At 43.5% G+C, this 57,671-nt stretch carries 55 protein-coding genes and 1 rRNA gene (1 of these 56 running past the window's edge); 32 read left to right on the top strand and 24 right to left on the bottom strand.

The genetic code is table 11. The features are described 5' to 3' along the window. Together H4I94_RS13280 and H4I94_RS13275 are read left to right on the top strand one after the other, a co-directional pair. Positions 1-1,979, top strand: the 3' portion of a protein-coding gene (locus tag H4I94_RS13280; protein ID WP_261183400.1) for a multicopper oxidase family protein. The gene continues 157 nt to the left of window position 1, outside the view; 1,979 of the gene's 2,136 nt are visible here — the last part of the coding sequence; its start codon lies off the left edge, out of view; it ends in the stop codon at positions 1,977-1,979. 122 nt (positions 1,980-2,101) lie between these two features. Continuing rightward, positions 2,102-2,827: a YgfZ/GcvT domain-containing protein gene (locus tag H4I94_RS13275; protein WP_261183398.1), complete on the top strand. Its 726-nt coding sequence runs from the start codon at positions 2,102-2,104 to the stop codon at positions 2,825-2,827. Positions 2,828-2,882: 55 nt separating this feature from the next. On the opposite strand, the gene H4I94_RS13270 is transcribed toward H4I94_RS13275, so the two are convergent. Next, complete coding sequence (locus tag H4I94_RS13270; RefSeq protein ID WP_261183397.1) at positions 2,883-3,128, bottom strand: hypothetical protein; 246 nt, start codon at positions 3,126-3,128, stop codon at positions 2,883-2,885. Between the two features lie 364 nt (positions 3,129-3,492). Between H4I94_RS13270 and H4I94_RS13265 the strand changes: the two genes are divergently transcribed. Further along, positions 3,493-4,299 (top strand): tetratricopeptide repeat protein, encoded by an 807-nt coding sequence (locus H4I94_RS13265; RefSeq protein ID WP_261183396.1) that lies wholly within the window; start codon positions 3,493-3,495, stop codon positions 4,297-4,299. Between the two features lie 81 nt (positions 4,300-4,380). Here the strand turns inward: H4I94_RS13265 and H4I94_RS13260 are convergent, their stop codons facing one another. From H4I94_RS13260 to H4I94_RS13250, 3 genes are all read right to left on the bottom strand, one after another. Continuing rightward, on the bottom strand, positions 4,381-5,307 hold the full coding sequence (locus tag H4I94_RS13260) for an AEC family transporter (protein ID WP_261183395.1): 927 nt from the start codon (positions 5,305-5,307) through the stop codon (positions 4,381-4,383). A gap of 99 nt (positions 5,308-5,406) precedes the next feature. Beyond that, positions 5,407-6,516, bottom strand: a complete 1,110-nt coding sequence (locus H4I94_RS13255) for an NADH:flavin oxidoreductase/NADH oxidase (protein ID WP_092820388.1) — start codon at positions 6,514-6,516, stop codon at positions 5,407-5,409. 15 nt (positions 6,517-6,531) lie between these two features. Beyond that, positions 6,532-8,637, bottom strand: coding sequence for a TonB-dependent receptor (locus H4I94_RS13250; RefSeq protein WP_261183394.1), 2,106 nt, complete (start codon positions 8,635-8,637; stop codon positions 6,532-6,534). A gap of 575 nt (positions 8,638-9,212) precedes the next feature. On the opposite strand from H4I94_RS13250, the gene mutM reads away from it, so the two are divergent. Both mutM and H4I94_RS13240 read left to right on the top strand, forming a co-directional pair. Continuing rightward, positions 9,213-10,073, top strand: a complete 861-nt coding sequence (gene mutM, locus H4I94_RS13245) for a bifunctional DNA-formamidopyrimidine glycosylase/DNA-(apurinic or apyrimidinic site) lyase (RefSeq protein WP_261183393.1) — start codon at positions 9,213-9,215, stop codon at positions 10,071-10,073. Further along, positions 10,070-10,351: a peptidylprolyl isomerase gene (locus tag H4I94_RS13240; RefSeq protein ID WP_261183392.1), complete on the top strand. Its 282-nt coding sequence runs from the start codon at positions 10,070-10,072 to the stop codon at positions 10,349-10,351. The genes mutM and H4I94_RS13240 overlap by 4 nt, the downstream gene beginning before the upstream one ends. On the opposite strand, the gene H4I94_RS13235 is transcribed toward H4I94_RS13240, so the two are convergent. The 3 genes from H4I94_RS13235 to typA form a co-directional block, all read right to left on the bottom strand. Then, the gene (locus H4I94_RS13235) at positions 10,332-11,030 is read right to left on the bottom strand and encodes an HAD family hydrolase (protein ID WP_261183391.1); all 699 of its coding nucleotides are present in this window, start codon (positions 11,028-11,030) and stop codon (positions 10,332-10,334) included. The two genes, H4I94_RS13240 and H4I94_RS13235, sit on opposite strands and share 20 nt — an antisense overlap. Before the next feature lie 144 nt (positions 11,031-11,174). Then, a complete protein-coding gene (mscL, locus tag H4I94_RS13230; RefSeq protein WP_092820394.1) occupies positions 11,175-11,612 on the bottom strand; it encodes a large conductance mechanosensitive channel protein MscL in 438 nt (145 codons plus the stop codon). 208 nt (positions 11,613-11,820) lie between these two features. Further along, a complete protein-coding gene (gene typA, locus H4I94_RS13225) occupies positions 11,821-13,653 on the bottom strand; it encodes a translational GTPase TypA (RefSeq protein WP_261183390.1) in 1,833 nt (610 codons plus the stop codon). A 174-nt stretch (positions 13,654-13,827) separates the two neighbouring features. On the opposite strand from typA, the gene H4I94_RS13220 reads away from it, so the two are divergent. The 3 genes from H4I94_RS13220 (at position 13,828) to H4I94_RS13210 (ending at position 17,760) form a co-directional block, all read left to right on the top strand. Next, positions 13,828-15,198 carry a uracil-xanthine permease family protein gene (locus tag H4I94_RS13220; RefSeq protein WP_261183389.1) on the top strand — a complete coding sequence of 457 codons (1,371 nt, stop codon included), beginning with the start codon at positions 13,828-13,830 and terminating at the stop codon, positions 15,196-15,198. A gap of 66 nt (positions 15,199-15,264) precedes the next feature. Then, positions 15,265-16,290, top strand: coding sequence for a class I SAM-dependent methyltransferase (locus H4I94_RS13215; protein WP_092820397.1), 1,026 nt, complete (start codon positions 15,265-15,267; stop codon positions 16,288-16,290). Positions 16,291-16,299: 9 nt separating this feature from the next. Continuing rightward, complete coding sequence (locus H4I94_RS13210; protein ID WP_131272671.1) at positions 16,300-17,760, top strand: amino acid permease; 1,461 nt, start codon at positions 16,300-16,302, stop codon at positions 17,758-17,760. 60 nt (positions 17,761-17,820) lie between these two features. Here H4I94_RS13210 and H4I94_RS13205 read toward each other — a convergent pair whose 3' ends face one another. Continuing rightward, positions 17,821-18,648 carry an alpha/beta fold hydrolase gene (locus tag H4I94_RS13205; RefSeq protein WP_261183388.1) on the bottom strand — a complete coding sequence of 276 codons (828 nt, stop codon included), beginning with the start codon at positions 18,646-18,648 and terminating at the stop codon, positions 17,821-17,823. Between the two features lie 142 nt (positions 18,649-18,790). Next, a complete protein-coding gene (gene omp38 / locus H4I94_RS13200; protein WP_261183387.1) occupies positions 18,791-19,855 on the bottom strand; it encodes an outer membrane protein Omp38 in 1,065 nt (354 codons plus the stop codon). 382 nt (positions 19,856-20,237) lie between these two features. On the opposite strand from omp38, the gene H4I94_RS13195 reads away from it, so the two are divergent. The 3 genes from H4I94_RS13195 to H4I94_RS13185 all read left to right on the top strand — a co-directional run bounded on the left by H4I94_RS13195 (position 20,238) and on the right by H4I94_RS13185 (position 22,672). Next, positions 20,238-20,759, top strand: a complete 522-nt coding sequence (locus H4I94_RS13195; RefSeq protein WP_261183386.1) for a GspH/FimT family pseudopilin — start codon at positions 20,238-20,240, stop codon at positions 20,757-20,759. 117 nt (positions 20,760-20,876) lie between these two features. Next, on the top strand, positions 20,877-22,052 hold the full coding sequence (locus H4I94_RS13190) for a thiolase family protein (RefSeq protein ID WP_261183384.1): 1,176 nt from the start codon (positions 20,877-20,879) through the stop codon (positions 22,050-22,052). Positions 22,053-22,222: 170 nt separating this feature from the next. Beyond that, positions 22,223-22,672: a VOC family protein gene (locus tag H4I94_RS13185; RefSeq protein WP_261183383.1), complete on the top strand. Its 450-nt coding sequence runs from the start codon at positions 22,223-22,225 to the stop codon at positions 22,670-22,672. A 72-nt stretch (positions 22,673-22,744) separates the two neighbouring features. Here the strand turns inward: H4I94_RS13185 and H4I94_RS13180 are convergent, their stop codons facing one another. From H4I94_RS13180 to H4I94_RS13160, 5 genes are all read right to left on the bottom strand, one after another. Next, positions 22,745-23,230 carry a DUF934 domain-containing protein gene (locus tag H4I94_RS13180; protein WP_092820404.1) on the bottom strand — a complete coding sequence of 162 codons (486 nt, stop codon included), beginning with the start codon at positions 23,228-23,230 and terminating at the stop codon, positions 22,745-22,747. Further along, complete coding sequence (locus H4I94_RS13175) at positions 23,223-24,866, bottom strand: nitrite/sulfite reductase (protein WP_092820405.1); 1,644 nt, start codon at positions 24,864-24,866, stop codon at positions 23,223-23,225. Before H4I94_RS13175 ends, H4I94_RS13180 begins: the two co-directional genes overlap by 8 nt. Positions 24,867-25,120: 254 nt before the next feature. After that, the gene (locus H4I94_RS13170) at positions 25,121-27,523 is read right to left on the bottom strand and encodes a glucose/quinate/shikimate family membrane-bound PQQ-dependent dehydrogenase (protein WP_261183382.1); all 2,403 of its coding nucleotides are present in this window, start codon (positions 27,521-27,523) and stop codon (positions 25,121-25,123) included. Positions 27,524-27,688: 165 nt separating this feature from the next. Continuing rightward, positions 27,689-28,969: a carbohydrate porin gene (locus tag H4I94_RS13165; RefSeq protein ID WP_261183381.1), complete on the bottom strand. Its 1,281-nt coding sequence runs from the start codon at positions 28,967-28,969 to the stop codon at positions 27,689-27,691. Between the two features lie 121 nt (positions 28,970-29,090). After that, the gene (locus H4I94_RS13160) at positions 29,091-30,209 is read right to left on the bottom strand and encodes a CaiB/BaiF CoA transferase family protein (protein WP_092820408.1); all 1,119 of its coding nucleotides are present in this window, start codon (positions 30,207-30,209) and stop codon (positions 29,091-29,093) included. Positions 30,210-30,426: 217 nt separating this feature from the next. On the opposite strand from H4I94_RS13160, the gene H4I94_RS13155 reads away from it, so the two are divergent. The 4 genes from H4I94_RS13155 to H4I94_RS13140 all read left to right on the top strand — a co-directional run bounded on the left by H4I94_RS13155 (position 30,427) and on the right by H4I94_RS13140 (position 35,398). Beyond that, positions 30,427-31,437: an AraC family transcriptional regulator gene (locus H4I94_RS13155; protein ID WP_092820409.1), complete on the top strand. Its 1,011-nt coding sequence runs from the start codon at positions 30,427-30,429 to the stop codon at positions 31,435-31,437. A gap of 168 nt (positions 31,438-31,605) precedes the next feature. Then, positions 31,606-32,811 (top strand): acetyl-CoA C-acetyltransferase, encoded by a 1,206-nt coding sequence (locus tag H4I94_RS13150; protein ID WP_131272676.1) that lies wholly within the window; start codon positions 31,606-31,608, stop codon positions 32,809-32,811. An 11-nt stretch (positions 32,812-32,822) separates the two neighbouring features. Further along, positions 32,823-34,955, top strand: a complete 2,133-nt coding sequence (locus H4I94_RS13145; protein WP_261183380.1) for a 3-hydroxyacyl-CoA dehydrogenase NAD-binding domain-containing protein — start codon at positions 32,823-32,825, stop codon at positions 34,953-34,955. Positions 34,956-35,125: 170 nt separating this feature from the next. Then, positions 35,126-35,398, top strand: a complete 273-nt coding sequence (locus H4I94_RS13140; RefSeq protein ID WP_092820412.1) for a DUF4199 domain-containing protein — start codon at positions 35,126-35,128, stop codon at positions 35,396-35,398. Positions 35,399-35,451: 53 nt separating this feature from the next. Here H4I94_RS13140 and H4I94_RS13135 read toward each other — a convergent pair whose 3' ends face one another. After that, complete coding sequence (locus H4I94_RS13135; protein ID WP_131272679.1) at positions 35,452-36,081, bottom strand: NAD(P)H-dependent oxidoreductase; 630 nt, start codon at positions 36,079-36,081, stop codon at positions 35,452-35,454. Between the two features lie 100 nt (positions 36,082-36,181). On the opposite strand from H4I94_RS13135, the gene H4I94_RS13130 reads away from it, so the two are divergent. Further along, entirely contained in the window at positions 36,182-37,093 is a 912-nt protein-coding gene (locus H4I94_RS13130; protein ID WP_092820437.1) for a LysR substrate-binding domain-containing protein, read from the top strand. A gap of 20 nt (positions 37,094-37,113) precedes the next feature. On the opposite strand, the gene H4I94_RS13125 is transcribed toward H4I94_RS13130, so the two are convergent. Both H4I94_RS13125 and H4I94_RS13120 read right to left on the bottom strand, forming a co-directional pair. Continuing rightward, positions 37,114-37,536, bottom strand: coding sequence for a GNAT family N-acetyltransferase (locus H4I94_RS13125; protein WP_261183379.1), 423 nt, complete (start codon positions 37,534-37,536; stop codon positions 37,114-37,116). A 53-nt stretch (positions 37,537-37,589) separates the two neighbouring features. Continuing rightward, on the bottom strand, positions 37,590-38,813 hold the full coding sequence (locus tag H4I94_RS13120; RefSeq protein ID WP_261183378.1) for a class I SAM-dependent methyltransferase: 1,224 nt from the start codon (positions 38,811-38,813) through the stop codon (positions 37,590-37,592). Positions 38,814-38,916: 103 nt separating this feature from the next. Between H4I94_RS13120 and trhA the strand changes: the two genes are divergently transcribed. Continuing rightward, a complete protein-coding gene (gene trhA, locus H4I94_RS13115) occupies positions 38,917-39,558 on the top strand; it encodes a PAQR family membrane homeostasis protein TrhA (protein WP_092820415.1) in 642 nt (213 codons plus the stop codon). Positions 39,559-39,701: 143 nt separating this feature from the next. After that, on the top strand, positions 39,702-41,018 hold the full coding sequence (locus H4I94_RS13110) for an MFS transporter (protein WP_092820416.1): 1,317 nt from the start codon (positions 39,702-39,704) through the stop codon (positions 41,016-41,018). 51 nt (positions 41,019-41,069) lie between these two features. On the opposite strand, the gene H4I94_RS13105 is transcribed toward H4I94_RS13110, so the two are convergent. Together H4I94_RS13105 and H4I94_RS13100 are read right to left on the bottom strand one after the other, a co-directional pair. Further along, a complete protein-coding gene (locus H4I94_RS13105; protein ID WP_261183377.1) occupies positions 41,070-41,414 on the bottom strand; it encodes a hypothetical protein in 345 nt (114 codons plus the stop codon). A gap of 79 nt (positions 41,415-41,493) precedes the next feature. Beyond that, on the bottom strand, positions 41,494-42,504 hold the full coding sequence (locus H4I94_RS13100; RefSeq protein ID WP_131272684.1) for a metallophosphoesterase: 1,011 nt from the start codon (positions 42,502-42,504) through the stop codon (positions 41,494-41,496). 111 nt (positions 42,505-42,615) lie between these two features. Between H4I94_RS13100 and H4I94_RS13095 the strand changes: the two genes are divergently transcribed. Next, positions 42,616-44,250, top strand: coding sequence for a phospholipase D family protein (locus tag H4I94_RS13095; RefSeq protein ID WP_131272685.1), 1,635 nt, complete (start codon positions 42,616-42,618; stop codon positions 44,248-44,250). Between the two features lie 4 nt (positions 44,251-44,254). Here H4I94_RS13095 and H4I94_RS13090 read toward each other — a convergent pair whose 3' ends face one another. Continuing rightward, a complete protein-coding gene (locus tag H4I94_RS13090; protein WP_261183376.1) occupies positions 44,255-45,088 on the bottom strand; it encodes a lysophospholipid acyltransferase family protein in 834 nt (277 codons plus the stop codon). Between the two features lie 475 nt (positions 45,089-45,563). Between H4I94_RS13090 and hflX the strand changes: the two genes are divergently transcribed. The 8 genes from hflX to H4I94_RS13050 all read left to right on the top strand — a co-directional run bounded on the left by hflX (position 45,564) and on the right by H4I94_RS13050 (position 50,959). Beyond that, positions 45,564-46,895 (top strand): ribosome rescue GTPase HflX, encoded by a 1,332-nt coding sequence (gene hflX, locus H4I94_RS13085; RefSeq protein WP_092820421.1) that lies wholly within the window; start codon positions 45,564-45,566, stop codon positions 46,893-46,895. Between the two features lie 43 nt (positions 46,896-46,938). After that, positions 46,939-47,310, top strand: a complete 372-nt coding sequence (locus H4I94_RS13080; RefSeq protein ID WP_261183375.1) for a hypothetical protein — start codon at positions 46,939-46,941, stop codon at positions 47,308-47,310. Between the two features lie 9 nt (positions 47,311-47,319). Next, positions 47,320-47,994: an LrgB family protein gene (locus H4I94_RS13075; protein ID WP_092820423.1), complete on the top strand. Its 675-nt coding sequence runs from the start codon at positions 47,320-47,322 to the stop codon at positions 47,992-47,994. 91 nt (positions 47,995-48,085) lie between these two features. Then, on the top strand, positions 48,086-48,532 hold the full coding sequence (locus H4I94_RS13070) for a DUF2147 domain-containing protein (RefSeq protein ID WP_092820424.1): 447 nt from the start codon (positions 48,086-48,088) through the stop codon (positions 48,530-48,532). A 161-nt stretch (positions 48,533-48,693) separates the two neighbouring features. Next, positions 48,694-49,140: a DUF2147 domain-containing protein gene (locus H4I94_RS13065; RefSeq protein ID WP_261183374.1), complete on the top strand. Its 447-nt coding sequence runs from the start codon at positions 48,694-48,696 to the stop codon at positions 49,138-49,140. A 150-nt stretch (positions 49,141-49,290) separates the two neighbouring features. Next, positions 49,291-49,740 (top strand): DUF2147 domain-containing protein, encoded by a 450-nt coding sequence (locus H4I94_RS13060; RefSeq protein ID WP_131272690.1) that lies wholly within the window; start codon positions 49,291-49,293, stop codon positions 49,738-49,740. A gap of 161 nt (positions 49,741-49,901) precedes the next feature. Beyond that, complete coding sequence (locus H4I94_RS13055; protein ID WP_092820427.1) at positions 49,902-50,351, top strand: DUF2147 domain-containing protein; 450 nt, start codon at positions 49,902-49,904, stop codon at positions 50,349-50,351. 158 nt (positions 50,352-50,509) lie between these two features. Next, the gene (locus H4I94_RS13050; RefSeq protein ID WP_092820428.1) at positions 50,510-50,959 is read left to right on the top strand and encodes a DUF2147 domain-containing protein; all 450 of its coding nucleotides are present in this window, start codon (positions 50,510-50,512) and stop codon (positions 50,957-50,959) included. Positions 50,960-51,008: 49 nt separating this feature from the next. On the opposite strand, the gene H4I94_RS13045 is transcribed toward H4I94_RS13050, so the two are convergent. From H4I94_RS13045 to pdxA, 3 genes are read right to left on the bottom strand one after another with little or no spacing between them, the layout of a single operon-like run. Further along, the gene (locus H4I94_RS13045) at positions 51,009-51,869 is read right to left on the bottom strand and encodes a symmetrical bis(5'-nucleosyl)-tetraphosphatase (protein WP_261183373.1); all 861 of its coding nucleotides are present in this window, start codon (positions 51,867-51,869) and stop codon (positions 51,009-51,011) included. Continuing rightward, complete coding sequence (gene rsmA / locus H4I94_RS13040; RefSeq protein ID WP_131272691.1) at positions 51,870-52,682, bottom strand: 16S rRNA (adenine(1518)-N(6)/adenine(1519)-N(6))-dimethyltransferase RsmA; 813 nt, start codon at positions 52,680-52,682, stop codon at positions 51,870-51,872. Positions 52,683-52,712: 30 nt separating this feature from the next. Then, the gene (gene pdxA / locus H4I94_RS13035) at positions 52,713-53,681 is read right to left on the bottom strand and encodes a 4-hydroxythreonine-4-phosphate dehydrogenase PdxA (RefSeq protein ID WP_261183372.1); all 969 of its coding nucleotides are present in this window, start codon (positions 53,679-53,681) and stop codon (positions 52,713-52,715) included. Between the two features lie 773 nt (positions 53,682-54,454). Between pdxA and rplM the strand changes: the two genes are divergently transcribed. The 5 genes from rplM to H4I94_RS13010 all read left to right on the top strand — a co-directional run bounded on the left by rplM (position 54,455) and on the right by H4I94_RS13010 (position 57,384). Further along, positions 54,455-54,883: a 50S ribosomal protein L13 gene (rplM, locus tag H4I94_RS13030; protein WP_004811299.1), complete on the top strand. Its 429-nt coding sequence runs from the start codon at positions 54,455-54,457 to the stop codon at positions 54,881-54,883. A gap of 12 nt (positions 54,884-54,895) precedes the next feature. Continuing rightward, positions 54,896-55,282 (top strand): 30S ribosomal protein S9, encoded by a 387-nt coding sequence (gene rpsI / locus H4I94_RS13025; protein ID WP_068974925.1) that lies wholly within the window; start codon positions 54,896-54,898, stop codon positions 55,280-55,282. A gap of 331 nt (positions 55,283-55,613) precedes the next feature. Then, the gene (locus H4I94_RS13020) at positions 55,614-56,264 is read left to right on the top strand and encodes a glutathione S-transferase N-terminal domain-containing protein (RefSeq protein ID WP_261183371.1); all 651 of its coding nucleotides are present in this window, start codon (positions 55,614-55,616) and stop codon (positions 56,262-56,264) included. 12 nt (positions 56,265-56,276) lie between these two features. Further along, the gene (locus H4I94_RS13015; RefSeq protein ID WP_092820432.1) at positions 56,277-56,708 is read left to right on the top strand and encodes a ClpXP protease specificity-enhancing factor; all 432 of its coding nucleotides are present in this window, start codon (positions 56,277-56,279) and stop codon (positions 56,706-56,708) included. A gap of 19 nt (positions 56,709-56,727) precedes the next feature. Beyond that, entirely contained in the window at positions 56,728-57,384 is a 657-nt protein-coding gene (locus H4I94_RS13010) for a hypothetical protein (RefSeq protein ID WP_261183370.1), read from the top strand. A gap of 140 nt (positions 57,385-57,524) precedes the next feature. On the opposite strand, the gene rrf is transcribed toward H4I94_RS13010, so the two are convergent. Next, positions 57,525-57,639, bottom strand: a 5S ribosomal RNA gene (rrf, locus tag H4I94_RS13005). Positions 57,640-57,671 lie beyond the last annotated feature (32 nt).

Below are 57,671 nucleotides of genomic sequence, written 5' to 3'. Positions count from 1 at the left end.
ACCCTAATTCCGAAGCATCTGATTCAGTGATTAGCAACCCGCCCTTATTACCCAAAAATGCCAAGGGCAAACACGAACTTGTTGTTACTTATAAACTCAATAAGCTCTATAACCCCAATACGAAAGTATGGAATCCAGTTCTCTTGCGAGGCTATTTAACCAACCCCAGCTTATTGAATAAAAAACAAGAGGGGGATTACGTTAACGATCTCTTGGTGGGACCACAAATTCGTATCAAACAAGGTGAAACTCTGAATCTGAACGTAAATAACCAGCTTCCAGCCGAATCGGAAGAAACCTGTCCTCATCATGTAGAGAATATCAACAATCCAAATTGCTTCAATACCACCAACATTCATACGCATGGGTTCTGGGTCACTCCTCAAGGTAACGGTGATAATGTCTTCGTAAGAATTGCCCCACAAGAAAAATTTGATTATCAGTATAAAATTGAAAAAAACCATCCTGCTGGAACCTTTTGGTATCATGCTCACGTGCACGGCTCAACAGCGATTCAAGTCTCCAGCGGTATGGCCGGTCCACTCATTGTTGAAGGTTCCAGAGTGCCAAAATATAAACAAGGCAAAATCACCGAAACTGGAGATATGGATATTCTGTGGAAAGATAAAGCCAAAAACAGCGATTCGAATGAAAAAATCCTGTTATTTCAACAAATTCAATACAGATGCAACGCTTCAGACGGCACCCTTACCAATCCCGATAATTGTGTAGGGATAGGGATACTGGAAGATTATGTTAATTCCGGCCTGAATTCTCCGGCCACGTGGGGAGCGGATAAATATCACACCTCCATCAATGGCAAAGTTTTAGGCGAGATGAAAGCAGAGCAGAATGAATTTAATCGTTGGCGCATGATTCATGGCGGTGTTCGAGATACCATCGGTTTAATGATTAAAGAACTTCCTGAATCTAAAAACTATACTGCCGAACAAACCATTCAGGCCTGTTCATCTTATCAAGAAAAAAACCAGAAAGAGGCGTTTGATCGCCTGAAAAGTTTACAGGTCAACACCATTGCCCAAGATGGTTTGACCATGAATCATGTACAAACCCGAACACTCTCTGTATTCCATCCGGGTTACCGTCAAGATGCCATGGTTGCCTTCCCGACCAGCAATAAATACTGTATTTATGACACAGTGTTAAATGTGGATGACCAAATCAATTCAGCATTACCCGACCAAATCCAGCCCCAACTCGCACCGAATAACCCTTTAAACGCACAACTGATTGGATGGGTCAATGTCAAAGCCAGCAAACAGCCAGCACAAACAGCAGCCCAGTTTCTGCAAGCACAGGCGAAAAAAATTGGTTTAAACAAAGAGATTCAAGCTCAGCTCTCACAACTCAATCTTTCAGCATTTGCGGATCACGCCTCACTGATGACCCCGGAAATCGATCAACAGGTTGCGGCAAGACCAACTCAATTTAATTCATTTATTATCAGTGGTTTTGGCTCCCCTGGAGGCCCTAAATTTGGCTTCAGCCATGATATAAACAACCCAACCAGCTCTCTTAGTTTTGGAGATCTGTTTGAAGGTCCGGGCTCTATTAATGGCCATTATGTGCGTCAATTACAAGTTGGAGCAACAGATGAGTGGGAACTCAGAAGTATAGTCGGCGGGCATCCATTCCATATTCACATCAACCCGTTCCAAATTGTCAAAATTTTAGATCCTGATGGTGTTGATGTCAGTGTTGCCGACAATGAGGTTAAAGATGAAACAGGTGGCGTGGTTGATGCCCAATACCGTGGTTTAAAAGGTGTATTCAAAGACACCATCTTTGTGAAACCGGGCGGCTATCGTATCATCCTTAGATCACACTATAAAAAATTTGAAGGTGATTTTGTTCAGCACTGCCATATTCTGGATCATGAAGATCAGGGCATGATGGAATTTGTCCGCATCTGTGGTGACAAGTTTGACTGTAATACTCCACCACCAGTACATCACTGACCTGAAGTATCCTGTTTAATCTTGCGAGCCCATAGCAATATGGGCTTTTTGTTTGCCTATCTGTCTTGCTTGCTGCAAAATATCTGCATTAACAATTTGTGAAATTTACCCAGAGGCTGGTCATGGCAACGTCTACTGCTTTTACGCTATTCACTTTAAATGGTGTAGATGCGCAAAAATTCCTTCAAGGTCAGGTCACTTTAAATACTGAAGCTTTGGCAGAAAACCTGACTCGCTATACCGCGATCTGTAGTTTAAAAGGACGTATCCAGTTTGGCTTATGGCTAAAAAAAATCAATCCGGAAAGTTTTGAAATTGTGGTCACTGCCGATCAGGCTGAAGAATTTGCCAAACACATTAAAAAGTTTGGTGCTTTTTCAAAAATGAAACTGGAACAAGTCGGCCAAGTTTACCCTACCCTCAATGGCGCCAGTACTGACTTTTCCGCAAACGAAACCGATATCGCCGCTTGGCAGCTTCAAGCGATTGAAGCCGGTCAAGCCTGGATTGAAGCAACCACCGCTCAAGAATTCCAGCCGCAAGAACTGCGTTTGCATCAGCGTGAAGGCGTACATTACGACAAGGGCTGCTATTTGGGTCAGGAAATTATTGCGCGTCTGTGGTTTAAGGCAAAACCAAAACACTGGCTGCATTTGGTTCAAGGAACAGGTGATGCCCCTGCCGCTGCAACCCAACTGAATAATGATGTTGAAGTGGTCAATAGCATTGCTGTTGATGGCGGTTATAAGGCATTGGTCGTGGCTAAACCGGAAGCATTGGCTGAATTAGGGCTGCAAGTGTTAGATTTGCCTGAAGCCTTAAATGGCGATGTGGCGCGTCCACAATAAATTCTAAAGATTAAACCTCATAAAAAAGCCTCCAACAATGGAGGCTTTTGATTGATTAAAAACCATGAAACAGCTTGTTCATGTCTTTGCAGACATATTCTTTAAATGAATAATCGCGCGCATGCTTGGCATCAAATTTTGCTTCAATTTCACCTTTTTTAAAGATATAGACACGGTCCTCTTTGCTGACCAAATATTCAGCCCCCAGTTTCATCAGCAATGCGTCAATTTTTTCTTCTTCAGCAATCGTACTGTCAAGATTGACTCGATCATAGGCCCGTTTAATCGCTTTAATGAACATTCATCTACTCACACATTAATTCAGTCGCGATTTAAACAAAGATTGGCTTAAAAACAAAGTACCGTTTCGCCACGGCATATTTTCATCTGTTTTTTATCTGTGCCTGGACTTGAAGGTTTTCAATTTATTAGACACAAGACAATTGATATACAAAGCATTCAAATCGCTTAAGCTGGGTTTAAGATTGTCCGCACAGAATTCCTCCAGTAATGATTATGTAAATATCGATGAAATCTTATTGCAATGCACACATCATGTATTTACATTCGCATAAATAAACTTATGATGTTGTATGAAGTGGTCCACATTCATTTTAAACACATAAATGGAATTATGTGCATGTTTATAAAAGGTTTTTAAAAATATGAAAAAAATTATACTTGCCGGCCTTATCGCTTTATCTTCAAATTTCGCAATGGCTGAAATGGCAACCACTTCGGTTGATCCGGCCTTTGCCAAAATAGAAACCCTGGTCAAAGCCAACAATATGAAAGGTGCTTATCAGGAACTGGATAAATTAGCCAAAACAGGAAATGCCCAGGCACTTTATAATCTGGCCTACCTGACCCAAACCGGACAGGGAACTGCCAAAGATGAGAAAAAAGCCGTCAAGCTGTATCAGGAATCTGCAAACAAAGGCTATCCGGTAGCAAACTATGTATTGGGTAAAAACCACATCACCGGGACTTTAGGCCTTCCTCAGGACACTAAAAAAGCCAAACAGTATTTAGAAAAAGCGTCTAAGCAAGGCTTCGATGATGCCAGTGTCGATTTAGCCGTATTACTGTTTTCTGAAGGTACACCCGCATCAGATAAACTGGCTTTGCAAAAACTAGATCCGCTGATCAAAAAAGGCAATTATCAGGCCATTCATGCCAAAGCCTTATATGACATCAGTCAGGGTTTTAAAAACAAAAACGAAGCCCCGATTAAGCAAGGCTTACAGAGCATTCAGGATCTGGCCCAAAAAGGTTATATTCCCGCTTTAATGGCTGTGGGCAACATGTTTGCAAACGGTAAAATCGTTCCGCAAAACCTGCCTGAAGCGAAAAAGATTTTTGAGGCTTTAGCCAAAGAAAATGTCCCGCAAGCCAAAGAATCTTTAGCTGTGGTGGATAAAATGATTGCCGAACAGGCCAAAAATCCGCCTAAAGAAGCAAAGAAAAGCTAAGCGCCAAGATGTTTTAAAAGCCCCAGAATCCGGGGCTTTTTTATAGCGGTTCTTTTGTGATCCAGGCTGAGCGTAAAAATTTTAAGCCCACCAGACACTAATTAACACACTCACCACAATGAATCCTAAAATGGTGCTCATCAATAAAGGCGTTAAAGTTTTTTCATTTAAACCATAAGCCTGACCTAACATGGCAAAAATGGTCGGCATAGGCAAAGCGGCAATAATGGTTCCGGCATAGACCATCTCCTGACTCACATTGGTGAAATAACTCAACCCCAGAAACATCAGCAAAGGCATAATCAGGTTGCTGGAAATCACCAGATAAAAGCTTTGTACATTTACGTACTTCAGCGTCAGCCCCACAATTCCCCCACCAATCGAGAACAAGGCCAGAGGCGACGCGGTTTGTCCGATCATGGCCAAAACCTGATCCAGCTGCCGAGGAATTTCAATCTGGAAAATGGCACAGGCCATCCCCAGCATGACGCCCATAAACAAAGGGTTTTTCAATAAAGTGACCACTGTACTCTGGAGAATCTGGGCAAAATTGGCCTGTTGCGAGCTTCCCAGTTCAGCCAGAATCAGCACTGCCGGAATAAGCAGCACACTTTCAATGATCACGACCAAAGAGGTATAGGTCATCGCTTTTTGCCCCAGCAACAAAGACAATACCGCAGTACCAATGAGTCCGGTATTCGACATTGCCGCACCCAGCGACAGAACCGAAGACTGTGAACGGTTATTTTTAAAATAATGTGAAACAATAAAAAAAGCTGTCACATATAAAATAAGAGTCACGCCGCTATAGACAAAGAAGTATTGGGGATACCAGATTTCATGCAAATCTTTTGACGCAAGCGACTGTAAAAACAAGGCAGGCAAAGCAATTTTAATAGCAAAAGCACCAACGCTATTGAGCTGTACCTTGCTTAAAAGTTGCCATTTTACCGAGAGATAACCGAAGGCCAATAAGAAAAAGATCGGCACGATGACCGAAAAGACCATATGGAATTTGTCCTTTCAATAAATAAAATTACCTGATCAGACCCTGATGGATCAGAGTCCGAGCATTAAAATGTTCAAGCGAAATATCGGGATGGAGTATTAAAAAGCACGAAACAATGCTTTTAACCCATGCGGCTGACAACGCAAATATTGCGGTGCAATTTGAATATTTTCACCCAATTCTGCTGCAGCATGCCATGGCCAGCGCGGGTCATACAGCATAGCACGTGCTAGAGCAATTGCGTCAGCTTGCTGATAATGCAAAATCCCTTCGGCCTGCATCGCTTCTGTAATCAAACCCACGGCAATCACCGGGATATTGACTGTTTTCTTGATGGCTTCAGCAAAGGGCACCTGATACCCTGGTTGTAGCTCAATTTTCTGTTGGGCATGCAAGCCACCACTCGACACATGAATATATACGGCGCCCAATTGCTCTAAAGCTTTGGACAGACCGATTGAAGATTCGATATCCCAACTGTCCTGCCCCTCCATCCAGTCCGTTGCAGAAATACGCACGCCTATAGGATAACCTTCAGGAACTGCATTCTTCATGGCCTGAAAAACTTCCAGCGTTAAGCGAATACGGTTCTCGAAACTGCCGCCATATTCGTCCTGACGCTGATTCGATAACGGCGACATAAATTGATGCAGCAAATAGCCATGGGCTGCATGTACTTCAATCAGGTCAAACCCGGCATCTACCGCACGCTTGGCCGCATTAGCAAAGTCTTGAATCACTTGCCGGATTTCATCTTTACTCAGCGCATGTGGCGGGTGATCAGTCGGATTAAACGGCAAATCACTGGCAGAAACTGTTTGCCAGCCATGAGTCTCTTCCGGCTTAAATTGGCCTTTTCCATTCCAGGGTTTATCGGTAGAAGATTTACGCCCTGCGTGTGCCAGTTGTACTGCAAAAGGCATAGGCGAAAGTGTCTTTATTTTTGTCAGCAATGCCTTAATCTGATCACGCTGGGTATCATTCCACAGCCCCAAATCGGCATAACTGATCCGCCCTTCATCTTGCACTGCTGTTGCTTCAACAATACATAAACCTGCACCAGACAAGGCATAATTGGCCCATTGCTGTTCATGCCAATAAGTCACTTCGCCCTGTTCTGTTGCCGAATACTGGCACATTGGAGCAATCACAATTTTATTGCTCAGTTTTAATGAACCAAACTGAATCGGTTGAAATAATAACGCCACGCTTGGCCCCCTCTGTTAGAATACTTTGCTCACACTTAATCCCGCACTCCAGTTCAAACCATCCGCGGGTTCAAAGAAGCGCCCATTGCCATCATTGACAATCACTGAACCGACATAGTCCTCATCCAGGATATTATCAACTCTAGCAAAAGTCCGGACTTTCCAGTCGGCCTGTTTCCAGACATATCCTGCATTGGCCGAAACCAAGCTATAGCCTGGTGCGGCATCGCTATTTGCATCATCTACATAGATTTTGTCCATATAACGGACATCAACACCCGCATTAAAGCCGGTTTCCGGCTGCCAGCCCAAAGAGGCAAAAGCCTGATTTTTGGCAATGCCGGGAATCTTGTTGCCTTTCTGCACCGTACTGTCCGGAATCGCTGCGTCAAATGTAGCATCAATATAGCTGTAGCTGGCTTGAGCAGTTAAATCACGCCATAGATTTTTGTTCCAGGACAGCTCTATCCCTTCACGTCGCGTTTTATCCGCATTCTTATAGGTCGCACGGCCATCTATTGTTCCCGCAGAGACAATATCGTCTCGGGTTTTGCTTTGGAAAACTGCAGCCGTGAAAGCCCCCCATGCATTTTTCGCTTTTACACCCAGCTCATAATTATCACTGCTGGCAGGGCGTAAATTAAAGTTTATGCCCTCATTTGCGGAATAGGCCATTTCGGTAAAGGTCGGTGTTTCAAAACCTTTGGCATAGCTGGCATAGGCATTCAGCTGATCCTTGATTTTCCAGCTTAAAGCCGCCGAAGGCAGCACTTTTTCATAGTCGGTCTTGCCGCTGTCATCGCCATTGCCTGTGACAATATAGTGATCTTTGGACTCATAATGCACATTGCTATAACGCAGCCCTGCATCCAAAGTCCAGTTTGGCATGAAATCCCAGGAGGCCTGCAAATAAGGATCCAGATTCCAGAGGATATTCTGCTCATCCCGGCGTAGATTACCTTTTACGCCAAACTGCCCATTGGCATTAAAGTTTTCATACCCCTGACGGTCTTCATCCATATAGTCAAAGGCCAGTCCCGCGGTCAGACGTGTATTGGGCAGCAAATCTTTGCCGGTCCAGCGCAAGTCCGTACCGTAATAATCACGCCTGAAATCAATCACTCCACCGGCATGACGCGGGTTATTTTGCGGTGTCCGAGGAATCGACTGGTATTGTATGACTTCACGATGTCCCAGATAAGCCATGGCATACAGTTCATGCTGATCGCTGACTGGTTTTGACCAGGTCAGACCGGTCTGGGTCTGATTAATTTCTTTACGCACATCGTATTGGTTGGAAGCATCATTGACCTGTTTAGGATTATTTTTCCACTGGTTTCGATTCAAGCCCTGCGGATCATCCGCATTAATATCGACATGGTTCACAATCCAGTTCAGCCTGGAACCGTCATCCAGGTTCCAGGTCAGTTTGGCATTGCTGAGTACTTTTCTGGCCGCGCTATGCTCACGATAACCATCGGTATCAAAATAGGATGAACTGACCACATAGCTCGGCTCACCGGCTTGATCTGCACCACCTTGCAACACCACATCGGCACGGCTTTTATGCTGACTGCCCCCTGAATAACCCAGTTCAATGGAATCTTGGCCTTCGCCCTGTTTGGTCGTGGTTAAAATTGTGCCGCCAGAAGAATTGCCATACAGTGCAGAAAATGGCCCACCCAACACTTCAATATGATCCAGGCTGCTTAAATCGATATTTGAGGTCTGGCCCTGCCCATCCGGCATACTTGCTGGAATACCGTCAACATATAAACGGATACCACGCACCCCAAAAGTTGAACGTGCACCAAAGCCGCGCATGGAAATCTGTAAATCCTGTGCGTAATTTTCACGGTTATTCAACTGTAGCCCTGGCACACCTTGTAAGGTTTCAGAAAGATTGACCCCCAGATGATTAGCCTTGCTATCTTGTTCGATTCGATATACAGAAGCCGGTGTTTGCAGCCATTCGGTATCCGTACGTGTCGCTTCTATTTTTAGGATAGGAAGCAAAACAGGTTCCGCAGAACCTGTTTGTGCATATAGATTTTGGCAGATGCATGCTGTTAAGCAAAGCAAACTCGTATGGAAGGACATCATCAGATTTTTACTTTGCATGGGCCTGTACCTGCCTTCTTCTCAGTTAGAACGCGATTTTTGATCCTCAGCCTAACACGAATGCATTATTCACATTGTAGGTTAATCCTGGATGGATCACATCTTGCAAGTTTGGACGAATCATCAGTCATTGGGTGGGATTAGGACTGTCATTCAATTCCACATTATATTCCGCACTGGCATTAAATACAGGGATTGTTACACGTCGTTGACATGTATCCGGTTAATGGCCACACCTGAAATGGCATTTGGATGGAAATGAAACCAGCCGCTATATTTTAAACCGCAAGCCATTGTGAAACCGGCATCTTCATTCATAGCATGCCTCGCCATTTGTTCATGTGTGTCGCCTACAGTCCAGTATTTCAAACCGGTTCAGGACCTCGTGTACGGGAAACAAAAAATTTTATCCTGAACATTTTTGGCTGATGAAAAAAAAATCTCTGATGTCGACATTTTTTAGGTGCATCAAAATAAAATAATCGGCCATTTTTCTGGTTTTCCTTTCGCATTTTTACTTGCAATCAAGCTGAAATCGCCCAATATTAGCCCTATTCTCCTGTCTCTGATCTGCCATGCCCGAATTACCTGAAGTTGAAACCACCAAAACCAGTCTCTTGCCACTGTTGGAGCAAACCGTCTTAAAGGTAGAAGTCCGTCAACCGAGCTTACGTTGGCCTATTCCTGAAAATATACAGAAATTGGTGGGGCAAAAATTAGTTCAGCTGACCCGCCGCTCCAAATATATTCTGGCTGAATTTGAACAGGACAGCATGCTTTGGCATTTGGGTATGTCGGGCAGCTTCAGATTGTGTACAACAACAGATGAACTGCGTAAACACGATCATCTGATCATTCAATTTGAAGATATTGAACTGCGTTATCACGATCCTCGCCGTTTTGGCTGTATTTTATGGTTAAATGCTGCGACTCAGACCAAACTGATTGACACTTTAGGTCCTGAACCTTTGAGCGATGATTTCAATGCAAACTACTTGGCTGAGAAACTCAAAAACAAACAGGTTGGCACTAAAGTTGCAATTATGGATAACCATGTTGTGGTTGGCGTGGGCAATATCTACGCGACAGAAAGTTTGTTTAATTTAGGCATTCACCCGGCACAACCTGCAAAAGATTTAAGCTTTGCACAGATTGAAAAACTTGTGACTGAAATTAAACGTATTTTGCAGCAAGCCATAGATTTAGGGGGTTCTACCTTGCGTGACTATACCAATGCAATGGGTGAAAATGGTTATTTTCAGCAAACCTTGCTTGCTTATGGTCGTGCCGGTGAAATGTGTGTGAACTGCGAAACCACGCTTGAAAATATAAAACTTGGACAACGTGCCTCTGTGTTCTGTCCTGAATGCCAACCTTTAAAAAAAGCCAAAGTGACGCCTCAACGTGTTGCCAAGGCGCGAGGGAAAACTTCATGAAAACAGCCATTGTGCGTCACATCCTTGTCAAAGATAAAGAGACCTGCGAACAACTCAAAAAGCGTATTCAATCCGGTGCTGACTTTGCAAAAATTGCGAAGCAATATTCCACCTGCCCTTCGGGCAAAAAAGGCGGTGAGCTAGGTGAAGTCAAGAAAGGGCAACTGGTGCCAGTCATTGATAAACTGGTCTTTACCGCAGCTGAACGTGTTTTACACGGTCCTGTCAAAAGTCAGTTTGGTTTTCACCTGGTTGAAGTTAAGTTTCGCATGGACTAAACATCTGTTTTAAGTCACTTAAGAATTCAGTCCATGTATGGGGCTGAATTTCTGTATCTTGCTGCTGAGCAGGACTGATCCAGTAGGTGTGCAACCCTAACTGTTGTGCTGCTTGTATATCCACTTCATTGTCATCTCCAACCATTAAGCATTGCTGTGGATGAAGCCTAAAAGCCTGACAAACGTTTAAAAATGCCTGGGGATAGGGTTTGGCAACACCCTGCTCATCACTTATAAAATAATGTGTACACCAACGCTCTAAATGAAGATGACGGATTTTTTGCAATTGACCTTGTGTAGGTCCATTGGTCAGTACTGCCATCTGTAAGCCTAAAGCCTGGCATAGGTTTAATGCCTCTTCTGCACCCTCACAAAAATGATGATGTTGTAAAGCATGCTGCATGAAGCTTTGGTTTAATGTTGTCGCCAAATCCACATCATCAATACCACATTGCTGTAAGGGCTTGAGATAACGATATAGACGATATTCGCTTACCGTTAAATCCTGTTGCATATAGGCGTCCCACAAGGTGTCATGCAATACCTCATAGGCCTGCCAAAAGACATCTACAGACAGGTGCTGAACAATCTTTTCATTCAACTGCTGTCTGGCAAAGCGCTGTGTCCGATCCCAGTCCAACAAGGTACGATCAAGATCAAAAATCACCAATTTCAGCATGGGTTGGTCCATAAAACAGAAGGTCGAACATCACAAAGAGGTAGACACTAGATCTAAAATCTAAATTTAAAATCCAAACCAACATTTATGAGTAAAAATAAAAAACGGCACAAAGAGTGCCGTTTTTTTTTACTTTTTCAGCTATTAAAGTTGCGGACGTTTTTTCAACTCATCACGAATTTCACGCAGCAATTCAATATCGGCTGGGGTAGTCGGTGTTTCCTCTACCGGACCTTCCTGTTTACGCAAACGGTTCATAAGTTTAACCAGCAAGAAAACCACCCAGGCAAGAATAAGGAAGTTTATGAAGATAGTTAAAAAATTACCATAAGTTAAGACATTCACACCTGCTTTTTGCAATTCAGCTAAAGACTGCAAATTATTCGGGTTACTGCCAAGCACAAAAAATTTCTGGGTGAAATCGACACCGCCGCCCGTAATAACCGTGATTAAAGGCATAATAATGTCTTTAACCAAAGAATCAATGATTTTACCAAAAGCACCACCAATGATGACACCAATCGCTAAATCCATCATATTGCCTTTAATGGCAAATTCTTTAAATTCTTGGATAATACTCATAACTTTCTCCAGCTTTTCTTGATGCTATTCTTTTAAAGTATTTTGAAAACTGTCCTATCCTTTTAAGCACGAATAACAGTTCATAATTCCTTATAATTTACTTGGAATTTAACATCTTGAACATAATGGTTTTCTAATTATAAACAAAAAAAATGCTACCACTGACGTGATAGCATTTTTTCACTCTAAACCTGATTCAATTAAATCATTAAGAACGGTTACGTTTACGTTCGTTTTCAGTCAACCAACGCTTACGGATACGGATTGATTTCGGTGTAACTTCAACCAGCTCGTCATCTTCAATGAATTCAAGCGCTTGTTCAAGCGTGTATTCAATTGCTGGAACCAATGTTAAAGCATCATCAGTACCTGACGCACGTACGTTGGTTAACTGCTTGGCTTTAGTCGGGTTCACTACCATGTCGTCTGAACGGGAGTTAATACCCACGATCATACCTTCGTAAACTTCTAACTGAGGTTTAGCGAATAGACGGCCACGGTCTTGCAAGCTGAACAATGCATAGCCCAGGCAAGTACCTTGGACCATAGAGATCAATACACCGTTTTGACGTTTCGCAACAGTACCTTGTTTCATAGGACCGTAGTGCGAGAAGCTTGATGTCATGATCCCTGTACCAGAAGTCATGGTCAAGAATTCAGAACGGAAACCAATTAAACCACGTGAAGGAACAGTTGCTTCAATACGGATACGGCCTTTACCGTCAACTTCCATATTGGTCATCTCACCTTTACGGTGACCCATTTGTTCCATCACAGCGCCTTGGTGCTGTTCTTCCACGTCAAAAGTTACGTTTTCGTACGGTTCTTGCATTTGACCGTCGATTTCTTTCAAGATCACTTGCGGACGAGATACACCCATCTCGAAACCTTCACGACGCATGTTTTCAATCAGAACTGAAAGGTGAAGTTCACCACGACCAGACACTTTGAAACGGTCAGGGCTGTCTGTATCTTCAACACGAAGTGCCACGTTGTGGATCAATTCGCGGTCAAGACGTTCACGGATGTTACGTGAAGTTACGAATTTACCTTCTTTACCGGCAAACGGTGAGTTGTTAACCTGGAATGTCATCGAAACTGTAGGTTCATCTACAGAAAGCGGTGGCAATCCTTCAACGTTCTTAGGATCACAGATCGTGTCAGAGATATGAAGCTCTTCCATACCTGTGACACATACGATGTCACCAGCAGAAGCAGATTCAACGTCAATACGCTCAAGACCGTGGTAACCCATGATTTTTAAGATACGACCGTTACGTGTCTTACCTTCTTTATCAATAACAGTTACAGGTGTGTTTAATTTTACTGAACCGCGTTGGATACGACCAACACCGATTACACCAACGAAGCTGTTATAGTCCAAAGACGAAATTTGCATCTGGAATGGACCATCAACGTCAACTGCTGGTGGTTCAACGATGTCTACGATTGTTTGGAACAATGGTGTCATGTCTTCAGCAAGTTCTTCTGGAGACGGACCCGCCACACCACGAAGACCAGAAGCATAAACTACCGGGAAGTCTAACTGTTCGTCAGTACCACCCAGGTTGTCGAACAGGTCGAATACCTGGTCAATTACCCAGTCAGGACGCGCATTTGGCTTGTCGACTTTGTTGATGATCACGATTGGTTTCAAGCCACGTGCGAACGCTTTTTGCGTTACGAAACGGGTTTGTGGCATTGGACCTTCTTGAGAATCGACAAGAAGAAGTACACAGTCAACCATAGACATTACACGTTCAACTTCACCACCGAAGTCGGCGTGTCCCGGGGTGTCCACGATGTTGATACGGTATTCTGTATCTGTACGTTTATCTAACCATTTGATTGCAGTGTTTTTTGCAAGAATGGTAATACCACGTTCACTTTCAATAGCGCCTGAATCCATAACACGCTCGATCTCACCCGCGCGTTCACCCAAAGCACCTGATTGTTGTAAAAGTTTGTCGACTAAAGTCGTTTTACCATGGTCGACGTGCGCGATGATGGCAATATTACGGAGAGTTTTAATATCTGACATGTAAATTCGATACGCTTTAAATTTGAGGGCAAATTATACAGAAAAAACTTAGCTTTTTATAGTGACAGTTTATTGACAGTTACAAGTTTTTTTGACTATTCATCCCTTTTTCGGTTTGTAAAGTACTGTAACTCGATTAGAATAACGCCAAATTACTGCTGTACCTTTTTTTACATGTCTGATTTAGAAAACTCTCCCAAACAACAAGATCGTCTTGATTTGGTCTACGGATTAAACGATCGCCCCAAACCACTTATTGCTTTTCTCGCTGCCCTGCAACATTTACTTGCGATTATTGTCCCGATTGTCACCCCAGGTCTTTTGATCTGTCTTGCTTTAGGCGTATCCAAAGAAGACACCAACATGATTCTTTCCATGTCCTTGGTGATCTCGGGGATTGCAACTTTCTTACAATGTAAAAAAGTTGGTCCTTTGGGCGCAGGTCTTTTAATTGTACAGGGCACCAGTTTTAACTTTATTGGCCCGATTATCGGCATTGGTTCAGCGATGGTCGCGGCAGGCACCCCTGTTGAAGCAGTGATGGCTTCTATTTTTGGTGTAGTAATTGCCGGCTCATTCATTGAAATGGGTGTTTCACGTATTTTACCTTGGGTAAAACGGCTGATCACGCCCCTGGTTACAGGTATTGTCGTGCTGCTGATTGGCTTGACCTTAATTAAAGAAGGTTTAATCAGTATGGGTGGCGGTTATCAGGCCATGGGTGACAAAACCTTTGCCAATGCCGACAATCTGATCATGTCCTGTACGGTACTGGCAATTATTATTGTCCTGAACCGTATCCGTATTACCTGGATCAAAAGCTCAGCCATTCTGATTGCCCTGATTATTGGTTATGCTCTTGCCGGTTTCATGGGACATCTTGATTTTTCAGGCCTGAAAGATGCGCCGATGATTCAAATTCCAACCCCGATGCATTTTGGCTTAAGCTTCTCCTGGAGCTTGTTTATTCCAATGGCATTTATTTATCTGGTGACATCACTGGAAGCCATTGGTGACATTACCGCCACTTCAAAGATTTCCAACCAGCCAGTCGATGGCCCGGTATGGATGCAACGTATTAAAGGGGGGGTACTGGTGAATGGTGCCAACTCTCTGCTTGCCGGCTTATTCAATACTTTCCCGAGTTCGGTGTTTGCACAGAATAATGGCGTCATTCAGCTTACCGGGGTTGCAAGCCGTTATGTGGGTATCTGGATTGCAGCATTACTGGTGATTTTAGGCTTGTTGCCTGCGGTTGCCGGCGTGATTCAAGCAGTCCCTCAAGCCGTACTCGGCGGTGCTGTGATGGTGATGTTTGGTGCGGTAGCGGCGTCTGGTATTAATATCCTGTCAGGGATTCATCTTGACCGTCGTGCCCTGTTAATTATTGCGATTTCACTGGGACTCGGTTTGGGTGTTGCACAAGTCCCACAAATTTTGGAACATCTTCCTGAATTATTCCGTAACATCTTCAGTTCTGGCGTAGCGACTGGCGGTATTGCAGCATTGCTTTTAAATATTATTCTTCCTGAATCGAAGCAATAATTTCATTTCAGCATCAACTCTGCCCAGCATTGTCTGGGCAGAGTTTTTCAATGGCGAGATAAAAAAATGGATCCAAGAAGTGAAGTTGTCATTCGGCAGCATGAATATCTTTCTGGACGTGTGCTTTTGGTCAATGCACCTACGGATGAGTTACTTTCCAATCTAGGAAAAGACATCAGCCCTTGTTTCTGGACCTGGAATTATAATGAATTTCAATATTTTCAGTCGCAACAGGCCAATGTCCATTTTGGCGTAGAGCTTCCTGAAGGCAGTTTTGACCAGGCCATTATCTTTGTACCGAAGTCCAAAGAACTCCTAAATTATGTGCTGCATAATGTCGTCAGCCGTCTAGGTTTAGGTGCTTCCATTTTCCTGGTGGGTGAGAAAAAAGGCGGCGTTGAACGCGCAGCCAAACAGCTCCAGCCTTATGGTAAAGCCATTAAACTGGACAGTGCACGTCATTGCCAGCTCTGGCAGGTCAAGGTTGAATCGACGGCTCAAGAAAAGGCTTTGGCAGACTGGGCTCAAGCATATACGGTAGCAACACCGAAAGGTGATCTCACTATTTGTGCCCTGCCCGGCGTATTCAGCCAAAATCGTTTAGATGTCGGTACAGCGGTATTTTTACCGTTTTTATCACAGGTTACTTCAGGTAAAATTGCCGACTTTGGCTGTGGTGCCGGTGTGATCAGTGCCTATCTGGCAAAACTGAATCCGAAAAACCGTATTTTTGCGCTGGATGTCGATGCTTTTGCTTTGGCCTCAACCCGCATGACGTTTGAAAAAAATGGCCTTTCTCCCGAACAGCTGGAAATTACCGCTGTGACCGGTATTGAAGATGCGCCGCTTTTCTTGCATGCCATCGTCAGCAATCCGCCTTTCCATCAAGGCATTCAGACCAATTATGATGCCAGCGAAAGCCTGTGCAAGACTTCACGCCGTCATTTGAAATCGGGTGGTGAACTCTGGATTGTGGCAAACCGCTTTTTAAATTATCCATTACTCATTGAACAAAGCTTTGGCAAATGTACAACCAAAGCCGATCAACAAGGCTTTAAAGTGCTGTTCGCTAGCACTGAAAAGAAATCTTAAGGAACAACGATGAGCGAAACTCAATCTGCACATTTACAGCGTAAGCTGGGTGCACGTCATTTGAATATGATCGCCATTGGTGGTTCTATCGGCACAGGCTTATTCCTGGCTTCTGGTGCAACCATTGCCAATGCAGGTCCGGGCGGTGCTTTATTGGCTTACTGCCTGATTGGGATCATGATTTATTTCCTGATGACCAGTCTGGGCGAGCTTGCGACACATAACCCGACCTCGGGTGCCTTCTTTACCTACGGTACAAAATATGTAGAAGGCGGTTTTGGCTTTGCTCTAGGCTGGAACTATTGGTACAACTGGGCCATTACGGTTGCTTTTGAACTGGTGGCAGTCCAGTTTATTATGAAATTCTGGTTTCCTGATATTCCCGGATTCTACTGGAGTGCCATTTTTCTTAGCGTGATTTTTGCCATTAATTCACTCTCTGTAAAAGGCTTTGGTGAAAGTGAGTTTTTATTCTCCTTGGTCAAAGTGATTGCCATTATTGTCTTTATCATTATTGGTATTGCCATGATTGCAAAAATCATGCTGACGCCAAATATGGTGACCTTTGCCAACTGGACCAAAGGTGATGCACCCTTTGTTGGTGGTTTGCAGGCCATGATTGGTGTCGCCATGATTGCCGGATTCTCCTTCCAGGGCACAGAAATGGTGGGGGTTGCCGCAGGTGAATCGAAAGACCCTAAAAAGACTATTCCGGTGGCCATCAAGCAAATTTTCTGGCGTATTTTATTGTTCTATGTGGTGTGTATTTTCATCATTGGTACTTTGGTGGCTTATGATGATCCACGCCTGTTACAAGCGGCCGCAAGTGAAAATATCGCCCTCTCACCTTTTACCCTATTGTATGAAAAAGTCGGTTTTGCTTTTGCCGCAGGTTTAATGAATGCCGTAATCTTAACTGCAATTTTGTCTGCAGGTAACTCAGGCATGTATTCATCGACCCGTATGCTGTTTGACATGGCTCGCAAAGGCAGTGCACCAAAAATCTTTGGCAAACTGGATGCACGCGGCGTACCGATGAATGCACTGTATGCCACCACTGCAATTGCCGCACTTTGCTTCCTCACGACTTTCATTGGGGAACAGCAAGTGTTTAGCTGGTTGCTGAATATGTCAGGCATGTGCGGATTCATTGTATGGCTGGGTATTGCCATTTCACACTACCGTTTCCGTAAAGGTTATTTGGCACAGGGTTATAAACTGGAAGATTTAGCGTATAAAGCCAAGTTTTTCCCATTTGCCCCGTGGTTTGCCTTTATTCTGTGTACGATTGTCGTACTTGGACAGAACTATCAAGCCTTTATTACGGGTGATTGGCTCGGTGTGTTATCTACCTATATCAGTATTCCATTATTTCTGGCAATCTGGCTGGGCTATAAATGGAAAAACAAAACCAAATTGGTTTCTTATCAAGATATGGATGTCAAACCCATGAATCCTGATCAGGACTAAATGCAGTATATAAATAAATAAAAACAGCCTTTAGGCTGTTTTTTTTATTTATCGTATCGTTCAATGATGTGCCAGAAATTCCTTCAAGGCAAAGCTGACTTCATTTTTATGGGTGGTACATAACCCGTGCGGTGCTCCCTTAATCTGCTCTTCTACGCCATGCTTTAAAAGTTTGACGGTTTGCCGACTGCAAATTTCTGACGGAACAATGTCATCTGCTGTTCCATAAAGCACCAAGGTCGGTACAGTAATCCGGGTTAAATCTTCACGTAAGTCGGTTTCTGAAAATGCGTGGATACAATCGTAATGCGCCTTGATTGAACCCTGCATGGCAATCCGCCAGAAACTTTGTATTACCCCTTCTGAGGTTTTATTTAACAGCTTGTCATAGCCATAAAATGATTTAGCAAAATCCAGGTAAAAATCGGCTCTATTGGCCAGTAAATTAGCGCGCATCTCATCAAACACGTCTGAATCTACACCGTCTGGATGATCAGCCCGTTTAATCATGAGAGGTGTTACCGCCGCAATAAGCGCAAGTTTAGTGACTTTATGCTGACCATATTTTGCCGTATAACGGGTCACGACGGCCCCACCGGTAGAATGTCCGACTAAAGCGAACTCGGTTAACCCAAGATGCTCAATCAGTTGATGCATATCTTGTGCATACTGATCAATATTATGCCCAGCCCAAGGCTGACTCGAGCGTCCATGACCCCGTCGGTCGAATGCAATCACCCGATAGCCATGTTCTGCAAGAAATAACATCTGGTCTTCAAAAGCATCACTGGATAAAGGCCATCCATGAGAAAAGACCACAACCGGTCCCTCTCCCCAATCCTTATAATAAATCGAGGTTCCATCTGTTGTCGTTAACATCTGCGTCATTTTGTCACCCTCTTTTTATTGTCTATATGGGTGTTTATTAGAACAAGATCAAAATAAAACTGTGTATTAAACAAGTTATGCTTATGTAGCACATAAAAAAAGCAGCCTTAAGGCTGCTTTTTTCACTCAGTTCAATAATAAATTATTGAGCTGCAGGCGCTTGTTGAGCAGGTTCTGCAACAACTGTACGGCTACCAGTAATAGTCGCGAATACACGACGGTTCATAGCACGGCCTTCTTTAGTGTTGTTGTCAGCAATCGGTTGATCCCAAGCGAAACCTTGAGTAGACAAACGAGCTGGATCTACATTGTATTCATTTACAAGTGAAGATTTAACAGAGTTAGCACGAGCTAAAGATAAACGTTCGTTCAATGCACGTGGACCAGTGTTGTCAGTGTGACCTTCGATGCGAGCAGTAGCGTTTGGATATTCAACCAACTTCTCGGCAACTTTAGCGATTTCTGGCTTGTATTGGTCTTTGATGTTTGATTTGTTTGTATCAAAGAACACACGAAGTTCCATGTTCAGGTCTTCAGTCAACTCTTGTGGAGCTGGTTGAACTGGAGCTACAGGCTCAACTGGAGCAACTTCTACTACAGGAGCAGCAGGCTTCAAGTGACCGCCAAGAACTACGTTAAGACCAGCTAAAGCTGTATAGTTCCAGAAGTCTTCGTCGATGTTATAAGTAGCACGAGCTTCAGTACGTAGAGATAAAGCATCGTTTAAGCGCCAGAATGCACCTAGACCAGCGTTACCAAGAGTACCTTCTTCTTCAAGACCACGAGTATCGCGGCCAGCAGCGCTGTCAAGCTCATATTTATAGTGACCAGCACCTAACAATACGTAAGGTTTGATTTTGCTGTCATAGTTTTTAGTGATCAAATCAGAAGTCGCATAGAAGTTACCGTTGATTTGAGACTGTTTATAGTCAGCGCTGCCACCACCAACAAGATCAGAATCACCTTTCACTTGGTTGTATTCAGCTTCAAAACCTAACCATGGAGTTAATTCAACACCAAGTGCTGCACCAACGAACAAATCGTCCTGAAGCTCTTGACCACCATTAGTTAAGTTGCCACGGCTGTTGTTGTGTTGAGTGTCTTGGAATGTATAACCAAGCATTAATGGAGTAACAGTTACGCCAGCGTTAGCAGCTGCTAAAGGTGCAGCAACGAGCATTGCTAAAGCAATACGACTCATTTTCATGGATTTATCCTCCAGAGATAACAATTGTTGTTCAAGCTCAAGCCTAGAATTTGACTATTCTGAGATAGGCTTTCTTATACCCCAGTTTTTTTCTTAATTCTTAAGCTATTCACAGTGAATCATACAAACACTTTATTTTTTTTCCAAGTGCTTGATAATTTTAATCAAGTAAATTATTGACAAAATTACTTACAATTTCCGTTGTAATTCGGTAAATTTTTACTCAATTTATTCTTATGAATAGCTTATCGTCACTTGCGAATTATTTTAACAGCTTTCTTATAAAGTTGAAAAATAAATATTAATCGCAAAAAAACAATTAAAAAACAAAATATTAATAACACACATAATTAAAAAAAAATACATTGCAGGATTACTTTAAATGCTTTTTCAACAAAAAAATGGGTTCACATTGGTTGAGCTAATCGTTACTTTGGCTATTTTTGCAATTCTGGCCACCATCGCTTTACCTTATTTTCAAGAAATAAGAGCCAAACAGGAAGTCAACGACACTACGCATAAACTGATTTCAACAATTCATTTGGCCAAATCTCAAGCCCTTCTCTATCATAGCAATGTGGTGTTGTGTCCAAGTCAAAATAAAGTGAATTGTCAAACAAATCAATGGACTGCCGGTTTACTGGTTTTTCTCGACAGCAATAAAAATAGACAAATTGATACAGGCGAAAAAATTATCTATACAGAATCAACCAAGTTAAAATACGGGCATCTAGACTGGAGAGGAACGCTGAGTGCCCCCAGCCTAACGTTTCAAGCTGAAAATGGCCTGCCTATAGGTTCAAATGGCAGTTTTTATTATTGTTCAAATGTTTCTGATCATCACCGGAAACTGGTTTTGAGTGCCATGGGACATATGCGGATAGAAACCCTCTCCCTCTGCTAAAAACTTCTCAGTCTAAAGACATGCTGCCATCCCCTCTTTATTCCGGCTCATTTTTCAATATACTGCTTAAGCTTGGAAAAATAATTCCTTAAAAAAATCAATCTCGGAGAAACAACAATGACAGACATCGTAATTGTAAATGGTGCACGTACTGCAATGGGCGGCTTTCAAGGTAGCTTAGCCAGTGTAACAGCCCCAGAACTTGGCGCAGCATGTATTAAGGAAGCGATTGCACGTGCAGGATTACAAGCAACCGATGTCGAAGAAGTCATTATGGGCTGCGTGCTCCCTGCCGGTCTGAAGCAGGGACCTGCCCGTCAGGCAATGCGCAAAGCCGGCTTACCTGATTCAACCGGTGCAGTGACTATTAATAAGTTATGTGGTTCTGGCATGAAAGCTGTGATGCAAGCGGCTGACATGATTAAAGCCGGTTCTGCTGAAATTGTGGTTGCAGGCGGCATGGAATCGATGACCAATGCCCCTTATGTATTGCCTAAAGCGCGTAGCGGTTTGCGCATGGGGCATAGTGAAATCAAAGACCATATGTTCCTGGATGGTTTAGAAGATGCAGAAACGGGCCGTTTAATGGGTTCTTTTGCACAAGACATGGCAAATACGCGTGGCTATACGCGCGAACAAATGGATGCCTTTGCGATTCGTTCATTACAACGTGCACAAAACGCGGTCAATGAAGGTTACTTTGCCGATGAAATCGTCCCCGTCACGGTATCTACCCGTAAAGGCGATGTCGTGATAGATAAAGACGAACAGCCTTTCAATGCCAATATTGAAAAAATTCCAACGCTACGTCCTGCATTTGCCAAAGATGGTACGATTACTGCGGCCAATGCCAGTTCGATTTCAGATGGCGCCTCTGCCCTTGTGCTCACCTCAAGTGAAAATGCCTCAGCTAAGGGCTTAAAACCTCTGGCAAAAATTGTGGCTTATGCTTCTAATTCACAGCATCCTTCAGAATTTACCATTGCTCCAGTCGGTGCCATTCAGAAAGTTTTAAATAAAACCGGTTGGGATGCTCAAGATGTTGATCTTTGGGAAATTAACGAAGCTTTTGCCATGGTGACCATGTGTCCTATGGATGATTTCAAGCTTGATCCGGCTAAAGTCAACATTAACGGCGGTGCGTGTGCACTCGGTCATCCTGTCGGTTCTACCGGTTCGCGCATTATCTTGACGCTCATTCATGCCTTAAAACGTACGGGTGGCAAAAAAGGCATTGCGGCACTGTGTATCGGTGGCGGTGAAGCGACTGCTGTGGCGATTGAGTTGCTTTAATCTCCTTGCGAAGCAGTGCTTCTCATCTCTCCTCTTTGGGAGAGATGAGAAAAAAATCCCTCGCTTGAGGGATTTTTTTATGCTTACACTTTTTTATGTTTTCATCATCAAAATTTGAGCTTAAACCTGCTAGATTAGAACCATCAAAATAACAACAACAAAGGCTTTGCATGCAACTTAATCATTATCTGAATTTCCTATGTGAAACCGAAGCAGCATTTAACTTTTATAAATCTGTTTTTGGTGGTGAGTTTTCCAATCTGACCCGTTATGGTGAAATGCCAGCGCAAGAAGGTGTCACGCTATCTGAAGCGGATAAAAATCTTATTCTGCATGTATCCTTACCGATTAATGCATTTACAGAATTGATGGGATCTGACACCAATGATCAATTCTGTGCACAAAACAATAGCATTTTTACGCCGGGCAATAATCACTATATTTCAATTAATCTGAATGCCCATGAGCAAGATGAGGCGAAACGCTTATTTGATGCCTTATCTGTAAATGGACAAATTGAAATGCCCTTAGAAAAGACATTCTGGGGTGCACTCTATGGTGCCTTCACCGATCAGTTCGGGATTAAATGGATGGTGAATTGCCAGTTAGAAGCCATGTAACCTCGGTTTTTTATTTAAACACGCAGAAAAAAGCCGGAATCAATCCGGCTTTTTAACATCAGCTTAAAATAATTAAGCACCTGTTTGATAACTTGCTTTTTCAACCGCAGTTGAAGCCTGATAAGGATTAGTAAAATCACCCAGACCGGCCGCAGCTTCCTGAATATCTTTCCCTTCTTTAATCACGAAAGTATCGAAACCAGAACGCTTCATGTAGTTCAACACGTCTTTGAACACATCACCTGTCGCACGCAGTTCGCCCTGGAAACCTTGACGACGTAACAATGCAGCGAATGAATAGCCACGACCATCGTTAAAACCTGCAAATTCAATAAAAATTGCATCTAACTGGTCAAGTGGAAATTCATGCGTTTCAGGAGATGCATCTACAGTGATGTAAAGTGCTTTCTTACCAGAAACCTGGGCAATTTGGTCGAGCTGGTCAACCGTTAAAACCACGTCACCTTGTGGCAATACGCCATCTTCACCAATCAATTGATAGGTATTGTCTGCAATCGTGCCATCTTTAGAGAGCACTTGTAGTGCGGTATTAAGCATATGCACGCTCCTTGAATGGTTGAATGCCAACACGGCGGTAGGTATCAATAAACTCTTCACCCTCATTACGCAGGTCAAGATAGGTATTTAAAATTTCTTCCACTACATCTGGAATACGGTCTGCCGCAAATGATGGCCCCAGGATGTCACCAATCGATGCATCATGGTCTGCATTACCGCCCAACGTGATTTGGTAGAATTCAGCACCTTTTTTGTCTACGCCCAAAATACCGATATTACCGACATGGTGGTGACCGCAGGCATTCATACAACCTGAAATGTTCAGGTCAAGCTTGCCTAGATTATAAATGGTATCCAGATCATCAAAACGGCGTGAAATGGCTTCTGAAATCGGAATAGATTTCGCATTGGCAAGCGAACAGAAGTCACCGCCCGGGCAGCAGATGATATCAGTCAAGAAACCAATGTGCGCACGTGCCAGGTTGTGCTGATCAAGAATCTGCCACAATTCAAACAGGTCTTTTTGCGGCACATCAACCAAGGCCACATTTTGTTCATGTGTAGTACGGAACTCGCCGAAGGTGTACTTGTCTGCCAGATCGGCAATCAGGTTCATCTCTTCAACCGTCATGTCACCCGGTGCGATACCCGCACGTTTCAGTGAAATGGTAACAATACGATAACCTTTGACTTTATGCGCATTGGTATTGATATTGAACCACTGCTTGAACTTCGGATGCGCTGCAAACTGTTCTGTAAAGTCTTCATCAGCATAGTCTTGATAATCAAATGGCGTGAAGTTCTCATCCATTTTCGCCAAGGTGTCTGCATCGATTTTTAAAGTTTTTACGGTATGCGCAAATTCAGCTTCAACTTTCTCTGCAAACACTTCCGGAGTTAGTGCTTTAACAAGAATTTTGATACGGGCCTTGTATTTGTTGTCACGGCGACCATGCAAGTTATAGACACGCAGTACCGCTTCCAAATAGGCAATCAGGTCTTCACGTGGCAGGAAGTCACGGATAAAGCTGCCAATCACCGGGGTACGGCCCAAGCCACCACCGACTTTGATTTTATAGCCCATCTCGCCTGCTTCATTACGCACGATGTATACACCGATGTCATGGAATGAAGTCGCTGCACGGTCAGTTTCTTCCAATGCAGAAACTGCAATTTTGAACTTACGTGGCAAGAAGGCAAATTCTGGGTGGAATGTAGACCACTGACGGATCAATTCACAGGTTGGACGTGGGTCAGCCACTTCACCAGCAACCACACCGGCATACTGGTCAGTTGTGGTATTACGGATACAGTTGCCAGAAGTCTGGATGGCATGCATTTGTACAGAGGCCAGTTCTTGCAGCATGTCCGGTACATTTTCTAGTGCAGGCCAGTTAAACTGAATGTTTTGACGTGTTGATACGTGTGCATAACCACGGTCATAGTCTTTAGCCAATTGCGCAATTTTACGTAATTGTTTTGAATTCATCAGGCCGTAAGGAACCGCAATACGCAACATTGGCGCATAACGTTGTACATAAAGGCCGTTTTGCAGACGAAGTGGACGATATTCATCTTCCGTCAATTTACCGGCTAAATAACGTTCCGTTTGGTCACGGAATTGTGCAACACGTTCATTGACCAGTTGCTGGTCAAAATCAGTATATAAATACATGGCGTACAGCTAGTAGTTTCTATTATAACGGTGCACAGCATAACGAGATTTGATCTATCAACAAAATGCGTTTTTTACATATTTCATAGCGGTTTTATTGATAAGTGTGCCCGACCTGCACAGATATAAAGCCTTTCAGCCTTTTTTAATTCATTTTCAATGATATTGCTTAATTTATTTAGTCTTTAGCATTTATTTTCATAAAAAAGCCCGACGAATCGGACTTTTCAAATTTAACCTAATAAATAGATAGCTTATTTTTTATCGGGTAAGGCATAAGCAACCAAAGAGTCGCCCATTTTGGTCCCAAATGAACCATGACCGCCCGCCATAATGACTACATATTGTTTACCGTTGCTTTCATAAGTCATTGGCGTTGCCTGGCCACCCGCCGGCAAACGGCCTTTCCAAAGCTCATCCCCATTGGTGACATTAATGGCACGGATGTAATTGTCCTGAGTTGCACCCACAAACATGACATTACCTGCAGTAGAGATTGGACCACCCAGCATTGGCACACCCATTTTAAATGGCGGTAATGGAATACCCGGCATACTGTCTCGAATGGTACCGATCCGGCGTTTCCAGACCACTTTATGGGTATTTAAATCGACACCTGCCACATAGCCCCAAGCCGGCTGTTTACATGGCAGCCCGAAGGGAGAAAGGAAAGCACTGATTTCCACACCGTACGGCACTCCGTACATGGGCTGAACACCTTGTTCAGTCCCCGCGCCTTTGGCTGTTTGCTTACGGTTCGGATCTTCTGGGATCAGTCTGGACACAAATGGCAAGCCAATCGGATTCATCACGGCAATTTGACGGTCCGTGTTGACCGACATGCCTCCCCATTCAAACACGCCCAGGTTACCCGGGAACACCAAAGTGCCATTTTCAGAAGGTGGCGTATAAATGCCATCGTAGTTTAATTTCTTGAACGCTACTCGGCACATTAACTGGTCAAACATGGTGGCTCCCCACATCTGTTTGTCGGTCAATTTGTCTTTCGGTGCCAGGTCAAAGTCAGAGAATGGTTGAGTTGCTGAATAACGTTCGCCTTTGGTTTGCGGACCGCGTTTTACCCTTTGCGGCACCGGTTTTTCCGTAATTGGAATAATAGCCGCACCGGTACGTCGGTCCAGCACAAACGCATTCCCTGTTTTTGTCAGTACATAGATGGCTGGAACAAGATTGCCCGCTTTATCTTTAATGTCCGTCAAAGTCGGCTGCGCTGGTACATCCATATCCCACAAGTCATGATGGGTGGTTTGGAAACTCCAGACCAGCTTACCGGTAGATGCATTTAAAGCCAGCATGGAGTTGGCATAGCGCTCATCCAGCTCGATACGGTGCCCTCCATAAATATCTGGCGTACCGACACCTGTAGGTACATAGACCATATCCAGTTTCGCGTCATAGGCTAATGGTGCCCATGCGTTTGGCGAGTTATGCACAAATTTCTGACCTGGCGCAGGAATGGCATTGGGGTCTTCCGCACCGGTATCGAATACCCACAGCAGTTCACCGCTATTCACGTCATAACCGCGGATCACACCCGAGGGCTCTTCAGTCGAATAGTTATCGGTGGTTGAACCGCCAATAATAATGGTTGTACCTGTAACCACGGGCGGAGAAGTCGGAATATAACCGCCCGGGTATGGAAATGGCATGTCTTTTTGCAGATCGACTTCACCATTGTTACCAAAGTCGGTACACGCCTTGCCCGTGTCGGCATTGATCGCGACAAGACGGCCATCGTTCACCGGCAAAATCACTTTCCTAGGGCATTCGGCTGAAGCTGTTTTTTTGGCGGTCAGACTGGCTTCGAAGCCCGCCGTGTTATTGGCATCATAATAAGACACACCACGGCAAGTTAAATGCTGATAGGTATTATCAGCACGTAATTTAGGATCATAGGTCCATTTGGCTTTGCCCGTTGCAGGATCAAGTGCGGTCAATTTCTGGTAAGTGGTACAGAAGTACATATTGTCACCCACTTTAATCGGCGTCACCTGATTGGTTGTTTCACCGGAGTCGTTTTCAGTTTTGAATTCGCCAGTGTGATATTCCCACGCCACTTGCAAATCTTTTACGTTATCGGAATTGATCTGTTTTAACGGAGAATAGCGCAAACCTGACTGGGTACGACCATAAGCAGGCCAATCACCATCTGCCACACCCGGAATGGGCTGCGATGTTGCAGGTTGCTTGGTGCTTAACTCGCCACGAATCTCTTGAGGATCATTAAAAATCGAGTAAATCATCACCAAAATAGTGATAACCAAAGAACCGCCTAAAACAAGCTTGGCGGTTTTCGTATTATCGAAACCTCGAGTCGCTGCAGGAATCAGCAATAAAAGACCAAAGATACCTAAAATGTCCAGACGGGGGGCAAGCGCAAAGAAGTCAGAACCCACTTCCCAAAGCCCCCAGACCACAGTACCTAATACCAGCACCGCATACACCAGAAGTGCCGAACTTTTAAATTTTTGCAATAGAACTGCAGTAGCGATGAAGAATAAACCTGCGATGATGTAGTACCAAGACCCACCAAGCACTGCAAGATATATTCCTCCAATCAGCAGCACTAAACCGAAAATAATGGCTATCACAGCCAAAACCGTTTTTAGAGCTGAATCTGAAGATGGAGTACTCATATTGACCACCTATTTTTAAGATTCTTTTTAAAGCTCATATCTAAAGTTAAATATGAGCACCTTTTTTAGTTTTTAGATTTTAAATATCTGGGTTAAACCGATCTGCAAAAGAAAATTGTGCTCTAGGCATCTACTGATAAAACCCAAGTACTTATCATCTAGAAACTAGAACGCTGTTTGGAATTTAATGCCGCCAACCCAGGCATTCTCTCCATTTTTATATGCACCAACCCGGTGGATATATTGAATATTCGGACGGATCGTAAGCCAGTTTGCGGCATGCATACCGTAGTAAATTTCGCTATTGTATTCTTCGCCCTGTAGACCACGGGCATCTACACTGTTATTGCGAATGTTCGCATCATTAACCTTGTCATTGATATTGATCCGGGCGATACCGACCGCAATCTCATCATGAGGACGGGAGTCGATTAATCCCTTATAAACCAGACCAATATTTTGCATGTCACTGACTTGATTTGTGTCGCTATCATGTACAGTTAAGTTTACAAAACCACTCAAGCCACGAGACGCATCGCCGTTATGGGCCGTCAGTTGTTGTCTGGCCACCACCCAACCGCCTTGATGATGCTTCTTTTCAGTTGTAGTGCTAGCGATCAGTGCTGCATCCGCGGTGCTATAGTAATAGCCGGCACGGTATTCACCTGGAAGTTTGGCCACGCCAAGTTTTGCTGTCCAAACCACTTCAGCAGGAATAATCGCACCATGCGAACCATCGGTACTTAAATTAAAGCCTTTACCACGCTCTAAATTTTCCGGGTTATATTCATAGGCGCCGACTTGTGCATAGACTTCTGGAGTCAGGCTGTATTTCAGCCGTGCCGCCCACTGGCTGACGGGCCAGTTATACCACTGGTCACCGACCCAGTTCCCGACTTGTGAACCGCAGAGCGACAAGTTCTGAAAATCACAGTCGAAACTGTTGAAATCTTCACCTTCACCAAAACGGCCGACTTTAACATCCAGTTTTTGATCCAGGAATTTTTTCTTGATCCAGAAATCGGTTAAACGCCAGGTCTGGCCGCGGCCCCATACTTCTTGGACTGAACTTTTATGACCATTTAAAGCCTCAGAAGTATTCGACAAATTACGACCATTACGCTCAGTCACGGTAATTTGCGCTTCAGTATCTGGCCAGCCTAAGATTTTGTTTAAATCCAAATGCGCACCAAAAGCAAATTGATCCGCATATTCCGTACCATGACTGGAGTGGTTCTCGGAATGCATTAGCGTCGCCAGTTCACCGGTATAGCCAAGGCTGAAATCGTAACCTTTTGCTTGGAGCTCGGTACGTTTACCATTCCAGTCTCCAAACATCCATTGACTCTGTGGGTCAAAAGCATCGGCTGCATTTGCTATCTGTAACGCACAGCTGAAAGACAGCAGACTGATGCTAAAACTGAACGCTCTACATAATTTCTTCATAAGAAAGAGTCTTTATATTATTTTGTAATACAAATATGGTACTCTTGTCCATTATGTAACTTTTAATGAAATTTGTTAATTTATTGTTTTATAAAAGAATATTTATAAATATAAAATAAAGCTACCAATCTCCAGCCCCTAAATGCTGCCCAATATATAGATATTTTGTCTTAGATCGCGAAAATTTGATCGGACAGGCCAGCTGGGTTTCGGTGTGTTGACTGCCCTGCTCTAGCGGAACTTCCACCGTCCACTGTCGTTGCTCGGCCAAAGTGGAATGCAAGGCTTCATCCAGATCTAAAACAGGCTCTACGCATACATCCTGCTGCGCGAACAGCATTTTCCATTCTGCAAAAGTTCGGCTTTTAATTTTTTCCCGCAGAGCCTGTTTTACGCTTTGCTGATCTGCCAGATCAAATGAAGCCCCTTTTTCAGCAAGTAGGGGAAGATCTAATATTTGCGCCAAGCCGGTCATAAACTGTGGCTCTAAACTCCCAATCGATAAATAACGGCCATCCTGAGTTTGGTAATAGTCATAAAAGCTGCCGCCATTTAAATGCGACTGTTCCGGAAATTGTCTGGTTTTTCCTGCCAATGTTGCCGCTGCTGCCATATTATTTAAAGTGGCAACACAATCAGTCATCGAAATATCAATATATTGTCCCAAGCCACTGTGCTCACGCTCAACAACCGCGGCCAAAATACCAATGACCGCATGTAAGGAGCCTCCGGCAACATCGGCCACCTGAATACCCAATGCGGGTGGTCCACCTTGTTGGCGGCCACTATGTCCTGCAATTCCGGATAAAGCCAGGTAATTGATGTCATGACCGGCTTTATTTTTATAAGTTCCGGTCTGACCATAGCCGGTAATGGAACAATAAATCAGTCGGGGGTTAAGTGCGCTCAGTGTTGCATAATCCAGCCCCAGACGCTGCATCACTCCCGGTCTAAACTGCTCAACCACAATATCGTATTCAGTAATCTTCTGTTTAATCAGCTGGATACTCTGTGCATCTTTTAAATCCAGCGCAATCGACTGCTTATTACGGTTTAAGTAACTGTGCGCCGTTGCCTGCCCATTGGCATAAGGTGGCATCAGCCGGATCAGGTCTGGACGTGTAGGCGATTCGATATGGATCACTTCTGCACCGAGGTCCGCTAAATACAAAGTGGCAAAGGGACCTGGGAGTAAAGTGGAAAAATCAAGCACTTTTAATCCGTTTAAAGCCGTAGTCATATCCGTTTTTTCTCATTTTATATTGATTTTATATGCATATTAGAAATATAAAACTCATAAAACAATGTCATGTTCAGCCATTTACCTTGATCATTTCGGCAATTTAAGATGTCAATAAGGTAAAACATCTATTGTAAATTGCCACTCAAACAATTTTTAGCGTCATTTAGGTCAACTGCAAGTGAATATAAAAGAGAAAGAGACTGAAGGATTTAATATGAGCCGCGATACGATCAGTATCCACTTCGTCAATGCGGCTCTAACCGGCGCAAAACGTCTGGGCATGGATGTCGAAACTTTATTGTCACATGTGGGCATTGAAGCGGAATTATTACGTCAGCCTAAAGCACGTATTTCTCCGGAACAATACACCCGATTTATTCAGATGCTCTGGATGGTGACCCAGGACGAACATCTCGGCTTTGATATACAGCCACGTCGTTTGGGCACTTTTGCCATTATGTGTCAGTTGATTATTCACGCGAAAACGCTAGGAGATGCCCTGGAGCTTTCTTCCCAGTTCTATAAACTGTTTGGCGATGAATGGTCGGTGATTTTAGAGCGTGACAAACATGAAGCACGTCTGGTTCCCCTTATTCCCCAAAGCATGGATCCGGATCACTTCATTACCGAAAGCATGCTGATGATCTGGCACGGTCTGGCCTCCTGGCTCATCGAACGCCGACTTCCACTCGAACGCGTTCATTTTGGCTATCCACGTCCTGCTCATGCCGATGAATATGATGCCCTGTTCTTCGCACCGGTAATGCAATTCGATGCACCACGTACCGAAATTACCTTTGCCGCAGACTATCTTGATCTTCCGGTTCGTCAAAATGAAGAGACGCTGGAAGAATTCCTCAAAGCAGCGCCTGCACAGTTGCTGGTTAAATTCAAAAACACCAACTCGCTGACTTCTCGTATCCGTGAAGTGTTGAAGAGCCAAATTGGCGAAGAAATGCCGACACTCAACGATGTCGCTTCGATGTTGTACCTCTCTCCGCAAACTTTGCGTCGCCGTCTGGCTGCGGAAGGCAAAAGCTATCAGGGCGTGAAAGATGCCTTGCGTCGTGACGCGGCCATTCACCTGTTGCTGAATCCGGGCTTGACCCTGGAAGATGTCGCGCAGCAGGTTGGCTTTAGTGAAACCAGTACTTTCCACCGTGCCTTTAAAAAATGGACCGGGGTGACTCCAGGTTTATATCGCCAGTTGCACGGTTATCACTGATCACAACCGGTCTTTTCAGTTTCTCTCTATGCCCAGGTTCCGACTTGGGCTTTTTTTTATTGACCAAAAACATCATCTGACCTGACCCGTTCTCATCATTGCACTTCGAAAATTAATCATTACACTCAAAAAAGTATAAAAAATTTAAAGTCATAAAAGGGAAATGCCATGAGCGAGGCTTATATCATCGATGCCATTCGCACACCACGCGGAAAAGGAAAAAAAGACGGTTCACTGCATCAAGTGAAACCAATTAGCCTGTTGACCACCTTGCTGAATGAACTGAAAGACCGTCATCAACTCGATACTTCCAAGGTGGATGATATTGTCCTGGGCTGTGTTACCCCGATTGGCGACCAGGGTGCCGACATTGCCAAAACCGCAGCCATTGCTGCCGGATGGGACAATGATGTGGCCGGAGTACAGATCAACCGCTTCTGTGCATCAGGCCTGGAAGCCGTGAACTTGGCTGCGCAAAAAGTCCGTTCGGGCTGGGAAGATATTGTGGTGGCCGGTGGGGTCGAATCCATGTCGCGCGTGCCGATGGGTTCCGATGGCGGTCCTTGGGCACTGGACCCTGAAACCAATATGGCCTGTGACTTTATTCCGCAAGGCATTGGTGCCGACCTGATTGCCACCATTGATGGTTATACGCGTTCGGATGTCGATGCCTTTGCTGCCGATTCACAAAAGAAAGCCGCTGCAGCTCAAGCCAACGGTTTTTTTAACAAATCAGTGGTCCCTGTCAAAGACAAGGCAGGTGTGGTAATTCTGGACCAAGACGAATTCATTAAACCGACCACGACAGCAGAAGGCTTAGGCAAACTCAATCCAAGTTTTGCCATGATGGGACAGATGGGCTTCGATGCCATTGCCTTGCAAAAATATCCGGAAGTGGGTGCAGTCAATCATGTGCATCATGCCGGAAATTCATCAGGCATTGTCGATGGTGCGGCTGTCGTGCTGGTGGCATCCGAAAAAGCTGTTCAGGAACAGGGCTTAAAACCGCGAGCCAAAGTATTGTCTACGGCACTTGTAGGCACTGATCCGACCATCATGCTGACCGGCCCTGCCCCGGCTGCACGTAAGGCTTTGGAAAAAGCTGGCTTAAGCATTGATGATATCGACCTGTTTGAAGTGAATGAAGCTTTCGCAGCTGTGGTGATGCGTTTCATTAATGAACTGAAGGTTGATCCGGCCAAAGTCAATGTCAACGGCGGTGCAATTGCCATGGGACATCCACTGGGTGCAACCGGTGCCATGATTTTGGGCACACTACTGGATGAGCTGGAACGCCAAGGCAAGAAACGTGGTTTGGCAACGCTGTGTGTCGGTGGCGGTATGGGCATCGCAACCATTATTGAATTGGTATAAGGAGAACAAAAATGAGCGCAATTCAATTTGAAAAAAATGCCGACAATATTGTGGTTCTCACTTTAGATTCACCCCACCAGTCTGCCAATACCATGAATGCAGATTTCCGCGATGCTTTAACCGAAACTGTAGAAAAATTAAAAGCCGATGACAACATTGCAGGCATCATTTTCCGCTCGAACAAAAAAACCTTCTTTGCCGGGGGCGACCTGGATGAGCTGATTCAGGCCACCCCTGAACATGCCGCAGAATTTTTCAACATGATTGAAGACATGAAAGCCAAGCTGCGTTATATCGAAACCCGTGGCATTCCGGTGGTTGCAGCGCTCAACGGCACGGCACTGGGTGGCGGCTGGGAACTGGCTTTGTGCTGTCATCAACGTATTGCCCTGAATGATCCTAAAGCCAAATTCGGTCTGCCTGAAGTGACGCTGGGTTTATTGCCTGGCGGTGGCGGTATTGTGCGCATGGTTCGTCTCTTGGGGCTACAAAATGCCTTTCCTCTGCTCATGGAAGGCAAGCAATTGGGTGTAGAAAAAGCCAGATCTTTAGGACTGATTCACGACACAGCCGGTTCTGAACAGGAGCTTTTAGACAAAGCCATCGCCTGGGTCAAAGCCAATCCGAAGTCTATGCAACCATTTGATGTGAAGGGATATAAAATTCCGGGCGGTACGCCATCTTCACCAGCGATTGCACAAATGCTGGCCATTGCGCCTGCCATGCTGCGTGACAAGACCAAGGGCTGCTACCCTGCACCTGAAGCGATTATGGCGGCAGCGGTAGAAGGTGCTCAGGTCGATGTCGATACCGCGCTGACCATTGAATCACGTTACTTTACCTATCTCGCCACCGGTCAGATTTCCAAGAACATGATCGGCACTTTCTGGCATGGACTGAATGCGATTAAATCCGGTGCCAGCCGTCCAAAAGACATTGCCAAATGGCAAGCCACTAAAGTCGGCATTTTAGGTGCTGGCATGATGGGTGCAGGCATTGGCTATGCTACAGCCTCTAAAGGCATTGCCGTAGTGCTGAAAGATGTGTCTATTGAAGCGGCTGAAAAAGGCAAAGCCTACAGCCAAAAACTGCTGGATAAAAAAGTATCGCATGGCCATTTAACTGCCGAGAAAAGAGATCAGGTTTTAGCCCTGATTCAGACAACCGCAGATGCTGCCGACTTGCAAGGTTGTGACCTGATCATTGAAGCGGTATTTGAAAATCCCCAGCTGAAAGCCAAAGTGACGCAAGAAGCGGAAAACTATCTGGTCGATGCTGGTGTAATGGCATCCAATACCTCAACCTTGCCCATTACAGAACTGGCTCAGGCTGCTAAAAATGAGCAGAACTTTATTGGCCTGCATTTCTTTAGTCCGGTCGATAAAATGCAACTGGTTGAAATCATCAAGGGCAAAAATACATCCAATGAGACTTTAGCCAAAGCCTATGACTTTGTACAGCAAATAGGTAAAACCCCGATTGTGGTGAATGACAGCCGTGGTTTCTTTACCAGCCGTGTGTTTGGCACCTTTGTTCAGGAAGGTCTGCGCTTATTGGCTGAAGGTGTGCATCCGGCAAGAATTGAAATGGCTGCGCTGAAAGCGGGTATGCCAGTGGGTCCACTGGCCATTCAGGATGAAGTTTCTTTAACCTTGTCTGAACATGTCGCCAATGAAGCGCGAAAAGCTTTACAGGCTGAAAACAAAGACCTGCCGCGCTCAGCTGCGGATGACGTGATTCACAGCATGATTCATGAGTTCGGCCGTAAAGGCAAGTCCGCCGGTGCAGGCTTCTATGATTATCCGGAAGGCGGCAAAAAGCAGCTTTGGGATGGCCTGAAAAAATGGCAGCAAGATACCGAGATTTCTGAACAGGAAATGATTGACCGCTTCCTGTTTGTGCAGTCACTGGATACCTTGCGCTGCCTGGAAGAAGGTGTACTGGAATCAACGGTTGATGGCAATGTTGGCTCTATTTTCGGGATTGGTTTTGCCCCTTGGACCGGGGGTGCTTTGCAATTTTTAAATCAATATGGTTTAGAAAAAGCCCTGCTTCGTGCCAACACCTTGCAAGCAAAATACGGCGACCGCTTTAAAGCGCCGCAATTGCTCAAAGACAAGATTGCCCAAGGCGAAAAAATTTAAATCTTCTCCTGTAAAATCTTGCAAAAAAGAGAAGCGAAATGCTTCTCTTTTTTTGTGCTTGAGTACGATGCTTTTTTAAGCAAAAGAATCTCATCTGCTTTTGCCGGCTTTTATGTTATAAAGTTACATAAGTTTTAAATTTTTTTATTTATCCAGTGGGTAGACCTCTCATGACAAATAACTCTTCTCCTGAAAAATCACCTTGGGGTTGGAAAGCCGTTATTATTGTTTGTATTTTAGGTGCTTTATTTATGGGCATCTTTTATCTGGCCGTGAGCAACGAACCAGACTATATGCCGAGTCAAAAACGTAATCAAACGCATACTGCACACCAGCAGCAGTCTTCGGCTGCCGAACCTACTGCCGCTGAAATGAATATGACTGAAGAAGAACATGCACATATGACAGACCATGCCGAAGCATCAAGTGCACACAGTCACTAAAGCATTATCGGCGTATCAAAGCGGGCTTTATCACCCGCTTTTTTAATGTCATTTCAAATTGATGCGTTTTGTACACTTTTTTGAGCCTTTAAATAATGGTCAATTTGCACCAAGGCGGACTGCACTGCTTTGGCTTTACCCTGCGGCTGCAGATCGGTACCTTCTGCATAAATAAAATCGACATCCTCAATACCGACCAGCCCCAATACAGCAGTCAAATAAGGTGTGACGGCATCGGTTGTCAAACCTTGATGAATACCGCCTCTTGAACTGAAAACAGCCGCTTTAACCCCTTGAATTAATCCCACAGGTGCTGTTTCAGTATATTGAAAAGTGACACGTGCCCGTGCAATCAAATCAAACCAGTTTTTCAACTGAGTCGGCACATTCAAGTTATACATCGGCACCGCAATCAGCAATAAATCACAGTGCTGAAGTTCCTGAATAAATTGATCCGACAAGGCAACGGCGCGCTTAATCTCAGGTTTTTCATTCACCTCGCCTCGCAGGGCCTGAAACAGTTCCAAGTCCAATACCGGCAAATGCATCGCAGCCAAGTCATGTTCAATGACCTGATCTTCAAAACCCTGCTGCTGACGCGTCTGTAAATAGGCATCTATCAGCTGATTGCTCATGGATTGACTCTGCATAAAACTGGATTTAAGCACCAAAATTTGACTCATGATCTGGCTCACTCTGTTCATTGAGCACAAGATTAGCATTGCCAAATTAGATGCAAAAGCGATAATAAATCATCACATTGATTCCATACTGGAAACAAAAATGCGCCTTACGGATCTGAAAAGCCTGAATGCCTTTATGACTGTGGTTGAATTAGGCAGTTTTACTCAAGCGGCTGAAAAATTGCATCTCACCCGTTCTGCCGTCAGTAAAATGGTCGCCAAGCTGGAACAGCAAATGGGCGCTGTGCTGCTGACCCGCAATACCCGCCATGTGACCTTGACCGACGAAGGTGCAGTATTTTATGAATACAGCCAGCGTGCTGTACAGGAACTGCTGACCGCCGAAAATCTGCTGGACAGCAGCAGTCAACATATTCGAGGCTCATTACGCCTGTCCATGCCTGTTTTATTCGGTCAAAAATTTATTGTGCCGATACTGAAAACCTTGTCCGAACAACATCCTGAATTAAATATAGAACTGTCTTTTAATGATCGGCGGGTCGATTTAATTGAAGATAATTTTGATCTTGCTATTCGAATTGGTCATCTGGAAGACAGCAGTCAGCTGATTGCAAAAAAGATTGGCCAACATGCAATGTGGCTTTGCGCCACACCACATTATTTAGAACAGCATGGCACCCCGTCATCGCTCACGGACTTAGAACAGCAACATCTGATTCGCTATGCGAAATCAGGTCAAATGCAAGCTTGGCAATTTAAAGACCCAAATCTGAAAACCATAAAATACAGGCCAAATGGCAACATCCAGATGGACGATATGCAGGCTATTTTAGACTACACTTTAATGGGTGGTGGAATTAGCTGGCTTCCATCGTGGCTGATTCAGCCTTATCTGCAATCAGGGCGATTGAAGCACTTGCTTGCAGATCATTCAAGTAACGACTATCCCATTCAAATTGTTTGGAAACAATCACATTTTTTGCCATTACGCATCCGTATCACCATTGATCTGATCGCCCAATCACTACAGCAGCATCTGACTGATGCTTAACTACTGTGATAAGCAGATGATTAAAGTTTCAAATACATATCAATATGTGGAATGCCACAATCCAGATATTGCTCTCCTTGCACCATAAAGCCCAGTCCTGCATAAAACTGCATGGCATGTACTTGAGAAGAGAGTTTCAGAAATTTGCGCTGCTCATGTTTGGCCTGCTGAATCATCTCCAACATCAACAGCTTGCCAATGCCCTGTCCACGATAAGCCTTTAAAACGGCAACCCTGCCAAGGCTGTGATTTTGCAGCAGGCGCGCTGTGGCAATAGGCTGTGCCTGATCATAAACCACAAAATGCAATGCGACGGCATCTTGTGCATCCCATTCTTCTTCAACAGGAATGTGTTGTTCCTGAATAAAGACCTGCTCACGAATCAGTTTGGCATCGTTTTGCAATTCATCCCAGCTGCCTGAACGTATTTTCAATTCTGTCATTGAAACATCATCTTCCTAAAAAGCAGTTTTAACATTGCTTTATCTATTTTAAATTAACACTTGCAGCCAATATCCTGCTGATCCCACTGATCATTTAGCAACAATTCCAAGGAATGCTTTTGAATGCCATACATCTGTTTTAAAGCCTGAATCTGTGCCAAAACCTGTGGGTCAGGCTCACGATAATCTTTGCGTTTGGTGGCCAGAATCATCTTGTTTTTACTGGTATGTTCCAGCGCCACAAACTCAAACACCTTGGTTTCATAGCCATAGGCTTTGAGCAATAAAGCGCGAATGGTATCGGTCAGCATTTCAGCCTGCTGTCCGGCATGAATGCCAAATTGCAACATCGGTTTCAGCACTTCAGGGCTTTTTAGCTGTGGACGCAATTCTTTATGACAGCACGGCGCGCACATGATCATTTGTGCATTTAAGCGAATCCCGGTATGAATGGCAAAGTCGGTTGCCACATCACAAGCATGCAAAGCAATCATCACGTCCAGATGTTCCGGCTGATAGGTACGGACATCGCCCTGGAAAAAATCCAGTTGCTGAAAATCGGAACGCTGCGCAACGTCCTGACAAAACTCCACCATTTTCGGATTCAGCTCGACCCCGGTGACAAAAGGCGTCTGCCCGTGTTTGGCCAGATAATCATATAAGGCAAAAGTCAGATAGCCTTTGCCTGAACCAAAATCCACCACACGCAGTGCATGATCGTGTTGCTGAATTTGATCCAGAGCACCCGAGAAAATTTCGACAAATTTATTAATCTGCTTCCATTTTCGTGCCATGCTCGGAATAATCTGCGCGTTATGGTCGGTAATGCCGAGCGGTTGTAAAAAATAGCTGTCCTGATCGACATAGCGATGCTTGGCACGGTCATGGCCTTGCTGGGTCTCAGCAGGATTCACTGGTGTACCGGCCTTTTTACTGCTGCTCAGCATGGCTTTTTTCTTGTTCTTTTTCAGTTGCAGTTCTTCGCCCGCAGTAAACAGATTGGCCTGTTTCGATTGCGCCAACAATGACTGCACCAAGGGCACCGCTTCTGCCAAAGGATAATTTTTAGTGACATCCTGAGTCTTGTAACGGTACAGACAACTGAGCACTGGCTGGTTTTGCAGTGAAATGACTCGCAAGGTCATTTTCTCCAAATGCTCCAGCTCACCTTTATACTGGCTAATAATCATTCGATCAAAACTATGTGTTTCAATGGCTTGCTGAAAAGCGTCTAAGAATTTTTGTTCCTGAATAAAAGGAGAAGCCGGTTGAGACATATACATCACTCGAATAAATTAAGCCATCAGTTTAAAACTTCTTACTTTAAAGGTAAAACTGCATTACTATACAAGTGTATTTTTTAATTATAGAAAATAAATAATGACAACTTCCCAGCTGCAGGCTTACGATCCACATGAAGAAAAAATCAATGCGATCAGTCATGCTTTTGGCGCACTCCTAGCGCTTATCGCCAGTATTTTTATGCTGATCAAAGGCAGTGATTTACCGCTCGGACAATTTATTGGACTGTGTGTGTATGCACTCAGCATGATTTTACTGTTTTCTGCATCTAGCCTGTACCATTATGCCGAATCGCCACAACGTCGTGGCTGGTACAAAAAACTGGACCATACTGCCATTTATTACCTGATTGCGGGAACCTATACCCCGTTCCTGTCCATTGCCATTCCTACAGCCAAGGCACAATATTTATTAATCGCCCTTTGGTTGATTGCCGCCATTGGCACACTATTCAAATTGGTTCTCATTCATCGTTTCCAGAAAATTTCACTCATCGCCTATTTGGTCATGGGGTGGCTGGCTTTACTGGTTATGGATGATATGCAACACTTTTTAAGTACCCCAGCATTAACCTATCTGATCGTTGGCGGGCTTGCTTACACCGTGGGTGCATTGTTTTATGCGCTAAAAAAGGTAAGATACACGCACGCTATCTGGCATATTTTTGTATTGATCGGTGCAGGATCACATTTTCTGTCTATCTATCTTTACGTGATTTAATCCTCTCATTCTTCATTTCAGTGACCCTGAGCGAGTTGAGTAGAGAAGATTCTTCGTTGTTTTTTTAAAAAATTACGCCTTTTTTAAAAAGATTACGCTTTTAAAATTAAGTTTTTTTATTTTTAGTAAGTGTAAGGTCATCCATGGCGTCATCAGATTCTATCGCTGCTTCGGAAGAAGCCGCAACCAATTCAAAATTCCGCGTTCTTACTGCAAGTCTTGTCGGTACAACAATCGAGTTTTTCGATTTTTATATTTACGCAACGGCAGCAGTCATTATTTTTCCACATCTGTTCTTTCCAGCCAGCACAGACCCCACCACGGCAACCATTCAGTCTTTAGCCACCTTTGCGATTGCCTTTATTGCGCGTCCGATTGGTGCTGCCCTGTTTGGACATTTGGGTGACCGGATTGGCCGTAAGGCAACCCTGGTCGCAGCCTTGCTGACCATGGGTATTTCGACCGTATGTATCGGTTTATTGCCGACTTATGCTCAAGTGGGTCTTGTTGCACCGCTATTGCTTGCTCTTTGCCGTTTAGGTCAAGGTCTGGGCTTAGGCGGTGAATGGAGTGGCGCGGTTCTTCTTGCAACTGAAAATGCACCTGAAGGTAAACGTGCCTGGTACGGCATGTTCCCGCAACTTGGGGCACCAATCGGCTTTATCCTGGCGACAGGTTCGTTTATTACCCTTGGCGCATTGATGTCGGAACAGGACTTTATGCAATGGGGCTGGCGTATCCCGTTTATTTCAAGTGCGTTACTGGTGATCGTGGGTTTATGGATTCGCCTGAAACTGCATGAGACACCCGCCTTCCAGAAAGTATTGGATAAGCAGAAAGAAGTAAATATTCCGTTCAAAGAAGTGTTGACCAAACACTGGGGCATGCTGATTCTCGGTACCATCGCTGCCATCTGTACCTTTGTGGTGTTCTACCTCACCACGGTATTTGCCTTAAACTGGGGAACCACCAAGCTTGGTTACACACGTTCTGAATTTCTGGAACTGCAACTGGTTGCCACTTTATGCTTTGCTGCATTCATTCCACTTTCTGCCGTGTTTGCGGAAAAATTTGGTCGTAAAGCCACTTCAATTGGCGTATGTATCGTTTCAGCCTTGTTTGGCCTGGTGTTCTCAAGCATGCTTGAATCTGGCAGTACGATTGTCGTCTTCCTGTTCTTATGTATTGGTCTGGCGATCATGGGCTTAACCTATGGCCCGATTGGTACGGTACTGTCTGAAATTTTCCCGACTTCAGTTCGTTATACCGGTTCGGCATTAACCTTTAACCTTGCCGGTATTTTTGGGGCGTCTTTTGCACCCCTTATTGCAACCAAGCTTGCAACGACATATGGTTTATATGCCGTAGGTTATTATTTAACCGCCGCCTCTCTTCTTTCACTGCTTGCCTTCCTGGCCATTCGTGAAACCAAAAATGAAGATGTAAACAACCAGGTTTAATTTCATCCAGACATAAAAAACCAGCGTTATCCACGCTGGTTTTTTTATAATTTAAACCTGCTCATCGCTTAAAATCTGTTGATAGATTTCTTCAAACCTGCTTCGTTCTCCCCCCGCATTGTAGTAACTCGAAACAATCCAAGTGACCAGCTGACGGTAGGTTTCCGTTCCATATAAATGATCCAGCAAAGCTTCCACAGTACTGTCATTAAAGCCAAAATCACCAATCAGTTGCTGAAACTTTTGATAAAACCTGCTGGCAAATGCGGGTGTATTGACCACATCGCTTTCGGCTTGCAAAAAAGCCTGTTGCAAAGCGAGCAGGCCCATTTCCAGCTGTGACGATTGCGCAGCAGTTAAATCAAAAAACTGTCCCACTTCCTGCGAAAAAGACATCGGCCTCTCCTCATTCTTGTTTTATTCAATGCTTATTATTTTATCGCATGTCACATATAGGACAACCCATTATTGAGCCTTAAATCAGCTCAATAATATCAATGGTCGGCGGTACCCGAAAACGAAAAGGCACACCCACCATTCCTGTGCCTACAGTCACAAAAACATCTGCATTTTCATGTTGGTACAACCCTTTTTTATGTCCAAGAATGGAGACTTTTTTCATGATGTAATTGGTCAGCCAAGGCAGTTCCACCTGTCCGCCATGAGTATGCCCCGACAGCATAAGAGGACGTGTCGGCAATTGCGGGACCATATCCACCGTATCCGGGTTATGCGACAAAATTACCCAAGGTTTGTCTTGCGGCAAATCCGGCATATAACGCATATCGGTTTTTCCGGCCCATAGATCGCCCACGCCCAGCAACCTGAATTCATCAAATTCAACAATTTGACCTTCAATATCAATCACGTTATTCACTTTAAGCGCATGTTGCAATAATTGTAGAATCGGCGGTCCGGGATACTGTTCGTCATGATTGCCGTTTACCGAATACACCGGCGCATTGATATTTTGTAAAATGGCCAGTTCATCTGCCAGTTTGTTTTCCGGTTCATAGGTCCAGTCCCCTGCAACCACCACCAGATCGGGATTCTGCTGATTAATTTTATCGACAATAATTTTCAGCTGGCGTTCATGCCCGGAAAACAGTCCGATATGTAAATCTGCAATCAAGGCAATTTTGACGGGGCTTTGCAGGTTTTGTTCCGGATTGAGCTGGTATTGCAGGGTTTTAACCATGACATGCTGAGGTTCGATAAAACGGGCATAAATCAGCACACAACTCAGCAAGAAAATAAACACCGCCTGGTGAATAGAGTAATAGCCACTCCAGCCGGCATATAAACTAAAGAAAAACAGCGGAAACAGTAAATAGGATAAGTAAAAGGCCAATAAATGTACAAATGCCTTAAAGGGATGAATGGTTTCTGTTCGGGTTTGGCTCAGCCAGGCCTGCGCAATACCCCATATGCCAAGTACTGCAAAACACAAGTAAAAATAAAAAATGACTGAGTGTGAATCCCACATATTATCTTCTCTAATCTTGACGCTGATATTACATCATTCATCTATTACGATATTTATCTTTTCACAGCTCACAATTATACTCAAACCAATTTTTGGTATTGTTTACACCTTATGACGCGATCTTCTCATCAGCACACACACTTACACAGCGGTCAATCACCTGGCACGGCCAGCTATAAAACCACTGTATTATTAAGTTGCAGTCTGCTGCTGGGGATTCCGGCATGTTCCACCCTTCCCAAGCAAATACCGCAGCCAGTTGAATATTCATTTGACACCAAAACCGAACAGACCTCCTTGGCTAAAATCATTTTGCCCTTGAGGGAACAAAACCCCAACCTGACCGGCTATCATGTTCTGTACGACCCGCTTGAGGCATTGGCGGCACGTATCCATTTAATTGATAAAGCAGAAAAAACTTTAGATTTACAATACTACATTTGGGATAACGATAAAATTGGTGCGTTGGCCCTGCACTCTATCATTCAGGCAGCGGATCGGGGCGTAAAGGTCCGCTTATTGATGGATGACAACAATGCCAAAAAGATGGAAGGCATTTATCTGGCACTGGATCAGCATCAGAATATTGATGTGCGCCTGTATAATCCTTACCGTTTTAGACATTACCGTGCCATGGACATGGTGCTGGATTTAAAACGGATCAACCGTCGCATGCATAACAAAAGCTTTATTGCAGACAACCAGATTGCATTAATTGGTGGTCGCAATATGAGTAACCAGTATTATAACGTCAGTGACAATTATCAGTTTTCCGATGTCGATGTGATGCTGGTTGGTGCTGCATCGGATGAAATTATTCATTCTTTTGATGAATACTGGAATGACGATTATGCTTTTCCGGTCAAGCAAATTGTCAATCCAAACCATTATTCCTTGCGTTTTGACAGCCTGAAAAAACAGCTCGAGGAACACTCACAAAATATTACCGTGCAGAATTATCTCGATTTAGCCACCCGATCACATGCTTTTGAAAACTGGCTCAATAACAGCATTCAATTTGACTGGGTCAAAGCGGAAGTGGTCAGTGATTCACCAAGTAAAATCCGCGCAAAGGCCAAAAAAGAACAGCATCTGAATTTTCAGCTGATTAACCGTTTAGAAAAGCCCCAACACAGTGTCGATATTATTTCCGCTTATTTTGTTCCGGAAAAAAAAGGCGAAAAGATGCTGAGTGAGCTGGCTCAAAACAATATCAATGTGCGGGTACTCACCAATTCCTTTAAAGCCAATGATGTGGCGTTGGTGCATGCTTTCTATGGCAAATACCGCAAGGATTTGCTCCAGAATAATGTCCAGCTTTACGAGTTTCTGTCTGCACCGGAAACCGAAAACTTGAATGCCCATACCCAGGAAATTGCGGAAAAAGCCAAAGTCAGCATTAAAGGTTTAAGCCGTTCCAGCCTGCATGCCAAACTGATGGCCATAGATGAGAAGCAGGTATTTATTGGTTCTTTTAATTTCGACCCACGCTCTGCCTATTTGAATACCGAAATTGGCGTATTGCTGGACAGCCCGAACCTGGCTAAAGAGATTCATTCCACCATGGACCAGAACCTGTCTAAATATGCTTATAAACTGGTGTTAAATGCCAACAATAAAATCAACTGGCAAATTAAACGTCATGATGGCAGCATCAAAACTTATCAGAAAGAACCCAAGATGAAATGGTGGCAAAAAGCCGGTGTTAAAATCATTTCCTGGTTACCGGTTGAAGGCTTTATGTAAGCCTTCAGGACTGCTTGGACAGAAGTGTTGCAGGTGACGCCTTCAGGACTTTTTGCTGTAAGCGGGCCAAGCCTTCGATCATTTGCGTTTGCACTTCTTCAGTCAAGCTTTCAACAGTATGCCCTTGCACAGAAATTGCCGGCAATGCCATTAAATGTGCAGTGACTTTGGGCATTTCCAGCACTTTTTTGACATGGTCGGCAAAACTAAGATCTCCCACAAATGGCGCGATGGTATCCAGTTGCCCATTCTGATTCACATAACAAATCAAACAAATTTGCACCGGACGATTGGCGTCAATGGCAGCCCCTAAAATACGCCCATAGATTTTTTTAATTTTACTGCCATCCGAAGTGGTGGCTTCCGGAAAAAATAACACCGGAATATCGCGTTTTAAAAAATTGGTAATTTGCTCTTTAATTTTAATTGAATCACCAGAACCCCGCTTAATAAATAAGGTACCGCCGCCCTTGGCCAGTTTGCCCAGAATCGGCCATTTTTCAATTTCCGCTTTGGCTAAAAAGAACACCCGTGCCCCTGAACCCAAAACGGCAATATCCAGCCAGGAAACATGATTGCTCACCCACAGCGCGGGTTCGCGTGGAATTACCCCATGCACCTGAATTTCAAGGTTAAATACTTTGCATAATTCGCGGCAGAAATGCTGTACATAACGCGTATTACAGGGATTATTCGGGTCTTTATATAAACGATGGCGAAAAACCAGATAAAATCCCTGAATAATTGCCGCTAAACCAGCCAATAACTTTTTGCTATATAAGAAAAATTTAGACAAGCCATTTAACGATGAACTTTCAGTTAGGGGGGATTGAGTCATAGATGGATCACTAATTATTAACTACAACGTTTAATCATTTATTTACTGTCATTCTATACTGTTCATTTTAAACTTGCATTGATCATAAAAATTTAAATCAGCAATTCACTTTTTAAAATCAGCAGACAGAGTCAATAAATCATTTATTTTTATCATAAANATTTTAAACTTGCATTGATCATAAAAATTTAAATCAGCAATTCACTTTTTAAAATCAGCAGACAGAGTCAATAAATCATTTATTTTTATCATAAATAAAGAGATGAAATAATGTGCTAAAAATTAAAAAAAAAGATTCGGATACATCTCCGTGATTTGCTGCTTTTAATCACTGCTTTTTAGAAGTCCCTGCTCATAAAAACACGCCCGGGACTGAATATCTTGTTACGATGCTTTGTTAAGTTTTTGCTATTTTTCCCTCTGCCTGTGCATTTTCAACTAAAATGAAATTTTAACGCAGTAGAGATCATCGTTAGTGGAATATTTTGAGCAACATCAGGGTGGTGAACGAACAATCTTAGTGAGTGTATCGGTACAGCTATTAGATGACCTTGATGCAGAAGAATTTCGTTTACTGGCAGAATCTGCCGGTGCTGAAATTTTGGAACATATTAGTGCTCAACGTATTAAACCCGATCCCAAACTGTTTATCGGTTCTGGCAAGGCCGAAGAAATTGCTGCGCTGGTACAGGACCTTGAAGCCAACCTGGTTATTTTCGATCATTCGCTGACACCCGCTCAAGCGCGTAATTTAGAAAAAATCATGCTCTGCCGTGTGGTGGACCGCACCGAACTGATTTTAGATATTTTTGCGCAACGTGCCCGGACCTATGAAGGCAAATTGCAAGTCGAACTGGCACAGTTACAGCACCTTTCCTCGCGTTTAGTACGTAGCCGGAGCAATCTTGACAGTCAAAAAGGCGGGATTGGCTTACGCGGCCCGGGTGAAACCTTGCTGGAAACAGACCGCCGTTTACTGCGTATCCGCATGGGGCAACTCAAAGCCAAACTGGATAAAGTTCGCCAAACCCGCATGCAAGGTCGTGTTGCACGGCAAAAGGCCGCTGTGCCGACCGTATCTTTAGTCGGTTATACCAATGCCGGCAAATCCACCCTGTTTAATATTCTGGCCAAGAGCGATGTTTACGCGGCAGATCAGCTGTTTGCAACCTTGGACCCTACACTGCGCCGTCTGGAGTGGGATGGAATTGGACGTTTGGTTCTGGCAGATACCGTGGGTTTCGTGCGTAATCTCTCGCATTCTTTAGTCGAGTCCTTTAAGGCAACGCTGGAAGAAACACTGGAAGCCACCTTGCTGCTGCATGTGATTGATTCCAGCAGCCCAGACATGCTGGAACAGATTGAAGCGGTAGAGTCGGTACTCAAGGAAATTGGCGCCAATGTGCCGGTCCTGCGCGTCTACAACAAAATTGATGTCAGCGGTGAAGATGCCAAAATTGTCTATGCCAAACCGCACATGCCCGATCGGGTCTATGTATCCGCACACACAGGCAAAGGTTTAGACCTGCTGCGTCAAGCGGTGCAAGAATGTTTGATGGGCCAGATTCAAAGCTTCGAGCTGAAGTTAAAGCCTGCCTATGGCAAATTACGTACTCAACTGTATGCCTTGAATGTCATTCAATCTGAACATTATGATGATGTAGGTAATCTGCATTTGCATGTGATTATGGCGCCACAAAAGCTGGAACAGCTGATTAAACAGGCACATTTACCTATAGATGAAATTCTGGGGCACAAGGCTGCACAATTTAAACGGCCGCTTGAGGAATTTGAAATAAAAAGATAAATCAGTTAAAACGTGACAAGTGTAATTATAATTGTTGGTAAAAATGGACTGGATAAAAACAATCGACTGGCCAGCTTGGATTGGCACCCTGGCATTAATCATCTGTTTCCGTGAAGGCGCAGTATGGTTAACCACACAATTTCACCATCCTGAGCTGGGTAATCTAGTGGGCTTGATCAGCCTATTGGCGACTTTATTCATTTGGAGAAGTTTCAGGAAATTACCCAGTCGCCTGGTCGATACCAATAACAAGATTATGAAAGAAAGTGCCTTTGCCTTTTTGCCCATTAGCGCAGGGTCCCTGATTATGCTGACTCAAATGGGCAGGGAAATACCGGCTTTTCTACTGGTCATGTTTGTCAGCACCCTGATTCCATTGTGGATCTATGCAAAAATGTCCAAGCGCTGGTTATAGGGAAATTATATGTTTGCAGTACTCTCCGGTTTTTTCATTACCCTGATCGCCTATCTGGTCGCAAAACCGATCAATAAACGCCTGCCGCAAATTCCGGTCATTGTGATTGGCATGTTTTTAATTATTGGCTTGTTGTTCTTATTCGGAATGCCTTATGAATCCTATATGGCACAGGTCAATCCGCTTTTTAATCGCCTCTTGGGCTATGTCACCGTTGCATTGGCCATTCCCCTAGCCGCCATGCGTTATGATGATTTGCCGCTAAAAGCCATGCTCGGAATTCTGGTGTTTGCCAGTATCAGTGCAGTCGCGTTACCGATGGGACTTGCCTATTTATTGCATATGACCGACTCCAGCATTATGGCCTTTGCTACACGTGCCGTGACTACACCAATCGCCATTAATATTGCCACGCTGTTACATGCACCTATAAGCATGGTTATTCTGATTGTGATTTTATCCGGAGTGATTGGCGCTGCCTTTTCGCCATTGATCTTGCGTCATATCAATGATGAACGCGCTTCGGGTCTGGCATTAGGTCTGGCCGCGCATGCCATTGGAACAGCACAGGCATGGCAAAGAGGCAGTGTGGCAGGACGCTATGCCGCTTTTGGCATGGCTGTGAATGCTGTATTTACAGCCATATGGCTGCCTACATTTATACTGTATTTACAAAAAATGTGACCAAACAGTCATTTGCATTAATAATGATTGTTGCCTGTCAAAAATACTCCTAGTATCAAGAATACTGTTAGTGGAATGAAGGAACATTCAAATGGTCAAGATGAAACTTACTATTGCATTAATATGCTCAACTTTAGCGAGTTTTGCCCTAGCTCAAGACCTTACAGGAACGTGGAAAAATATTGATGATAAAACCGGTTCATCAAAAGCCATTCTTGAAATTCGTCAGGAAAATAATGGCACTTATACCGCACAAGTGGTCAAAGTCACTCCGCGTCCTGGCTATACGCCCAAAGAAATTTGCGTCAAATGTCCGGCACCTTATACCAATCAGCCTATTCTAGGCATGGATGTCTTGAAAGGTTTAAAACACGTAGAAGGACCCAACTATGCGAATGGTAAAATTATTGATCCGCTCTCTGGACATATCTACAGCATGAAAGCGAAATTAAGTCCAAATGGTAAACGCTTGACCCTGCGTGGTTATGTCGGGGTTTCAGCATTAGGCCGTAGTCAGACCTGGATTAGAAATGACTAAATATGACAAAAAGCCACACTATGTGGCTTTTTTCTTCACTGATATTTAAATAATTCACATTATATTTCATTTTTATGAAACAGTGGGTTGACTAATTTTTAAACGATAACTATATCTTTATATAAATTAAAAAAATATTTTCCACACTCACAGGAATTGATATGAAGAAAAATCTATTATTTGCTGCTTTTGCCAGTTTAGTTTGTAGTGGGAACGTATTGGCAAATGATCTTAGCGGAACATGGAAAACCATTAACGATAAAACAGGCTCATCAAAAGCCATTCTTGAAATGCGTCAAGAAAGCAATGGAACTTATACGGCCAAAATTGTAAAAGTCACTCCTCGTCCGGGTTATACCCCAAAAGAAACCTGTGTAAATTGTCCAGCACCCTATACCGACAAACCCATCTTAGGATTAGATATTTTAACCGGCTTGAAACCTGCCGGGAATAATCAGTTTGTAAATGCCAAAGTTCTTGACCCGCTGAACGGTAAAATCTATAGCGGCAAAGCAAAGCTAAGCCCGAACGGTAAACGTCTTACTCTACGCGGTTATGTCGGTGTGTCTGCGCTTGGCCGTAGCCAGACATGGATTAAACAAGATTAAATGATGCAGATTACAGCTCAGCATAGATGGGGAGCATGGTACGAATGAGCACTTAAAAACTTTATTCCAAAGACTGCTCAATTTCGTATTGCTTCCCCCCACTTTAAATAAGTCATCAGGATGGCTGACTTATACAGATGAGGAAATCTTATGAAAAAAATAGCAATCACCACTACATTTTTTGTAGCACTATTCAGCAGTTTTTCAATTTTTGCTCAGGACATCATTGGCACATGGATACAAATTGATGATAAAACCGGTTCACCTAAAGCACTGATTGAAATTCAAAAGCAAACCGATGGATCCTATGCCGGAAAAATTATCAAAGTAACGCCACGCCCAGGCTATACTCCCCGAGAAACATGTTTCCAATGTCCACCCCCTTATACCAATCAGCCAATACTAGGGTTAGAAATTTTTAAAGGCTTAAAACAGGTCAATGGAAATAATTATGCAAATGGTCGTGTACTTGACCCTTTAACCGGGAAAATATATGGCTTGAAAGGACGGATGACCCCGAACGGTAAACGTCTTATTTTACGTGGTTATGTAGGAATTTCTGCTTTGGGGCGAACTCAGACCTGGATCAGGAACGACTGAATATGACAAAAAGCCGCACTATGTGGCTTTTTATTCACTGATATTTAAATAGTTCACATTATTCTTCATTTTCAGGACCCCCTATATTGACTAATTTCTAAACACTCCTAATATGTTTTTATAGATTAAAAAAATTATTCAGCACAACCGTAGGAAATTAAATGAAAAAAAATATCTTACTTACTGTTCTTGCCAGTTTAGCTTTTAGTGGAAATCTATTGGCACAAGATCTATCTGGTACATGGCAACAAATTGATGATAAAACCGGTTCACCTAAAGCAATTATTGAAATTCGTAAAGATGCAAATGATATTTATACGGGTAAAATTGTAAAAGTGACACCTCGCCCAGGGTATACACCTCAAAAGACATGCAACAAATGCCCGGCACCCTATACCAATCAACCGATTTTAGGTATGGATGTCCTCACCGGGTTAAAGCATGTAGAAGGTACGAATAACTATGAAAAAGGCCGTGTTATCGATCCTTTAGCCGGCAAAATTTATGATGCCAAAGTTCGACTGAACACCAATGGAAAACGGCTTACCCTACGTGGTTATATCGGTATCTCGGCATTGGGTCGCAGTCAAACCTGGTTACGGGTCGATTAATCCAAATCTCTGTTTTTAATTAAAAAGCCACAATATAGTGGCTTTTTATCCAAATCGGCTTAAAACTGTTTGCATGACTCTAGAGTATATTGACTAATTACTTTATCTATCTAATATATCCGTTAATCAGAAAATGAAAGATTAAGTGAGAGTCTTATATGCAAAAGAATCTATTGCTGGCTGCTTTTGCTGCTGTACTTTTCAGTGGAAATGTTTTCGCTCAAGACATTTCTGGAACATGGCAGCAAATTGACGATAAGACCGGTGCTGCAAAAGCAATTATTAAAATTAATAAAGAAAACAATAATACATTTACCGGGAAAATTATTAAAGTTACTCCTCGCCCAGGTTATACTCCACGAGAGACATGTAATAATTGCCCAGCACCCTATACCAATCAGCCAATTTTGGGTATGGAAATTCTAAAGGGCTTAAAACATGTAGCTGGAACCAATAACTACGAAAAAGGCCGTGTTATAGATCCTCTAGCGGGTAAAGTTTATGACGCCAAAATCAGACTGAATGCAACAGGCAAGCGTTTAACCTTAAGGGCTTATATGGGTATTTCCACCTTAGGACGCAGCCAGACCTGGATCAGGCTTGACTAAGCAGGTTTAAATATGAAAAAGCCACATCATGTGGCTTTTTTATTACGGCTTAGCTCGAGGATGACATGACCGGATTATCCACTTTAAACAATTCTTTATCTTCCAATCGATACGCAATCAGTTGATTTCCCCAAACACAGCCCCCGTCCACATTCTGAATCTGTGGCGTAATGGTTTTCCCTTGTAATCCAGCCCAGTGTCCAAAGATAATTTGATGGGTTTTGGCCGCTTTGGACTCAAAGTCAAACCAGGGCTGAAAGCCTTCAGGCATCGGGTCATCCAGAGAATCTTTAAAGCAGAATTCCATTCGCCCTTCTGCATTAGTTAAACGCATACGGGTCAAATAATTGGTAATACACCGCAAGCGCGCATTGCCTTGCAAATCATCTGACCAAAGATCGGGTTCCGTACCGTACATTTCTGCCAGGAAAGCATCTACCACAGCAAAATCATCATGAGCAATGACCGCTTCTATTTCTTTTGCCAAGGCTGCAGTTTGCTCTGCTGACCAAAGGCAAGGAATACCGGCATGGGTCAATATGGTTTGCTCATTCGGGAACAGGCATAAAGGCTGTTTACGCAACCAGTCAATTAAATCATCGCTATCAATCGCATTAATTACATCGCGGGTGTTGTCTTTTTCTTTCAGCTCTTTTAAACCACGTGCACATGCCAACAGGGTCAAATCATGATTGCCCAGTACTGTCGCTGCCACACCACGGTCTACAAGTTTTTTAATAAAGCGCAGTGCACCCAGCGAGTTTTCACCCCGTGCCACCAAATCGCCTGCAAACCAGATAAAATCCTGATCCGGATCGAACTTGATTTCTTTCAGCAAGCTTTTTAAGGCTTCAAAACAGCCTTGAACATCACCAATCACATAATTATATCGAACATTCGAATCTGCCACTTAATCCACCATTTGATCTGCTAATGCAACAAATTGAGCCAAGGTCAAAGTCTCTGGACGCGCCATCGGATCAACACCTGCTTTTTCAAATCCTTCTTCAACCAGCATGCCTTTTAAACTGTTGCGCAAAGTTTTACGACGCTGGGTAAAGACATGTGAAACCAGACGCGCCAAGGCTTTTTCATTTTTTGCCACAATCGGTTTGACATCGTACGGCTCTAGACGGAACACCGCAGACGTCACTTTTGGAGGAGGATTAAATGATCCTGGTGGCACTTCAAACAGAAAAGTCGGTTTGCAGTAATACTGGATCATCACCGACAGACGGCCATATTCTTTGGTATTAGGTGATGCAGTAATACGGTCAACCACTTCCTTTTGCAGCATGAAGTGCATGTCTTTGACTTTGTCGCCAAACTCCAGAAGATGGAACAGAAGCGGTGTTGAAATATTATAAGGCAGGTTACCCACCACACGTAGCGGACGGCCTTCCTGAAATAACTCAGTAAAGTCGTATTTCAAGGCATCGGTTTCAACAATGGTTAAACGCTCAGGATGTGGTACACGGCCTGGCAAGCCTGCCGCCAGGTCACGGTCAAGTTCAACCACAGTTAAGGCATCACATTCACCAATTAAAGGTGAAGTCAATGCCGCAAGACCGGGACCAATTTCAACAATGTTATCGCCAGAACGTGGATTCACTGAACGGACAATTTTGGCAATGACACGTTGGTCATGTAAGAAGTTTTGCCCAAAACGCTTACGCGTGTGATGCCCTTCATCTTTGGGGTTTAAGGCATTAATCTGATACATAAACATTTCCAACATGTAATAAAGACGAGATCATTGACGCGCAAGTTGGAGCGCCAAATCCACAGCCACATGCAAGCTTGAGCTTTTTGCCAGACCTGTACCTGCAAGGGAGAGTGCTGTGCCATGATCGACAGAAGTTCGGATAAACGGTAAGCCCAAAGTAATATTGATGGCTTCACCAAAACCCTGTGATTTTAACACAGGTAAGCCCTGATCGTGATACATCGCCAGCACGGCATCGGCATCTTTTAAATTTTCCGGAGTAAATAGCGTATCGGCGGGCAAGCTTAAACTCATGTTGATACCTTGTGCGCGATAGCTTTCAAGTACAGGATTGATCACCTCAATTTCTTCCATCCCCAAATAGCCATTTTCCCCTGCATGCGGATTTAAACCACACACCAGAATATGTGGATGATCAATCCTGAATTTGGTTTTTAAATCGTGGATTAAGATATCAATCACCTGATGCAAGCGTTCAGGCGTGATCGCATCAGGCACATCACGTAAAGCCAGATGCGTGGTCACCAGTGCCACCCTTAAAGTCCTGGTAGCGAGCATCATCACCACGCGATCGACACCGGCAAATTCCTGATAATATTCAGTATGCCCGCTAAAATGAATACCCGCTTCATTGATAATGGATTTCTGTACGGGCGCGGTGGCTACACCGACACTTTTGCCTGTCATGGCGTAATCTGCAGAACGACGTAATTGTTCCAGCACATATGCTGCATTTTGGGCATTCAGTTGTCCCAAAACCACTTCTGTATTTAAGGGCACATGTTCGACATAAAGCTGTCCTTGAGCTGCAGATTCTAATTGTCCTTGATATTCAATTAGTTCAATCTCTTTCTTTAATAATTCGGCACGTTGCTTTAATAAATGAATGTCGGCTAGTACCACAATCGGACGTTCATCAACACGATCTGCCAAACTTAAACAAATATCTGGACCAATACCAGCAGGTTCACCACTCGTAACATATAAAGGAAGCATAATTTATCCAAGCAAGCTCAATATTCAACATTATAACGCGAATGCTAAACAAGAAAACTGAAGCTAAGCAAAACCACATATAGATCAACTACTTTAATCAACAAAACAACTGGTAATTAGCAATACATCGATATTTTTTACTTTAATAGATTTCTTTCATAAATCGTTTTTAATGACTATAAGTCGTTCATAATACGAAAATAAAAAATTGATTTTTTTAGCAAGTATTCGATTCATGAGTGTGGCATGGATGCCACCACGTTTCCCATCACGACAAGGAAGTCGTGTATGGGGAACAAAAGGTTTTTGTCTACTTTTGACCTTTCAAAAGTAGAGAGATTGCCTACGCAAAGGCATCAAAATGAAATCCATCAGATGATGGCCGTGCTGATTTTAAAAATCAGATTGAACATATTTCAATTTATGAAAGGTGTCTAATATTTCAATAAAAACAAAATTTTAAATTTTCATCATCGCTTATCTAAAATACTGAATGGTACAGGTCCTCAAGTCGATAAAATCGTATCTATTGCTTTTAAGCAGAACATGCAAAATTCACAGTTGCAGAACTAAAAGCCAATATTTTTATCTTCATTTACCGCCCCCCCGTTTTAGATTCCCCAACACTTCCATTTTCATCCTTGTTCTTTTAAAATATAGCGCTTGAAATTTTATATTTTCATTGTGGTTCTACTGACTTTCAGGTAGAATTCGGTCTCCTTTTGTTTGGACAGATTCCACCGTCCAAACCAACTATAATAGGTAGTGGTTTAATGAAAACTCTCAGCGCTAAGCCAGCTGAAGTTCAACACGACTGGTACGTTGTTGATGCTTCTGGCAAAACTTTAGGTCGTCTTGCGACTGAAATCGCTCGTCGTTTACGCGGTAAGCATAAAACTTCTTATACTCCTCACGTTGACACTGGCGATTACATCGTTGTGATCAATGCTGAACAAGTTCAAGTGACTGGTAAAAAATCACTTGATAAGAAATATTATCGCCATACTGGTTTCCCTGGTGGTATTCGTGAAACTAATTTCGAGAAATTAGTTGCTCACAAACCAGAAGAAATTTTCCAACGCGCTGTAAAAGGCATGTTGCCAAAAGGTCCTCTTGGTTATGCAATGATCAAAAAAATGAAAGTGTACGCTGGTACTGAGCATCCACATACTGCTCAACAGCCACAAGTTTTGGACATCTAAGGGATACAGCACATGGCTACTAACTATGGTACAGGTCGCCGTAAGACCGCAACTGCACGTGTTTTCCTATCAGCTGGTACTGGTAAACTCGTAATCAACAACCGTACTCTTGAACAGTACTTCGGTCGCGAAACTGCTCGTATGGTTGTTCGTCAACCTTTAGAGCTTCTAGAAGCTACTGAAAAATATGACCTTTACATCACTGTTGCTGGTGGTGGTATTGGTGGTCAAGCTGGCGCTATCCGTCACGGTATTACTCGTGCATTGATCGCTGCTGACGAAACTTTAAAACCTGCTCTTCGTCAAGCTGGTTTCGTTACTCGTGATGCTCGTGAAGTTGAACGTAAGAAACTTGGTTTACGTAAAGCTCGTAAACGTCCTCAATTCTCTAAACGTTAATTCGTTTACCGAATCGGACAAAAAACCCTGGATTATCCAGGGTTTTTTATGGGACTTAAATTTTAATCCGGATAAATATTTCATCCTACTGTTCATGCACATCCTTACCCCACACACCTTCATGGCACCAGAAAGATTTGGTGAGATAATAATTCGCAAGACCAATCAAAATAAACAGTGAAACCATCGCCAGTTTGATTAACATCTTGTTTTCCTCCCGCTATTTTTTCTTATCATCTTTCTATCTTAACCCCAATTGCGCTTTTATGCTTCGTGCTTTTTAGCTTGAATTTTAGTATCCTATTCCATTCATTTATCACTGTTTCGGATTATGTCAATCGAAAATGCACATCTACAAGGAATTACGCTTTACAGTCATGCGGATGATTTCCGCTCCCACTGGATACGCTATGTACTTGCAGAGAAGCAAATCAAATATAATCTAATTCTTGTAGATGAAGACGATGAAGATCTGGCCAGTTTAAATCCCTATAATCAGCTCCCCATGCTGATTGAAAACGATTTAAAATTATTTAATTCCAGCATTATTTCCGAATACCTGGACGACCGCTATCGTCAAAACAAACTCTATGCCGATGCACCGATGCCACGAGCAGAGCAACGGCAATATATCTGGCGTTTTGAGCAAGACTGGTTAAAACTGGCGGATATTATGCTGTGTCATCCAGACACCCTGAATGAAAAAGAAAAAGCGAAAGCTCAAAAGCAGCTCAGGGATACACTGATTTCACTTACGCCATTATTTCAGCATTTTCCCTTTTTTATGTCTGAAAACTTTACAATTTTAGATTGTATGCTGGCACCTATTTTTATACGGTTAAAGGCCATGGGCATCGAATTGCCTAAACAGCATTGCCGTCCCATTCATCTATATTGTCAACGAATTTTTAGCAGACCTGCATTTGCCAAATCTTTAACCATGCAGGAAAAAAACCGCTACAGCAAATTTTTAGTAAATTAATCGAGCAACATCATGTCTGAACAAGAATTGAATCTTACCCCTACCCGACCTTATTTAGCACGTGCTATCTATGAATGGATCTGTGACAATAACCTGACCCCATATTTATTGGTTGATGCGACTCAACCTAATACCATGGTACCGGAACAATTCATTCAGGATGGTCAGATTGTTTTAAATATCGTTCCTCATGCCGTGCACAAGTTACATATGGGTAATGACGCAATCACCTTCTCTGCGCGTTTTGGTGGCGTTTCACGTGACATCTATGTACCCTTAAATGCAGTACTGGGTATTTATGCTCGTGAAAATGGACAAGGCCTATTCTTTGATCCAAATGAATATGAAGGTACCCAAATTACTGAAGATACATTAGAATCAACCACAACTTCAGAAGAAACTGAACAACCTAAGAAAAAACCGAGCCTACGGTTATTAGATTAAAATAAGAGGGAGCAAGTGAATGGCTTTTGATTTAGTACAATATTTTGCTGAGCAGATTAACAATCAAAAGCCTCAGCTTCTCGAGCACTATTCTAGAGAAGATCGAAAAACTCATCTGTTAGAAATTAACGCGCTGGTATTAGGTAAACTTATTTCACTTTGGCGTACTGATGATAAAAAAGTTTATCAGGAAATTTCCTCACCCGATGATCTTTTTATTCAAGAGATTGCACGACATCTCACGACATCTTCAAAAAATCAGTCTCCTTTGCCTAAAAATGAACTAGAGCCAACAGTAACTGAAATATTAAAATTACAATTGGCGGAATTAAAACAACTCAATGATATTGGAAACCTGAATATCATAGGCTTACGTGAACTGATTTTAGGACAGATTGAACATTTATCTGGTCAGGCTTCCGATTGGGTTTGGTCAACAAACGACCTAACAGAATTAAAAGGCTCTAAACCGATTGAGCAAGAAGAGATATCATTAGACTCAACAATAAAGGAGTTTAATCAAATGGTCAGCCAACAACACCCCCATAACGAAGCAAATATCAGCCATGAAGTGGTAAATGCCCCAGTTCCAGCATGGTCAAAAGTATTTGAACCTATTGTAGCTATCGTTATTCTTTGGATTTTATATAGCGCAGCAACATCTATGTTTAATTAAGAACATTCAAGTTGATCTTCAAATAAAAAACTCGCCAAAATGGCGAGTTTTTTATAACCAACTGAGTATTACAGACATTCAAGAGCTAAACTTCCCCACATAAAAAAAGCCCCCTCATTAGAGGGGGCTTTCGAATAATGAGCTGGCGATGACTTACTCTCACATGGGTAATCCCACACTACCATCAGCGCTAAGAGGTTTCACTTCTGAGTTCGGGAAGGGATCAGGTGGTTCACTCTTGCTATGGTCGCCAGCACAACTGTTATGACTTTGCGTTTGGTCTTATT

The sequence above is a fragment of the Acinetobacter sp. T_3_1 genome (genome assembly GCF_025377055.1).
In the GTDB taxonomy this organism is placed as follows: domain Bacteria; phylum Pseudomonadota; class Gammaproteobacteria; order Pseudomonadales; family Moraxellaceae; genus Acinetobacter; species Acinetobacter kookii.
This window is presented reverse-complemented; position numbering and strand designations above follow the sequence as displayed.

Coding starts and splice junctions, on each gene's coding strand:
- H4I94_RS13275 (WP_261183398.1), top strand. CDS start 2,102: ATGGCAACGTCTACTGCTTTTACGCTATTCACTTTAAATGGTGTAGAT.
- H4I94_RS13270 (WP_261183397.1), bottom strand. CDS start 3,128: ATGTTCATTAAAGCGATTAAACGGGCCTATGATCGAGTCAATCTTGAC.
- H4I94_RS13265 (WP_261183396.1), top strand. CDS start 3,493: ATGAAAAAAATTATACTTGCCGGCCTTATCGCTTTATCTTCAAATTTC.
- H4I94_RS13260 (WP_261183395.1), bottom strand. CDS start 5,307: ATGGTCTTTTCGGTCATCGTGCCGATCTTTTTCTTATTGGCCTTCGGT.
- H4I94_RS13250 (WP_261183394.1), bottom strand. CDS start 8,637: ATGCAAAGTAAAAATCTGATGATGTCCTTCCATACGAGTTTGCTTTGC.
- mutM (WP_261183393.1), top strand. CDS start 9,213: ATGCCCGAATTACCTGAAGTTGAAACCACCAAAACCAGTCTCTTGCCA.
- H4I94_RS13240 (WP_261183392.1), top strand. CDS start 10,070: ATGAAAACAGCCATTGTGCGTCACATCCTTGTCAAAGATAAAGAGACC.
- H4I94_RS13235 (WP_261183391.1), bottom strand. CDS start 11,030: ATGCTGAAATTGGTGATTTTTGATCTTGATCGTACCTTGTTGGACTGG.
- mscL (WP_092820394.1), bottom strand. CDS start 11,612: ATGAGTATTATCCAAGAATTTAAAGAATTTGCCATTAAAGGCAATATG.
- typA (WP_261183390.1), bottom strand. CDS start 13,653: ATGTCAGATATTAAAACTCTCCGTAATATTGCCATCATCGCGCACGTC.
- H4I94_RS13220 (WP_261183389.1), top strand. CDS start 13,828: ATGTCTGATTTAGAAAACTCTCCCAAACAACAAGATCGTCTTGATTTG.
- H4I94_RS13215 (WP_092820397.1), top strand. CDS start 15,265: ATGGATCCAAGAAGTGAAGTTGTCATTCGGCAGCATGAATATCTTTCT.
- H4I94_RS13210 (WP_131272671.1), top strand. CDS start 16,300: ATGAGCGAAACTCAATCTGCACATTTACAGCGTAAGCTGGGTGCACGT.
- H4I94_RS13205 (WP_261183388.1), bottom strand. CDS start 18,648: ATGACGCAGATGTTAACGACAACAGATGGAACCTCGATTTATTATAAG.
- omp38 (WP_261183387.1), bottom strand. CDS start 19,855: ATGAAAATGAGTCGTATTGCTTTAGCAATGCTCGTTGCTGCACCTTTA.
- H4I94_RS13195 (WP_261183386.1), top strand. CDS start 20,238: ATGCTTTTTCAACAAAAAAATGGGTTCACATTGGTTGAGCTAATCGTT.
- H4I94_RS13190 (WP_261183384.1), top strand. CDS start 20,877: ATGACAGACATCGTAATTGTAAATGGTGCACGTACTGCAATGGGCGGC.
- H4I94_RS13185 (WP_261183383.1), top strand. CDS start 22,223: ATGCAACTTAATCATTATCTGAATTTCCTATGTGAAACCGAAGCAGCA.
- H4I94_RS13180 (WP_092820404.1), bottom strand. CDS start 23,230: ATGCTTAATACCGCACTACAAGTGCTCTCTAAAGATGGCACGATTGCA.
- H4I94_RS13175 (WP_092820405.1), bottom strand. CDS start 24,866: ATGTATTTATATACTGATTTTGACCAGCAACTGGTCAATGAACGTGTT.
- H4I94_RS13170 (WP_261183382.1), bottom strand. CDS start 27,523: ATGAGTACTCCATCTTCAGATTCAGCTCTAAAAACGGTTTTGGCTGTG.
- H4I94_RS13165 (WP_261183381.1), bottom strand. CDS start 28,969: ATGAAGAAATTATGTAGAGCGTTCAGTTTTAGCATCAGTCTGCTGTCT.
- H4I94_RS13160 (WP_092820408.1), bottom strand. CDS start 30,209: ATGACTACGGCTTTAAACGGATTAAAAGTGCTTGATTTTTCCACTTTA.
- H4I94_RS13155 (WP_092820409.1), top strand. CDS start 30,427: ATGAGCCGCGATACGATCAGTATCCACTTCGTCAATGCGGCTCTAACC.
- H4I94_RS13150 (WP_131272676.1), top strand. CDS start 31,606: ATGAGCGAGGCTTATATCATCGATGCCATTCGCACACCACGCGGAAAA.
- H4I94_RS13145 (WP_261183380.1), top strand. CDS start 32,823: ATGAGCGCAATTCAATTTGAAAAAAATGCCGACAATATTGTGGTTCTC.
- H4I94_RS13140 (WP_092820412.1), top strand. CDS start 35,126: ATGACAAATAACTCTTCTCCTGAAAAATCACCTTGGGGTTGGAAAGCC.
- H4I94_RS13135 (WP_131272679.1), bottom strand. CDS start 36,081: ATGAGTCAAATTTTGGTGCTTAAATCCAGTTTTATGCAGAGTCAATCC.
- H4I94_RS13130 (WP_092820437.1), top strand. CDS start 36,182: ATGCGCCTTACGGATCTGAAAAGCCTGAATGCCTTTATGACTGTGGTT.
- H4I94_RS13125 (WP_261183379.1), bottom strand. CDS start 37,536: ATGACAGAATTGAAAATACGTTCAGGCAGCTGGGATGAATTGCAAAAC.
- H4I94_RS13120 (WP_261183378.1), bottom strand. CDS start 38,813: ATGTCTCAACCGGCTTCTCCTTTTATTCAGGAACAAAAATTCTTAGAC.
- trhA (WP_092820415.1), top strand. CDS start 38,917: ATGACAACTTCCCAGCTGCAGGCTTACGATCCACATGAAGAAAAAATC.
- H4I94_RS13110 (WP_092820416.1), top strand. CDS start 39,702: ATGGCGTCATCAGATTCTATCGCTGCTTCGGAAGAAGCCGCAACCAAT.
- H4I94_RS13105 (WP_261183377.1), bottom strand. CDS start 41,414: ATGTCTTTTTCGCAGGAAGTGGGACAGTTTTTTGATTTAACTGCTGCG.
- H4I94_RS13100 (WP_131272684.1), bottom strand. CDS start 42,504: ATGTGGGATTCACACTCAGTCATTTTTTATTTTTACTTGTGTTTTGCA.
- H4I94_RS13095 (WP_131272685.1), top strand. CDS start 42,616: ATGACGCGATCTTCTCATCAGCACACACACTTACACAGCGGTCAATCA.
- H4I94_RS13090 (WP_261183376.1), bottom strand. CDS start 45,088: ATGACTCAATCCCCCCTAACTGAAAGTTCATCGTTAAATGGCTTGTCT.
- H4I94_RS13080 (WP_261183375.1), top strand. CDS start 46,939: ATGGACTGGATAAAAACAATCGACTGGCCAGCTTGGATTGGCACCCTG.
- H4I94_RS13075 (WP_092820423.1), top strand. CDS start 47,320: ATGTTTGCAGTACTCTCCGGTTTTTTCATTACCCTGATCGCCTATCTG.
- H4I94_RS13070 (WP_092820424.1), top strand. CDS start 48,086: ATGGTCAAGATGAAACTTACTATTGCATTAATATGCTCAACTTTAGCG.
- H4I94_RS13065 (WP_261183374.1), top strand. CDS start 48,694: ATGAAGAAAAATCTATTATTTGCTGCTTTTGCCAGTTTAGTTTGTAGT.
- H4I94_RS13060 (WP_131272690.1), top strand. CDS start 49,291: ATGAAAAAAATAGCAATCACCACTACATTTTTTGTAGCACTATTCAGC.
- H4I94_RS13055 (WP_092820427.1), top strand. CDS start 49,902: ATGAAAAAAAATATCTTACTTACTGTTCTTGCCAGTTTAGCTTTTAGT.
- H4I94_RS13050 (WP_092820428.1), top strand. CDS start 50,510: ATGCAAAAGAATCTATTGCTGGCTGCTTTTGCTGCTGTACTTTTCAGT.
- rsmA (WP_131272691.1), bottom strand. CDS start 52,682: ATGTATCAGATTAATGCCTTAAACCCCAAAGATGAAGGGCATCACACG.
- pdxA (WP_261183372.1), bottom strand. CDS start 53,681: ATGCTTCCTTTATATGTTACGAGTGGTGAACCTGCTGGTATTGGTCCA.
- rplM (WP_004811299.1), top strand. CDS start 54,455: ATGAAAACTCTCAGCGCTAAGCCAGCTGAAGTTCAACACGACTGGTAC.
- rpsI (WP_068974925.1), top strand. CDS start 54,896: ATGGCTACTAACTATGGTACAGGTCGCCGTAAGACCGCAACTGCACGT.
- H4I94_RS13020 (WP_261183371.1), top strand. CDS start 55,614: ATGTCAATCGAAAATGCACATCTACAAGGAATTACGCTTTACAGTCAT.
- H4I94_RS13015 (WP_092820432.1), top strand. CDS start 56,277: ATGTCTGAACAAGAATTGAATCTTACCCCTACCCGACCTTATTTAGCA.
- H4I94_RS13010 (WP_261183370.1), top strand. CDS start 56,728: ATGGCTTTTGATTTAGTACAATATTTTGCTGAGCAGATTAACAATCAA.